The sequence below is a fragment of the Pseudomonas sp. BSw22131 genome, assembly GCF_026810445.1.
Lineage (GTDB): Bacteria > Pseudomonadota > Gammaproteobacteria > Pseudomonadales > Pseudomonadaceae > Aquipseudomonas > Aquipseudomonas huanghezhanensis.
The window spans coordinates 3,215,043-3,270,107 of the sequence record NZ_CP113949.1 but is presented as its reverse complement, the minus strand read 5'-3'; the positions used below and the strand labels follow the sequence as shown (position 1 = coordinate 3,270,107).

At 57.7% G+C, this 55,065-nt stretch carries 56 protein-coding genes, 2 tRNA genes and 2 pseudogenes (2 of these 60 running past the window's edge); 19 read left to right on the top strand and 41 right to left on the bottom strand.

Annotated features, from left to right (window positions below; genetic code table 11):
- A protein-coding gene (locus OYW20_RS14585; protein WP_268796676.1) for a M4 family metallopeptidase crosses the window boundary here: on the bottom strand, nt 1-391 show its 5' end (the start). The gene continues 677 nt to the left of window position 1, outside the view; only the first 391 of its 1,068 coding nucleotides appear in the window; its start codon is at nt 389-391; the stop codon falls past the left edge of the window.
- 115 nt (nt 392-506) lie between these two features.
- Here OYW20_RS14585 and OYW20_RS14580 point away from each other — a divergent pair, with 115 nt between their 5' ends.
- Complete coding sequence (locus OYW20_RS14580) at nt 507-860, top strand: SPOR domain-containing protein (RefSeq protein WP_408005409.1); 354 nt, start codon at nt 507-509, stop codon at nt 858-860.
- 111 nt (nt 861-971) lie between these two features.
- Nucleotides 972-1,460, top strand: coding sequence for a hypothetical protein (locus OYW20_RS14575; protein ID WP_268796675.1), 489 nt, complete (start codon nt 972-974; stop codon nt 1,458-1,460).
- Between the two features lie 130 nt (nt 1,461-1,590).
- Here OYW20_RS14575 and OYW20_RS14570 read toward each other — a convergent pair whose 3' ends face one another.
- On the bottom strand, nt 1,591-1,908 hold the full coding sequence (locus tag OYW20_RS14570) for a DUF883 family protein (protein WP_268796674.1): 318 nt from the start codon (nt 1,906-1,908) through the stop codon (nt 1,591-1,593).
- 203 nt (nt 1,909-2,111) lie between these two features.
- Here OYW20_RS14570 and OYW20_RS14565 point away from each other — a divergent pair, with 203 nt between their 5' ends.
- Nucleotides 2,112-2,366 (top strand): hypothetical protein, encoded by a 255-nt coding sequence (locus OYW20_RS14565; protein ID WP_268796673.1) that lies wholly within the window; start codon nt 2,112-2,114, stop codon nt 2,364-2,366.
- An 89-nt stretch (nt 2,367-2,455) separates the two neighbouring features.
- Here OYW20_RS14565 and OYW20_RS14560 read toward each other — a convergent pair whose 3' ends face one another.
- From OYW20_RS14560 to OYW20_RS14550, 3 genes and pseudogenes are all read right to left on the bottom strand, one after another.
- Nucleotides 2,456-2,935, bottom strand: a complete 480-nt coding sequence (locus tag OYW20_RS14560) for an LEA type 2 family protein (protein WP_268796672.1) — start codon at nt 2,933-2,935, stop codon at nt 2,456-2,458.
- Between the two features lie 89 nt (nt 2,936-3,024).
- A pseudogene (locus tag OYW20_RS14555) lies at nt 3,025-3,710 on the bottom strand (MBL fold metallo-hydrolase).
- Nucleotides 3,696-4,759: pseudogene (locus tag OYW20_RS14550) on the bottom strand (purine-cytosine permease family protein); the annotation flags it as partial. The pseudogenes OYW20_RS14550 and OYW20_RS14555, both read right to left, overlap by 15 nt.
- Before the next feature lie 419 nt (nt 4,760-5,178).
- On the opposite strand from OYW20_RS14550, the gene OYW20_RS14545 reads away from it, so the two are divergent.
- The gene (locus tag OYW20_RS14545) at nt 5,179-5,472 is read left to right on the top strand and encodes an ArsR/SmtB family transcription factor (protein WP_268796671.1); all 294 of its coding nucleotides are present in this window, start codon (nt 5,179-5,181) and stop codon (nt 5,470-5,472) included.
- A gap of 146 nt (nt 5,473-5,618) precedes the next feature.
- On the opposite strand, the gene OYW20_RS14540 is transcribed toward OYW20_RS14545, so the two are convergent.
- Nucleotides 5,619-6,077, bottom strand: a complete 459-nt coding sequence (locus OYW20_RS14540; protein WP_268796670.1) for a DUF2214 family protein — start codon at nt 6,075-6,077, stop codon at nt 5,619-5,621.
- A 392-nt stretch (nt 6,078-6,469) separates the two neighbouring features.
- Nucleotides 6,470-7,576 carry a GNAT family N-acetyltransferase/peptidase C39 family protein gene (locus tag OYW20_RS14535; RefSeq protein ID WP_268796669.1) on the bottom strand — a complete coding sequence of 369 codons (1,107 nt, stop codon included), beginning with the start codon at nt 7,574-7,576 and terminating at the stop codon, nt 6,470-6,472.
- Between the two features lie 92 nt (nt 7,577-7,668).
- Here OYW20_RS14535 and OYW20_RS14530 point away from each other — a divergent pair, with 92 nt between their 5' ends.
- Complete coding sequence (locus OYW20_RS14530; protein ID WP_268796668.1) at nt 7,669-9,267, top strand: RimK family protein; 1,599 nt, start codon at nt 7,669-7,671, stop codon at nt 9,265-9,267.
- 4 nt (nt 9,268-9,271) lie between these two features.
- Nucleotides 9,272-10,204, top strand: a complete 933-nt coding sequence (locus OYW20_RS14525) for a magnesium transporter CorA family protein (RefSeq protein ID WP_268796667.1) — start codon at nt 9,272-9,274, stop codon at nt 10,202-10,204.
- Nucleotides 10,205-10,340: 136 nt separating this feature from the next.
- Here OYW20_RS14525 and pbpG read toward each other — a convergent pair whose 3' ends face one another.
- On the bottom strand, nt 10,341-11,276 hold the full coding sequence (gene pbpG, locus OYW20_RS14520) for a D-alanyl-D-alanine endopeptidase (protein WP_408005408.1): 936 nt from the start codon (nt 11,274-11,276) through the stop codon (nt 10,341-10,343).
- Nucleotides 11,277-11,562: 286 nt separating this feature from the next.
- Between pbpG and OYW20_RS14515 the strand changes: the two genes are divergently transcribed.
- Entirely contained in the window at nt 11,563-12,123 is a 561-nt protein-coding gene (locus tag OYW20_RS14515) for a hypothetical protein (RefSeq protein WP_268796665.1), read from the top strand.
- A gap of 115 nt (nt 12,124-12,238) precedes the next feature.
- On the opposite strand, the gene OYW20_RS14510 is transcribed toward OYW20_RS14515, so the two are convergent.
- The 3 genes from OYW20_RS14510 to OYW20_RS14500 form a co-directional block, all read right to left on the bottom strand.
- The gene (locus tag OYW20_RS14510; protein WP_268796664.1) at nt 12,239-12,421 is read right to left on the bottom strand and encodes a hypothetical protein; all 183 of its coding nucleotides are present in this window, start codon (nt 12,419-12,421) and stop codon (nt 12,239-12,241) included.
- A 133-nt stretch (nt 12,422-12,554) separates the two neighbouring features.
- Nucleotides 12,555-12,749, bottom strand: coding sequence for a hypothetical protein (locus OYW20_RS14505; RefSeq protein ID WP_268796663.1), 195 nt, complete (start codon nt 12,747-12,749; stop codon nt 12,555-12,557).
- 120 nt (nt 12,750-12,869) lie between these two features.
- Nucleotides 12,870-13,232: a hypothetical protein gene (locus OYW20_RS14500; RefSeq protein ID WP_268796662.1), complete on the bottom strand. Its 363-nt coding sequence runs from the start codon at nt 13,230-13,232 to the stop codon at nt 12,870-12,872.
- A gap of 227 nt (nt 13,233-13,459) precedes the next feature.
- Here OYW20_RS14500 and OYW20_RS14495 point away from each other — a divergent pair, with 227 nt between their 5' ends.
- Nucleotides 13,460-14,272 carry a shikimate 5-dehydrogenase gene (locus OYW20_RS14495; protein WP_268796661.1) on the top strand — a complete coding sequence of 271 codons (813 nt, stop codon included), beginning with the start codon at nt 13,460-13,462 and terminating at the stop codon, nt 14,270-14,272.
- Nucleotides 14,273-14,302: 30 nt separating this feature from the next.
- Here OYW20_RS14495 and OYW20_RS14490 read toward each other — a convergent pair whose 3' ends face one another.
- Nucleotides 14,303-14,971 (bottom strand): YceH family protein, encoded by a 669-nt coding sequence (locus tag OYW20_RS14490; protein WP_268796660.1) that lies wholly within the window; start codon nt 14,969-14,971, stop codon nt 14,303-14,305.
- A gap of 138 nt (nt 14,972-15,109) precedes the next feature.
- Here OYW20_RS14490 and OYW20_RS14485 point away from each other — a divergent pair, with 138 nt between their 5' ends.
- The gene (locus OYW20_RS14485; RefSeq protein ID WP_268796659.1) at nt 15,110-15,619 is read left to right on the top strand and encodes a DUF1993 domain-containing protein; all 510 of its coding nucleotides are present in this window, start codon (nt 15,110-15,112) and stop codon (nt 15,617-15,619) included.
- 48 nt (nt 15,620-15,667) lie between these two features.
- Here OYW20_RS14485 and nhaR read toward each other — a convergent pair whose 3' ends face one another.
- Nucleotides 15,668-16,564, bottom strand: coding sequence for a transcriptional activator NhaR (gene nhaR / locus OYW20_RS14480; RefSeq protein ID WP_268796658.1), 897 nt, complete (start codon nt 16,562-16,564; stop codon nt 15,668-15,670).
- 131 nt (nt 16,565-16,695) lie between these two features.
- On the opposite strand from nhaR, the gene OYW20_RS14475 reads away from it, so the two are divergent.
- The 3 genes from OYW20_RS14475 (at nt 16,696) to OYW20_RS14465 (ending at nt 18,938) form a co-directional block, all read left to right on the top strand.
- Nucleotides 16,696-16,944 carry a hypothetical protein gene (locus OYW20_RS14475; protein ID WP_268796657.1) on the top strand — a complete coding sequence of 83 codons (249 nt, stop codon included), beginning with the start codon at nt 16,696-16,698 and terminating at the stop codon, nt 16,942-16,944.
- A gap of 33 nt (nt 16,945-16,977) precedes the next feature.
- On the top strand, nt 16,978-17,742 hold the full coding sequence (locus OYW20_RS14470) for a TerC family protein (protein ID WP_268796656.1): 765 nt from the start codon (nt 16,978-16,980) through the stop codon (nt 17,740-17,742).
- Between the two features lie 566 nt (nt 17,743-18,308).
- Nucleotides 18,309-18,938 carry a peptidase C39 family protein gene (locus OYW20_RS14465; RefSeq protein ID WP_268801140.1) on the top strand — a complete coding sequence of 210 codons (630 nt, stop codon included), beginning with the start codon at nt 18,309-18,311 and terminating at the stop codon, nt 18,936-18,938.
- A 70-nt stretch (nt 18,939-19,008) separates the two neighbouring features.
- Here OYW20_RS14465 and OYW20_RS14460 read toward each other — a convergent pair whose 3' ends face one another.
- Nucleotides 19,009-20,292 carry an NAD(P)/FAD-dependent oxidoreductase gene (locus OYW20_RS14460; protein WP_268796655.1) on the bottom strand — a complete coding sequence of 428 codons (1,284 nt, stop codon included), beginning with the start codon at nt 20,290-20,292 and terminating at the stop codon, nt 19,009-19,011.
- 195 nt (nt 20,293-20,487) lie between these two features.
- On the opposite strand from OYW20_RS14460, the gene OYW20_RS14455 reads away from it, so the two are divergent.
- Nucleotides 20,488-20,564, top strand: a tRNA-Val gene (locus tag OYW20_RS14455).
- A 146-nt stretch (nt 20,565-20,710) separates the two neighbouring features.
- Here the strand turns inward: OYW20_RS14455 and OYW20_RS14450 are convergent.
- Nucleotides 20,711-21,049, bottom strand: a complete 339-nt coding sequence (locus tag OYW20_RS14450; RefSeq protein WP_268796654.1) for a hypothetical protein — start codon at nt 21,047-21,049, stop codon at nt 20,711-20,713.
- 247 nt (nt 21,050-21,296) lie between these two features.
- On the opposite strand from OYW20_RS14450, the gene OYW20_RS14445 reads away from it, so the two are divergent.
- Nucleotides 21,297-21,373: transfer RNA gene (locus tag OYW20_RS14445), tRNA-Val, on the top strand.
- A gap of 199 nt (nt 21,374-21,572) precedes the next feature.
- On the opposite strand, the gene OYW20_RS14440 is transcribed toward OYW20_RS14445, so the two are convergent.
- A complete protein-coding gene (locus OYW20_RS14440; protein ID WP_268796653.1) occupies nt 21,573-21,800 on the bottom strand; it encodes a hypothetical protein in 228 nt (75 codons plus the stop codon).
- A gap of 216 nt (nt 21,801-22,016) precedes the next feature.
- On the opposite strand from OYW20_RS14440, the gene OYW20_RS14435 reads away from it, so the two are divergent.
- Together OYW20_RS14435 and OYW20_RS14430 are read left to right on the top strand one after the other, a co-directional pair.
- Nucleotides 22,017-22,565 (top strand): DUF4174 domain-containing protein, encoded by a 549-nt coding sequence (locus OYW20_RS14435; RefSeq protein ID WP_268796652.1) that lies wholly within the window; start codon nt 22,017-22,019, stop codon nt 22,563-22,565.
- Between the two features lie 93 nt (nt 22,566-22,658).
- On the top strand, nt 22,659-23,003 hold the full coding sequence (locus OYW20_RS14430) for a 2-oxoacid ferredoxin oxidoreductase (protein WP_268796651.1): 345 nt from the start codon (nt 22,659-22,661) through the stop codon (nt 23,001-23,003).
- Nucleotides 23,004-23,067: 64 nt separating this feature from the next.
- Here OYW20_RS14430 and OYW20_RS14425 read toward each other — a convergent pair whose 3' ends face one another.
- The 5 genes from OYW20_RS14425 to OYW20_RS14405 form a co-directional block, all read right to left on the bottom strand.
- Nucleotides 23,068-23,697 carry a hypothetical protein gene (locus tag OYW20_RS14425; RefSeq protein WP_268796650.1) on the bottom strand — a complete coding sequence of 210 codons (630 nt, stop codon included), beginning with the start codon at nt 23,695-23,697 and terminating at the stop codon, nt 23,068-23,070.
- Nucleotides 23,698-24,329: 632 nt separating this feature from the next.
- Entirely contained in the window at nt 24,330-26,561 is a 2,232-nt protein-coding gene (locus tag OYW20_RS14420) for a xanthine dehydrogenase family protein molybdopterin-binding subunit (RefSeq protein WP_268796649.1), read from the bottom strand.
- Nucleotides 26,562-26,575: 14 nt separating this feature from the next.
- Nucleotides 26,576-27,559, bottom strand: a complete 984-nt coding sequence (locus OYW20_RS14415; RefSeq protein ID WP_268796648.1) for an FAD binding domain-containing protein — start codon at nt 27,557-27,559, stop codon at nt 26,576-26,578.
- Nucleotides 27,559-28,242, bottom strand: coding sequence for a (2Fe-2S)-binding protein (locus tag OYW20_RS14410; protein ID WP_268796647.1), 684 nt, complete (start codon nt 28,240-28,242; stop codon nt 27,559-27,561). The genes OYW20_RS14415 and OYW20_RS14410 overlap by 1 nt, the downstream gene beginning before the upstream one ends.
- 375 nt (nt 28,243-28,617) lie before the next feature.
- Nucleotides 28,618-29,688: an NAD(P)-dependent alcohol dehydrogenase gene (locus OYW20_RS14405; RefSeq protein WP_268796646.1), complete on the bottom strand. Its 1,071-nt coding sequence runs from the start codon at nt 29,686-29,688 to the stop codon at nt 28,618-28,620.
- 370 nt (nt 29,689-30,058) lie between these two features.
- Between OYW20_RS14405 and OYW20_RS14400 the strand changes: the two genes are divergently transcribed.
- Nucleotides 30,059-32,947: a sensor domain-containing phosphodiesterase gene (locus OYW20_RS14400; protein ID WP_268796645.1), complete on the top strand. Its 2,889-nt coding sequence runs from the start codon at nt 30,059-30,061 to the stop codon at nt 32,945-32,947.
- A 523-nt stretch (nt 32,948-33,470) separates the two neighbouring features.
- On the opposite strand, the gene OYW20_RS14395 is transcribed toward OYW20_RS14400, so the two are convergent.
- A complete protein-coding gene (locus OYW20_RS14395) occupies nt 33,471-33,755 on the bottom strand; it encodes a DUF3253 domain-containing protein (protein ID WP_268796644.1) in 285 nt (94 codons plus the stop codon).
- Between the two features lie 222 nt (nt 33,756-33,977).
- Between OYW20_RS14395 and OYW20_RS14390 the strand changes: the two genes are divergently transcribed.
- Nucleotides 33,978-34,586 (top strand): hypothetical protein, encoded by a 609-nt coding sequence (locus tag OYW20_RS14390; RefSeq protein WP_268796643.1) that lies wholly within the window; start codon nt 33,978-33,980, stop codon nt 34,584-34,586.
- Between the two features lie 70 nt (nt 34,587-34,656).
- Here OYW20_RS14390 and OYW20_RS14385 read toward each other — a convergent pair whose 3' ends face one another.
- From OYW20_RS14385 to OYW20_RS14350, 8 genes are all read right to left on the bottom strand, one after another.
- The gene (locus OYW20_RS14385) at nt 34,657-35,595 is read right to left on the bottom strand and encodes a carbohydrate kinase family protein (protein WP_268796642.1); all 939 of its coding nucleotides are present in this window, start codon (nt 35,593-35,595) and stop codon (nt 34,657-34,659) included.
- 32 nt (nt 35,596-35,627) lie between these two features.
- Nucleotides 35,628-37,109, bottom strand: coding sequence for a xylulokinase (gene xylB / locus OYW20_RS14380; RefSeq protein WP_268796641.1), 1,482 nt, complete (start codon nt 37,107-37,109; stop codon nt 35,628-35,630).
- 7 nt (nt 37,110-37,116) lie between these two features.
- Complete coding sequence (locus OYW20_RS14375; RefSeq protein WP_268796640.1) at nt 37,117-38,634, bottom strand: mannitol dehydrogenase family protein; 1,518 nt, start codon at nt 38,632-38,634, stop codon at nt 37,117-37,119.
- Nucleotides 38,635-38,682: 48 nt separating this feature from the next.
- Nucleotides 38,683-39,786 carry an ABC transporter ATP-binding protein gene (locus OYW20_RS14370; protein WP_268796639.1) on the bottom strand — a complete coding sequence of 368 codons (1,104 nt, stop codon included), beginning with the start codon at nt 39,784-39,786 and terminating at the stop codon, nt 38,683-38,685.
- Nucleotides 39,787-39,940: 154 nt separating this feature from the next.
- Entirely contained in the window at nt 39,941-40,774 is an 834-nt protein-coding gene (locus OYW20_RS14365; RefSeq protein WP_268796638.1) for a carbohydrate ABC transporter permease, read from the bottom strand.
- Between the two features lie 10 nt (nt 40,775-40,784).
- Entirely contained in the window at nt 40,785-41,717 is a 933-nt protein-coding gene (locus OYW20_RS14360; RefSeq protein ID WP_268796637.1) for a carbohydrate ABC transporter permease, read from the bottom strand.
- An 88-nt stretch (nt 41,718-41,805) separates the two neighbouring features.
- A complete protein-coding gene (locus OYW20_RS14355) occupies nt 41,806-43,119 on the bottom strand; it encodes an ABC transporter substrate-binding protein (protein WP_268796636.1) in 1,314 nt (437 codons plus the stop codon).
- Between the two features lie 245 nt (nt 43,120-43,364).
- Nucleotides 43,365-44,270 (bottom strand): AraC family transcriptional regulator, encoded by a 906-nt coding sequence (locus OYW20_RS14350; RefSeq protein WP_268796635.1) that lies wholly within the window; start codon nt 44,268-44,270, stop codon nt 43,365-43,367.
- Between the two features lie 132 nt (nt 44,271-44,402).
- Between OYW20_RS14350 and cobF the strand changes: the two genes are divergently transcribed.
- Entirely contained in the window at nt 44,403-45,164 is a 762-nt protein-coding gene (gene cobF / locus OYW20_RS14345) for a precorrin-6A synthase (deacetylating) (RefSeq protein WP_268796634.1), read from the top strand.
- Nucleotides 45,165-45,286: 122 nt separating this feature from the next.
- Here the strand turns inward: cobF and OYW20_RS14340 are convergent, their stop codons facing one another.
- The 11 genes from OYW20_RS14340 to OYW20_RS14295 form a co-directional block, all read right to left on the bottom strand.
- Nucleotides 45,287-46,597, bottom strand: coding sequence for a glycosyltransferase (locus OYW20_RS14340; protein WP_268796633.1), 1,311 nt, complete (start codon nt 46,595-46,597; stop codon nt 45,287-45,289).
- The gene (locus tag OYW20_RS14335; protein WP_268796632.1) at nt 46,587-46,949 is read right to left on the bottom strand and encodes a response regulator; all 363 of its coding nucleotides are present in this window, start codon (nt 46,947-46,949) and stop codon (nt 46,587-46,589) included. The genes OYW20_RS14340 and OYW20_RS14335 overlap by 11 nt, the downstream gene beginning before the upstream one ends.
- A gap of 465 nt (nt 46,950-47,414) precedes the next feature.
- On the bottom strand, nt 47,415-48,362 hold the full coding sequence (locus OYW20_RS14330; RefSeq protein ID WP_268796631.1) for an STM4504/CBY_0614 family protein: 948 nt from the start codon (nt 48,360-48,362) through the stop codon (nt 47,415-47,417).
- 118 nt (nt 48,363-48,480) lie between these two features.
- A complete protein-coding gene (locus OYW20_RS26300) occupies nt 48,481-48,654 on the bottom strand; it encodes a gp19.5 family protein (protein ID WP_408005407.1) in 174 nt (57 codons plus the stop codon).
- A 279-nt stretch (nt 48,655-48,933) separates the two neighbouring features.
- On the bottom strand, nt 48,934-49,530 hold the full coding sequence (locus OYW20_RS14325; RefSeq protein ID WP_268796630.1) for a virion core protein, T7 gp14 family: 597 nt from the start codon (nt 49,528-49,530) through the stop codon (nt 48,934-48,936).
- A gap of 10 nt (nt 49,531-49,540) precedes the next feature.
- Complete coding sequence (locus OYW20_RS14320) at nt 49,541-49,984, bottom strand: phage protein Gp13 family protein (RefSeq protein ID WP_268796629.1); 444 nt, start codon at nt 49,982-49,984, stop codon at nt 49,541-49,543.
- A 75-nt stretch (nt 49,985-50,059) separates the two neighbouring features.
- A complete protein-coding gene (locus OYW20_RS14315) occupies nt 50,060-50,476 on the bottom strand; it encodes a hypothetical protein (RefSeq protein WP_268796628.1) in 417 nt (138 codons plus the stop codon).
- A 62-nt stretch (nt 50,477-50,538) separates the two neighbouring features.
- Nucleotides 50,539-52,734 carry a hypothetical protein gene (locus OYW20_RS14310; protein WP_268796627.1) on the bottom strand — a complete coding sequence of 732 codons (2,196 nt, stop codon included), beginning with the start codon at nt 52,732-52,734 and terminating at the stop codon, nt 50,539-50,541.
- A 294-nt stretch (nt 52,735-53,028) separates the two neighbouring features.
- The gene (locus OYW20_RS14305) at nt 53,029-53,541 is read right to left on the bottom strand and encodes an HNH endonuclease (RefSeq protein WP_268796626.1); all 513 of its coding nucleotides are present in this window, start codon (nt 53,539-53,541) and stop codon (nt 53,029-53,031) included.
- Nucleotides 53,542-53,761: 220 nt separating this feature from the next.
- On the bottom strand, nt 53,762-54,250 hold the full coding sequence (locus OYW20_RS14300; RefSeq protein ID WP_268796625.1) for a BRO-N domain-containing protein: 489 nt from the start codon (nt 54,248-54,250) through the stop codon (nt 53,762-53,764).
- 221 nt (nt 54,251-54,471) lie between these two features.
- Nucleotides 54,472-55,065 carry the 3' end of a DNA-directed RNA polymerase gene (locus tag OYW20_RS14295; RefSeq protein WP_268796624.1) on the bottom strand. Its footprint extends 2,085 nt past the window's final position, so 594 of the gene's 2,679 nt are visible here — the last part of the coding sequence; its start codon lies off the right edge, out of view — the gene reads right to left on this strand; the stop codon is at nt 54,472-54,474.

Sequence of the window (55,065 nt, the reverse complement as noted above, 5' to 3'; positions counted from 1 at the left end):
CATGCACCGTTGAAATCAGGCTCATGCCTTTGTTGTCCAGCGAGTTGCGCTGAAATAATTGCTCATAGAAATCATAGACGTCGCCGGCGCCGTCGAAGGCCTCGCCAACGGCTGAATCGCCTCGGCTTTTGCCGTCTTCTGCGCGCGACAATGTACCCGGCAGGCTGTTGGTGCCTTTGGCGTCGTAGACCAATCTGTGCTTTTTGCCGTCGGGAGATTTGTTGGCCATCAACCCTGGCATCGCCTGCGCAGAAGCACGCAGGGCGCGGAATGTAGAGCCGGTGGACAGGTTGGCAATAGCCAGCGCCCGGACCTGCTGATGCGGCGACTGGGCCAGGTGTTCCATGATGTAGGGCGGGATAAAACACTGCAGTGGATGACGAGTGCACATGGAGATTCTCCCTGAATGACGTCGAGTGAGGGTCAACACTAGCTTGGGCACCACGAGGGGCGCTGATGTTCCTCGCGGTGGTAGACTCCGCGCACTTCAGACGAGGAGCTTATACGTGCGCAAGATGGTCATGATGGTCGCGGTAATGATGCTGGCAGGCTGCGACGGCGGTAAGCCGTCCGAGCCTTCAAAAGTCTCGAACCAGCCGCCCGCTGCACAGGCAGCACCCAGCACAACCCCGCAATGGACCCTTCAGGTCGATTTGAAAGAAGCGCTGAGCGATATGGCGTACTGGCTGGTCGAGCACCACTATCCTTCCTACGTGGTAAAAATCGACGGCAAGGAAACCATCATGATCGGCCCCTTTGCCAGTCAGGCTGCGGCTGAGAAGGCTAAGACGGAAATCGAGGCGGCCATGGCGAAAGGTCATCGATTGTCGCAACTGGAAATCATCCCGCCCAAGCCGTAACGTCTGGCTGAGTCGCCATTCAGGCGATGGTGCGCGACACCCGGTCGTGGTTGTGCCACCCTCGATTCATGTGCACGAATCATCGCGCACGTGAATGAGGGAATCGCCGTTATGGACGAGATTCAACGCCTGGGCGAATTGTTGATCGCCAATCAACGCCACGAAGAACAGAAGCATGAGCGATTTCACACAGACATCGCGCGCTGGGGAGCCAGCATTCTGGCGTTGTACGGGCAAATAGAGCAGTGGCTGAAGCCGCTGGTCGAGGCAGGTCACATCACGCTGGAGTTCGAACCGCACCTTGCGCAAAGCAAGGGTTATCCAGATGAGCACTCACCGTTCCACACCCAACGCTTGACGCTGACAATGATCAGCCGACAGGTCGTGTTCGTGCCGGAAGCGATGGGTAATCGGGGTGTGGTATCGGTCGACGTGAGCGGGCTTAGCCTGCACGGTCAAGAACAGTTCACCTTGAGCCAAGCGCTGGATGCCAACGACTGGATGCTCAAGAAAAGGACCGGAGTGAAGGAGTCCGAGCCGCAGGTGTTGACGGCGGATTATCTGGCGCGGCAGTTACAGAGCCTGGTGCCACAGGTGTAACGCAACCCGCCAACTCGGTTCTGTAGGAGCCAACTTGTTGGCGAAGCGGCGTCAGGAGTTGAACATATCCCGACGCCTCCCGAACGAATTCACTCCCGCAGAGCTTGCACTTCAAACAGTGCAGGGTGCCTTACTTGCGACCCAGCAGTAGCCCTACAACCAGGCCAAAACCTGCGGAGATCGCAACGGTCTGCCACGGGTGGCCGCCGATGTAGTTTTCGGTCGCTTCTACCGCAGGCTTGGTTTTCTCGCGCACGTTACCCAGCGAATCCACGGCTTGCTTGAGCTTCAGGCTCAGTTGAGCGCGAACGGTTTCAGCCTCTTCGCCGACCAGCGCGGCGCTGTCCTTGAGCAGCTTGTCGGACTCTTCGATGAGGGCCGCCAATTCGCTGAAAGCCTGATCCTTGATCTGTTCGGCAGCAGTTTGAGCAGCAGTTTTACGGGCCATGATTATTTCCTTTCTATTGATTACGGCTGTGAGCTATGGAGTCGCAGCATGTCGGAAAAGTTGCAGCAGGTGGCAGGACATATCGCAAAAAGAACGACGAATGCCGAGGGAAGGCGCTACTTGCGGGTGTAAGATGCGGACGTTTTTCAGCCGTGCGCGGCTGTGTGTTTCAGCGTTGTGTTTTGCGATAAGAGGTAAACGTCATGAGCTTCAACCTGGCCAACAAGCCCCTTCAAGAGCGTGCCGCACTTGAAGATGAAAAATCACGATTGTTCGATTTGTGGCAAAGCAACCTCGGCAAAGCCAAGGGCGACGCCGCCCGGTTGATGGGCGAACGGTCCAAGCGCAAAGGCAAATGGTCGGAATGGGTAAGGTCCGAGCTGGACGCCATGTCGCCGCCGGAATACGCCAACATGGTGCGCAGCGAAGTGAATCGCCTGATGGCGGCTGCCCGCTGAGTCTCTGCCTTCAGCTTCGCCTGGCCTGCCGACCGGTAGGGGCCTCAGGTCGGCATTTTTTATCAACAGGCTCGTCGCCAACGCCTTGATTACCAGCCCCCGCCGGCGCCGTTCGGCAGGGTGAGTGTGCCGCTGTCGCTGAAGCGCATAGTGCCGAACAACCCGCCTGCCAGCTTTCCGTTCAGCACGTAAGGCAGGTTGTCCAGGCGCTGGGTCTCGCTCAGGCCCACCGCCTGACGCAGCGCGGCGAAGGCAGACACGGTGACAGGTACGGTAATGATTCCTTCCGAGAAACGCCCGATAGTGCCGCTTTGGTCGCTGACACCCGAGGCCAGAAGCTTGCCGTTGACGTCCAGATTGAGGGCGACGCCGTTGTACTGAATGTCGTTTTCATTAGGGTTTTGCAGACGAAGTTTCACTGCGAAGCGAATCTCAAGCCCCTGGCCCTGCAACGGCTCGATACCTACCACGTTGATATTCAACGGGTCGCGGTTGGGGAACAGCGCGCAGGCGCTCAGCACGACGATGAGCAGGCTGGCGAGCAGGGTGCGAATCAAGCGTAGCGGCATCAGTAAAGCTCCGTTTACCCGGGACCTGACAGCACGCATAGGCGCGCGTCGAGGCAATCCCTCGGTTCAACTGTGCGACCGCAGCCCTGTCAGGAGGTTCGATGCCTGCCGCTTGCCTCATGCCCCCACAGCCATTGGTCGATCATCGCGTTGAGCGTTTCCCCGGGAAAACTGGCGCAATGCCCGCCATGCACAGTTTTCACCGGCAACGTGCGCAAGCGCTCAAGGCTGGCAGCATAGTCGTCGAGGTCGCTGTGGTAGGCGTCTTCGATAAGTGGGCCATCGTAGATGATGTCGCCACTGAACAGCTGTGGGTGCTGGCCTCCCACAGGCTGATGCCACCGGGTGAATGGCCCGGCGTGTGAAGCACTTGCAGCACGCGGTTGCCCAGGTCCAGCACATCACCTTCGTCAATGAGCCGGGTGGCCGGTGCCGCCTTGGGCGTAGCACAGCGGGCATTCCGGGTGCGCCTCGAACATTTCGTCGCCCACGTAGGCGTCTGCTAGTGTGGCCACACGGGTGGGGTTGGCCAGGATGTCGGCTTCAGCCGGGTGCACCAGTCGTTCGGGGAATTCATGATGCCCGGCGATGTGATCGAAATGGGTGTGGCTGGTCACTGCCAGTAATGGCCGGTCGGTCAGGGCAGTTGCTCGCGCAGGCTGACCACGGCTGAGCCGGTGTCCACCAGCACGTCGCGGTCACGGCCCTGGATGCGCCAGAGGTTGCAGCGGCAATACGGACGCACCCAGGGTTCGTGGATCAGGCTCTGCACCAGATTGAAGGTGAAACGACCAACGAAAATGAATGCGATGGATAGCACGCCGATCAGCACCTTCGCTTGCGTTCGGCTGAGCAGACGTGGCGCAAGGCTCGACATATCGAGGCCGGTGCCATACAGCGACGTCCCGCCCGTGGAGAGCCCGCCAATGATTGCGATCAGGCACACCGGCAGGAAAAACCACCCCGGCGAAATAGCCAGGAGACCCCCCACGTAGTTGTTCTGTGCGATGTAGTCCGGCGCTTGCACGGCGACGATGGTGGCGGTTGCCAGACCGAAGAAGAACGGGATAAAGGTCGCAACCTGGGCCATGACCACCGCCGCCATGATGCGTATTTTCGGAGTCTCGCGTGGGATATAGCGCGCCCAGTCGCCGAGGAACGCGCCAAATGATACGGGGTTGCTCATGGCTACCAGCGCCGCGCCAATAAACGCTGCCCAGAAACCGGGCTGGCCCTGGCTAACGCCGCCAGCGTAATGAATATCGAATGGCCCGCTAAAAGCGACGATTCCCAGCAGAAACAGAAGGCTGGAGGCCGTCACTGCCACTTTGTTGACCGCCAGCAACTGGCGTATGCCGTAGATGCAGACGATCAGCACCAATAGGGCGAACAGGCCGTAGGCGATGCCGAGGCTGAGGTTGTTTTCAGGCAGATCGAACAGCCGCTAGGCACCGCCAATCAACGCGTCGCCGGAGCTCCACACCGACAGCGAGAAGAAGGCAATGGCGGTCAGCCGGGACAGGAACGAGCCGATGATCCGTCCATGTACGCCAAAGTGCGCCCCGGACGACACCGCATTGTTGGTGCCGTTGAGCGGACCGAACAGGCCATGGACGCCAGAATCAATGCCCCGACCAGCACGCCCAGAACAATGGCGCTCGCGCCTGCCTGGAAAGAAAGGCCGAACAGCACCGGGAAGCTGCCCAGCACCGCTGTGGAGAGTGTGTTGCTACCGCCAAAGATCATCCGAGACAGATCGAACGGCGATGCGCTGCGCTCGCTGTCAGGAATCTGCTCGACGCAAAAGGCCTCGATCCGGTTGATGCGATTCGCTCATGATTGCCGCCCCTTAAGGCTGTCACTGTTTTTTGTAGGAGCAGCCGGGTAGGGCGCGTCCGATTATTTCCTGCTGAAGCGCAGGTGTGTGGGCAGTTGCTGACGCTGTTGCTGGCCTCACCCCTCTGATGGGAACCGGGGGTTTGAGGCGTTGCGCCCAGTGCTCAGGGCGTGACGCGTGGAGAGTGTTTCAAGGCTCGGCAAGGTTAAATACTGATGCGCAAATACTTACCTCAGAATTTGCTGAAGTTATATTTTGAGGCCCACACGCTGAACGTCACGCCTGACTGTTGCTCTACATCGTTAAGTTGCAGGCAATGGCTGCGATGGGGCTGGCTCATGTGGCTCGCCAGTTTCGACGCATTCTTTTCACGACAGGGAGGTTGCATGGGAGCGAATAGATCTTCATGACGACTGCACATCACTCTCCGTTGACCGATGCGCACATGGTGCTCATCTCCCGCGCATTGGGAGATCCGAGGCGATACCAGATCTTCGTGCAGATCGCTTCGTCCACTGGCGCGGTCCCCTGCGCCGAGCTGCTCAAAGCTCACCCGGTCCGCGCGGCGACGGTGTCACACCACACCAAAGAGCTTGAACGCGCAGGGCTTGTTTCGACGCTGCGAGAAGGGAAATACGTGAGCTACCTTGTACAGCGCGAAACGCTGAACGCTTATGCGCGGCAGTTGATGAAGCTCTGACAGCGCAGGATATTTACGAGCCATGGGCAGGCTTCCAAAAGCTTGAACCCGCATTGACGCCTCGCGAATAAATTGGCGCCTGCAGCGTGCGGGGGACGCCGATCCATCGCCTGGTGGCACTGTTTTCCCGGCGTGCCGCCAGCGGCTCAACTCAACAGATTGCCGCGTGCCATGCCGGTTGCGGCAATCACGATGATCACCATCAAGGCCGCTTCCATGTGGCTGATACGCGCAAAGCGCCGGGCACGGGAAGTGTCGATGGGCTGTTGGCGCTTGAACGCAATGCGCCATTTGATCAGCGCAATCATGGGGATCACCTCCAGCGCCAGAATGGCCACGAAGGCAGTGATTTTCAGGTGGAACAATGGTTGGTGCAGGTAGTAGAACGAACCTTTCTCCAGGCCGCCGAAGGCGCGGTACACACCAGTAATCAACAGAGTCGCAGCGGAAATCCCCCAGATGTTGTCCACCACGAAGACGTCGCGAAAAGATCGCGGGTCATCCGTGTGTAGCCTTCTCAATGCCCGTCCACGCGCCAGCACCGCTGCCAACGCAAAACCAAAAGCCAACAAATGCAACGCAGCCAGCACCCATTTGAAAAGCATGGTCCATACCCCCAGGCAATCGATAAGCAAGCATCCACTCACCAAGCTTAGCGGGTCGTTGGCAATGCGCCGGGCGCGCTGAGGCTGGCGCCTGAAAATAAGTTTGCAGCTGCTACGCAGGGCAGCGCTGCAACTAGCGTCTGGATTTGTCGCGTTGCTGGCGGTCGTACAGGAACTCAAAACAAAACGAAACGATGCCAAACAGCGCAATCGCGCAAATAACAATAAGACCGATGACTGAATTGTCCACTGAGTTATCCATGATTAAGGCGAGCGGTGGGCTCGCAGCCAGAAGTTGTATTCATCCATCCGACGAGTACTTGATGCAATCAACATGACGCACTCTTTACGCCCATCGGCTACCCACTTGTACTGTTTATACGCGGGGTCTATCAAGTGCTCTCCCTCAGCCGATAAACAATCACTGCGGCCCTGAGTCTGTCGGCGCCAAAACAACTCATTCCGGCGAACTCACGATGGCTCACCGGCATGTATTGGCAATCAAGGGGCTGACGCTGCTGGCCATGGTCAACGTCCGGATCGTGCAAGTAAACGAAGTCCTCATCAGCATCGGTCACCAGCACCCAATGTGGCGCTTTGGAGCGGGTGAGGCGGTAGCTGCTGATGAGCACCAGGGCTAGCGCCTGGTTCCGCTTCAGGGACTTAAGGTCCAGTGCGCCGTTTCCGAGCATCTCGACAGTGCTGGCCGCAAGTTCCCGGCTGAAGCTTTCATGCACCAGGCGCATGACCTGTTTTTTTTCCTCGCTGCGCACCCCGGCCAGAAACAGCGGCCCTTTTACGGACACCTGCAAGCCCGCGTCGAAGCCCCGTCGCCAGGCGGCCAGCGCCAGACCTTGCGGGCTGCAACCGCCATGGCCCGAGGTCATGAACACGGTGGTCGCTTCGCGCCAGATCTGCAGCTCTTCGTCGCGGGCCATGGCCCGCGAGGGCTGCAGGGCTTTCATCGCCATGAGGAGGCACGCCGGACCACAGGTGAAGTCCATGGTCTGTCGGTAATAGGGAATGCGTCGGGCGCTGCGTTCGGCATGCTCGCGAATGAGCTTTTCGTACCGCAGCGCCGGCGCGTGATCTTCGTAATAGTCGTCCACGCGCTCAAACAGGCGATAACCCTGACGTTCATAAAGTGCAATAGCGGGCGCATTGTCCGGGCGCACCTCAAGGCGCAGGTAGGCGCAATCACGTTCTACGGCCTGCTGCTCGGCGCGCGCCAGCAACTGGGTGCCAAGGCCACGACCACGTGCTGCATCAGCAATTGCCAGCGAGTAAAGACGACCCAGTGAAGTGCCGCGATGAAACAGCACCAGTGCGTAACCCACCAGATGATCCCCGGCTTCTGCCACGATCAGGCTGGCGTTCGCACGGCTGACCATCCACTGGAAGTTGCGCGTATTCAGGCGGTCGGTTTCAAAACATTGATTCTCCAGTCTCAGCAGTTCATCAACATCGGCGAGTTGCGCGGGGCGATATATAAAGTTCATGTCGGCGACCGTAAAGAGTGAATAACGAAACGGGACATTTCTACAAAGCCATGGTTTATAGAAAGGACTTGTTTCCCGAAGGATCACGACTCATGAATGCGGTGCCGGTGAAGACGGATGAAGTATCAGCACAACCAGGACGTTCGGCAAATTTAAATATTGAATCGCTGCGGCCATTGTCCGCTCAAAGAGTATGCGCTCAAAGTCAGTTGGTCATTGTGGTCGAACGCCTGGAAGACTGGGCTTCTTACCTCCCCAGCGAGGATTTGATCACTGCTCAGGATTACCTGGAGAAGCCGCTGGAGGGCTCAGCCGGCAAGCGCGTTCAAGTCATCAACCTGTGCCGCAGTTATCGTTACCTCGGGCATGGCTATTACTGCTCGTTACTGGCGGAGGCGCGGGGCCACCACGTCATTCCTTCGGTCAAAACCATTAGCGAACTGTCTCGAAAATCATTGTACGGCCTGGCGCTGGATGACCTGGACAAGCGCCTTGAGCATGCCTTGCGCGATCATCCCTACGATGAAACCGAAGGTTTTACCTTGACGCTGTACTTCGGTCAGACCGAGTTGCAACCGTTGCAGGACCTTGCCCGGCAGTTGTTTGAAGCGTTTCCGGCACCGATTCTGCTGGTTGAGTTTCGCAAGCGCGAGACCTGGCGCATCGAAGGGGTCAAGACCGGCTCGCTAACGCGCCTGCGGGACCGTCAGCAGGATCAGTTCGCCGAATCTCTGGACCGTTTCAGCCGCAAGATCTGGCGCCAGCCGCGCTCACGCCGGACCTTTCGCTACGACATGGCGATCCTGCACGACCCGCAGGAAGCACTGCCGCCGTCCAACGCCAAGGCGCTGGAGAACTTCATTCGCGTCGGCCGGCGCATGGGCGTGGATGTCGAGCTGATCGAGAAAAAGGATTACTCGCGCCTGGCCGAGTACGACGCGCTGCTGATTCGTGAAACCACCAGCGTCGACAATCACACCTACCGCTTCGCAAAAAAGGCCGAGAGCGAGGGGCTGGTGGTGATGGACGACCCTGCGTCGATTCTGCGATGTACCAACAAGGTTTACCTCACCGATTTGCTCAAAAGCCACGACCTGGGCATGCCGGCTACCGAGATTTTGTACAAGGACCGGCCTGATGAGCTTGAGCAGGTGGCGGCGCGGCTGGGCTTTCCGCTGGTGTTGAAAATCCCTGACGGCTGTTTTTCCAAAGGCGTGATCAAGGTTCACAACGCAAGGGATTTGCAGACAGCGGCCAGTGAGTTGTTCGAGCACTCGGTGTTGCTGCTGGCACAGGAGTTTCTGTACACCGAATACGACTGGCGCATTGGCGTGCTGAACCGCAAACCGGTATTTGCGTGTCAGTACTTCATGTCCAAGGGCCACTGGCAGATCTACAACCACAAGGCGCAGGGCGCGGCTATCAATGGCGAATGCCGGACACTTGCGGTCCACGATGCGCCGCGCGCCGTGGTGGACCTGGCCGTGAAAACCGCCAATCTGATCGGCGACGGGCTGTACGGCGTGGACCTCAAGCAGTCAGGTGACCGCGTGGTGGTGATTGAGGTCAACGACAACCCCAACCTCGATGCCGGGATCGAGGATGCCTGGTTGCAGGACGACTTGTACGCGCTGGTGCTGGAGGAGTTCATCCGACGCCTGGAAATCAAACGTCGCGGTCAGGCATGGTGAAGCGTTGATAAAAGGACATCGATTGCAGGCGGGCAGGCTGCTGGAGTGCCCGGAGCCAGAGGCCAGTGTGTTGTGGTTCAGTAATCCCGACGCTGCTGAGCGAATGGTGTTGCTGGAGCGCTTTAACCTGGACGATCACGCGCTCGAGTCGGCGCTGGACCCAGACGAGGTGTCGCGCATCGAGTTTCACCCCAATGCGCTGTTTCTGATCTGGAAGCGCCCGGAAAACTACTCGGGGCAGGACAGCTTTTCGTTCGATGTGTCGTCGTTCGGGCTGCTGCTGACTTCGGAGCACATGGTCCTGCTGTGCCCCGACGACACGCAACTGGCGGGCCTGGGCTCTCACCGGCCGATGGCGCATCCGCTGGATGTGCTGTTGGAGTTGCTGTTCAACAATATTCACCATTATCTGGGGCACCTGAAGGTGATCAAAATGATCGCCCGCGAGTTGCAACAGCAGTTCAACGCCTCGATGGACAGTCGGCATCTGGTCCAGATGTTCAACCTCAGCGAAAGCCTGGTGTATTACATCAACGCCATCGACAGCAATGGCTCGGTGCTGACCCGGTTGCGCAACCACGCCCTCAAGCATCAGTACGCAACGGACACTCTGGCGGTGATCGAGGACATGATCATCGAGAACGATCAGTGCCACAAACAGGCACAGATCTACTCAACGGTGTTCGCCAGCCTGATGGATGCGCGGGGAAATCTGGTGAACAACAACACCAACAACCTGTTGCGCAAACTGACGTTGATCAACGTGGTGTTTCTGCCGCTGAACCTGTTGGCGGGGATTGGCGGGATGTCCGAGTTCAGCATGATGACCACGCCGATCCCCTGGTGGATCAGCTACCCGACGCTGCTGGTCGGGATGGCCGGTCTCGGTGTCGCGATGGTGCTGGGGCTCAAACGCATGGCGCGCTCATACCATTAAGGCTGAGTTTGGATACCGGAATGCATTCGCGAGCGGGCGGGATTGATTCCCCCATTACGCGTGTCCTGTAGGCGCGAATTCATTCGCGTGGCGCCGCCTCGCCAACAAGTTAGCGCCTACAGGGGAGTGCGTGACTTCAGTCTGACGCTTGCAGGCCTTTCTGTTTCATCACCAGGTTCTTGTCTTTTTTGTACTGCAGGGCAACTTCCGGGGCCGGGCCGCTCTTGCCGGTTTCCATCCACAAACGCATGCGGCTGGCGTCGGCGAAATGGGTGAACTTGCCAAAGGCGTCCAGAATAACTACCGACACCTGCCGGTTAGCCATGCTTGTCAACAACACCAGGCAATGCCCCGCCTGATTGGTGAAACCGGTTTTGGTCAGCTTGATATCCCAGTTGGACTTGCGCACCAGATGGTCGGTGTTACTGAAGCCCAATACATACGTCGGTTTGCGAAAAGTCACGGTTTTTTCAGGTGTGGTGCTCAGCTCACTCAGCATCGGATAGTTGCGCGCGGCCAACGCGAGCTTGGTCAGATCACGTGCTGTGGAGACGTTGAACACGGACAGTCCGGTCGGCTCCATGTAGACGGTGTGTGCCATGCCCAGCGACTTGGCTTTGGCGTTCATGGCCCTGATAAACGCCGGATAACCGCCCGGATAACTGTGTGCGAGGCTGGCGGCCGCGCGGTTTTCCGAAGACATCAGCGTGATTAGCAGCATGTCGTGGCGATTTAGTTCGCTGCCCAGTTTTACCCGAGAAAATACACCTTTCATTTCTGCGGTCTGGGAGATGTCGACTTTGACCATCTCATTCATCGGCAACTTCGCGTCCAGTGTGACCATCGCGGTCATCAACTTGGTCACCGACGCAATCGGCACAATGACGTCAGGGTTACTGGAGTACAGCACTTGCCCGGTGCGCAAGTCGGTGATCATGGCGCTGCCGGAGGCCAGATGAAGTTGCGATGGGTCACGATTAAAGGCAGCGGGTTCGCTAGCAAGGGCACTGGTGGAAAGTGCGGCGCCTGTAAATGCAAATAATAGGCTTATTAGTGATACGCGAATTTTCAAGAGCAAAGCTCACTTATAGTTGGAATACGCCGCAGGGCGTGGGTTGTTCAGGGTATTCAGGAATGGCGCATTTTAGGAGCATGCTTCAGCCAATGTCGATGGGGTGTGTAGGAGGTTTCGTCAATAAAAGTAAGATGAATCCAAACGTAGGCTGAACGGAAATGCATCGAATCCAAAAAGCGTTGATTGGCTGCGCATTGTCGATATTCATGGAAGTCCTGGCGGACAGCTATTAGCATTCCACGACATCGAATGCTTAATGCCAACCAGACCTAGGAGTCGTGCAATGCCCAAGGGTTTTATCAGCAAGGATTACGCCGCTCTGGTGTTTGTCGCGGCAGTTGTTGCGGTGCTCTTGTTTGCTGCCGGTTTTCTGGTGCGGCCCACTGACTGGGCTGGCTGGATTCAGGCCATTGGCCTGGTTGTCGGTCTGATGATGGCGGTTTCAGTGCCGGCTATCCAGAACGGGCAAAACCTGGCGGCGCAACAGAAAGTGCTGCGCGATCGGGAAACCGGCTACGCGCGCCGTATCCAATACCTGTGCGGTGAGCTGAACGAGATTCTGGCCAAGGTCATGGTCAATCTGCAGCACCTGCGGGCTACTGACCGTCATCGGGTGCAACGCACGCTGGATGACTACCTGCATCGCCTGTTCGAGTCACACAAACTGGATCAGAACGACGACCGCGTGGTGATTGCCCACGAACTGCGCCTGGTCGCCTACGATCTTGCCGACGAAATAGAGAGCGGCCGATCCGACCGCGTGGTGCTGATGGCACTGGAGAAACGCCTGCAGAAGCTCGCTCACCGCTGTCAGGTCAACGCCACGATGGCAGAGCGCGTCTGAACGGCCCCCGCTACCCAATCATTGATCGGCAGTCAACAAAAAGCCCGCGTCAGGGGAGGCGGGCTTGAAGGAAGTTTGGGGCGATGTCAGGTGTCGTGCAAGTGCTCCGTCGCAGTCAGCTGTTCAAGCGGGGTATTTCAAGCTTTAAAGAAAGGGCCTGCGCGTCGGGCAGCGACTGCAGGGGGCCACTGACAGGCTCACCGTTTTGAACCAGATACCAGCAGGCCAGCAAACCGCGCGCTCTGAGCTGAGCCGGGACTGCGCTGCCGATGACTGACATGATTTGAACGTTCGTCATAAATGCTTCCCCTCTGTCTTGGGGGCTACCTTACGGGGCAAGCGTCACTGGCAGAAATCATCATTCTCGATAGTCGTCATTAATAATCTGAGCACCCGCGTCAATGGCACGGGCTGCAAGGGGCAGGGGTCGTTCAGTCAACCACCTGATCGAGCATTGCGATCACTTCGTGCTCAGAAATCATTCCTTTGTCGACGAGGTTTTTGGCCATTAATGCGACGAGCTTGGCGGCGCGGTGGCCTTCCAGGCTTTTGAGTTCTGTCAGCACGCTATAAACCTTCCTCGAAATACACAGCCCAGCGGCGCGATGCGGATTTTGTGTTGGCATGGCGGGCGTTCCCGTTCTTATTAATGATCGTTGAGTGTCCAGGCAGCGAGCATTGCGCGCTTATAGCCCTTAAACGACAACCCCGCCTGACAGGCGGGGCTGGTAGAGCAGCAACAATTTTTACCAGCGGCCTGGGCCGCCTTCACGGTAGTAGCCCGGTGGTGGGCCGTAGTAGCCACGTGGCGGTCCATAGTGACGCGGCGGGCCATAATAGACCGGCTGTTGAACCACGTACGCCGGCTGGTAGTAAACCGGTGGCGGTGGCGGCGCATAGTAGACCGGTGCGGGCGCGTAAACCGGCTCCTGCTGCACGTACACGGTCCTTGGACCTGAGTTGACGACGGCTGCGCCCACGACGCCACCGACCACTGCACCTATCACCGCCGCTCCACCCCAACCTGGCCCGCCGCCATGGGCTTGAGCTTGGCCTGCAAGGGCTAGGGCACCTAACAACAAGGCAACCTTGGGAATGTGACGAATCATGACTGTTCCTCGGTGTTCAGTCCCGTTGTCGCGAGCCTGCGATACGCTCAGGCACTGCCACGGGATAACTGATCAGACAGCGACTTTTTGTAAATCTGCCAAGCCGCTGCGTAAATTTTGTGTAAGGTATTCGGCGCTTATTAATGACAATTGATCCGCTGTTCGAGCGGATAGCTGATCTTACGCCTTTATCAGTGTGCTTTTCTAATACCGTTCAGGAGATTTCAATGCCCGTCACGGCAAGCAAAGAGACGCTGTTGTGCATGTCCCTCGCCGGACGCCCCGGTAACTTTGGTGTGCGCTTTCATAATCATCTTTATGAGCAGATGGGTCTGAACTTCTATTACAAAACCTTCTCGCCGAGTGACCTGCCTGCCGCCATCGCCGGCATGCGCTCGCTTGGCATTCGTGGCTGCGGCGTGTCGATGCCGTTCAAGGAAGCGTGCATTGCGCTTATCGATGAGATGGACCCCTCGGCTGCCGCTATCCAGTCCATCAATACCATCGTCAATACCGACGGCCATTTGAGGGCTTACAACACCGATTACATCGCCATCGCGCAGTTGGTCGAAACCCACGCCGTGCCGCGCACCCGGTTTGCCCTGCGTGGAAGTGGCGGCATGGCCAAAGCCGTGGCTTTCGCGCTGCGCGATGCAGGGTTCACTGACGGCTTGATTGTGGCCCGCAATGAAGCGGCTGGACGTGCTCTGGCCTCGTCCACAGAGTTTGAGTGGCAGGCGGAGCTGGGTGCTGAACGTCCTCCCTTGCTGGTCAACGTCACGCCTCTGGGAATGATCGGCGCGCAGTCTGAGGAGCTTGCGTTCGACAAAGTGGCGATTGAGGCCGCCGAAACTGCGTTCGATGTCGTTGCCACGCCTGCACGCACGCCCTTCATCAACCACGCCGACGCCTGTGGCAAGCGTGTGATCACGGGCGATGAGGTCGCAGCCATCCAGGCCCTTGAGCAGTTCATTTTGTACACCGGCGTAACGCCAACGGATGCGCAGTATCAGGCGGCGGCAGCGTTTGCTCGCAGTTGAGCCTCGGTGGCACACGCTACTGCCATTGACTCAAGCCTCAAGCTTGGTCAGTCGCTCCTCGAGCGCCGCGATCCGCGCTTCCAGTTCGTCGATCCGCTCTGAGGCCGCCGAACTGCTCGCTGCCCGCTCAGAAGACGTGCCATGCCGCGCGGCGACGATGGCCTCCATGTCAGCCGGGTCGCCCAGTGCATGCATGTAGCGGTCTTCGCGCTGGCCAGCCTGCTTGGGAATCAGCACGGCTAGCCCTCGGCCAATCAGCCTCTCCAACTGATGGATCACTTGCTCGGTGTCTTCAAAATCATGCATGCGGTTGCTGCGGGTCAGCAGCTCGTTGACGGTTTGTGGACCGCGCAGGCAAAGCAGTCCGGTGAGAATGACTTGGGCGGGCACCAGTTCCAGCGTCTTGTCGATGCGGTGCTCCCAGCGGTCGGCGCGGCTGCCCATCACCAGGCGCGTCAATTGAATTCCCTCAAGCGCGCGCAGGCCCTGGCCGACCTGACCTTGGGTCAGGTTCATCACCGGTTCGCGGCTGGTCTTCTGGTTGCACGCGAGCACGAGCGCGTTCAGGGTCAGGGGATAGGTTTCGGGGTGAGTGGCCTGCTTCTCGACCAGGCAGCCCAGAATCCGGACCTCGGTGCTGCTCAGTTGCAGCTTGGCGTGTTCTTGTGCAGCGTTCACTGGATCCAGCTCGGTGGACATGGCGCGTTCCCTGGGCGGTGAAAAGGCTATGAGGGTAGGGGCTCGATGAGGTAAAAGACAAGCCGCGTTCGCATGTTCACCGTGCTAATTCTTGCGACTCATACCATCAGGAACCATCAGGAACCATCAGGAACCATCATGACCCTCTCCCTGTACGCTGCCTCCGTGCCTGTTTTCAAACAAATGCTGACCGCTCTGGGCGACGTCCTCGCCAAAGCTGAAGCCCACGCCACCGACAAAAACATCCAGCCAGACGCCCTATTGCAGGCGCGCCTGTATCCGGACATGTTCCAACTGGTTCGTCAGGTGCAGATCGCTGTCGATTTCGCCAAAGGTGCATCGGCGCGTCTTGCGCAGGTAGATGCACCAAAATACGAAGACTCGGAAACCACCTTCGCCGACCTGCAAGCATTGCTGACCAAAGCACTGGCTTTTATTGAGTCCATAAAGCCCGAGCAAGTGGACGGCAATGAAGAGCTGGAAATCGTACTGCGCCCCGGTACCCCGAAAGAGAAGCGCCTCAACGCGCAGTCGTACCTGCTCAATTACGCGCTGCCGCAGTTCTTCTTCCATGTCACGACCACCTACGCCCTGTTGCGTCACAACGGTGTGGAAGTCGGCAAGCGCGATTACATGGGCGCCTACTAAGCGTCGCAGCTGATTTGCGCCAAACCTGGCAGTTGCGCGTAACGCGCGTCAGTCGGTAAACAGCTCGCGTCGGGCACCTTCGGTAATCGCCACGATGCCAGGGTGCTTGACCTTGCGCTCCACCGAGATGGCATAAAACGACTCGGTCACGGCGTCGGTCTGGCCAATCATCACCACGTCGTACTGTGCAATTACCTCGTCGGCGATCACGCTGGGCGCCATGAAAATCCCGCTGCCCGACTTGCCAAAGGCCTTCATCAAGGCGCTGTCGTCGAACTCTCCGACGATCTTCGGCTGGATTTTCTGCTCGGCAAACCAGCGCATCAGGCGGCTGCGGACCACCGTCAACTGGCCAGGTATCAGCAGGGGTGCGCCTTGCATGCCGTGGGGGAAATCGTTGCCGTACTGTTCGGCAAGCGCACGTGTGGCGAAAAAGCTCACGCCGCATTCACCGAGTTTCTGGCTGTAGCCTTTGATGTCCAGGTGCGACGGCATCGGGCTGTCCGAAATAACCAAGTCCAGACGCTGGATCGCCAGGTCTGCCAGCAGTCGCTCCAGTTGGTCCTCCCGGCAGCTGATACGCATCGGCTCGCTGAGCTCCATCGTCGGCGAGATCAGGCGATAGACGATGGATTTAGGCACTACGTCGGCGACCCCCACGCGAAACAGAATCTGTTGTTCGTCTGGCTGGGTCCGCAACAGGGCTTCAAGCTCGTCGCCCAGCTGAAACATTTGCTCGGCGTAGGGCAGGGCGAGGCGGCCTGCTTCGGTCAGTTCCAATTGCCGACCCACCCGCTTGAACAGGTCCACGCCGAACGTCTGTTCCAGCAGGCTGATTTGGCCGCTGATGGTTTGCGGCGTCAGGTTCAATTGCTCACAGGCCCGCACAATGCTGCCGGTTTTGGCTACAACCCAGAAGTAATGCAGTTGTCGGTAATTGAGCATGGCGGTCATCACTTCGTAAAAACCGAAGTATATACCTTGAAAATACGAATTTTCCTGAACTGTTTGCGTCCCTAGAATGCGTGCCATCGCCGGGCCATCTACTGCGCTCGACACTGAACAATGAGGACGTCATGAAAACATCCATCTGCGCATCGCTGCTGGCGCTTTCGCTACTCGGTCTGGCGGGGTGCGACCAGATTGAAAACTCGACCAAACAGGTAGTGGGCGCCGCCGCCAACTCAGCCAGGCAGGTCATCGACGACACGCACAAAGCCGCTACCGAGGCATTGGACGATGCAAAAAATCAGTTGTCTACACTAGAGCCTGAACAAAAAGATAAGCAAGAAGACAAGGCCGGCAAATCCGGCCAGGAAATCTAACCCCCTCGTCATCATTGAAGCAGAGACATCGTAATGGAATATCTTCTGGAATTGGCTGTAAGTCCCGCAGCCTGGGTTGCTTTGGCGACACTGATGGTAATGGAAATCGTGCTGGGCATCGATAACCTGATCTTTATCTCGATCCTCACCAACAAATTGCCGGTGCACCAGCGCACCAAAGCGCGGCGTCTGGGTATCAGCATGGCGTTGATCATGCGTCTGGGCTTGCTCAGTACCGTGGCCTGGATCGTTCAGTTGACCGAGCCAGTGATCGACATTCTGGGCCAGGTGTTCTCCTGGAAAGACATGATCCTGATCGCCGGTGGTCTGTTCCTGCTCTGGAAAGCCACGACCGAGATCCATCACAGCGTCGACATCAAGACTGAAGAAGAGAAGACCCTGTCTTCGACTGTCACCTTGGGCATGGCCGCTGCGATTGGTCAGATCCTTATGCTCGACCTTGTGTTCTCGATTGACAGTATCGTGACCGCCGTTGGCATGACCGAGCACTTGCCGATCATGATCATCGCTGTTGTCGCGGCTGTGGTTGTGATGTTGGTAGCCGCCGAGCCTCTCGCGAAGTTCATCAACGATAACCCGACCGTGGTCATGCTGGCGCTGGGCTTCCTGATCATGATCGGTATGACGCTGATTGCCGAAGGCTTCGGGGCGCATGTGCCCAAAGGCTACGTCTACGCTGCTATGGCGTTCTCGACGCTGATTGAAGTGCTGAACATGTTGTCCCGCCGTGCCAAGCGCAAGAGTATGGCCGAAGAGGCCGCAACGCATAAGGCGTAAACCAGTTGGCCTAAATGGGCTGCACTGAACAAAAACGGTCGGGATGGGCATCCATCACCGACCGTTTTCATGTACGCCTGTTATTGAAGCAAAGCCTTTTGTTGAAGCATTTCAGTGCGAAGCAGCGGGCCTGCTCTTTATGTGAGCCATTGGTACGCGTGGTTCCAGTTCGGTTTGTGGATGAGGGTGGTGACGGCGAGAGATCCTCAGTACACCCCAGAGCATGGCCAGCGCCACGGCCATCCATCCAGCGATCAACATCACGATTGTCATTCCGAGGCCCATAGGTCCCTCCGGCTTATATGCCTTTTCTTCGTCTCAGTAATCGACAGTCTAGTACGGGCTATGTTGCCGGAATTTGACCAGTGGCTGTATGGCATGACTGTTTTGTTCTATCTACCGTCGTTCACTGAGGATTGGCGCTATACCCGACCCCTCGGCCGCTCTATGATCGGCCTCCAGATCAGGTCGCGGTTGCTCGACCTGCCTAGAAGTGAGAGAACGACGTGTCGGTAATATCTCGATTTCACGCCGCTGGCCGCCAGCGCACGTGGTGGACGCTGGCCATGGTGCTGGCGCTGAGCGGTTGTGCGGGCAGTGTGGAGCCTGAATACAAGCGGCTGCCTGACCGGGTAGAACTCAACTCGGTGCCGTTCTTTCGGGGTGATGACTATCAAAGCGCGCCTGGCGCGCTGGCCGGCATGTTGTCGGCGCACAATGTGCAAATTACGCCTGGGCTGGTCGAGAAGCCCCTGAAGTTGCCGGGAGGGGAAGCGGCCCTTCAGCAAAGCATGCCCCATCTTGCGCGCCAGTACGGCTTCGTCGTGTACCCGCTGGATAACGCGCTGCAAGCACTCCTGGCCCAGGTCTCTGCCGGCTATCCGGTGATGGTGCGTGTTTCCCATGGCTCGGTTTGGTGGAAGGAGCCGCGTTACGGCGTGCTGATCGGGTTCAACCAACGCAAGCGAACCGTGGTGCTGCACGTGGGCCAAAACCGGCGGATGTTGATGAGCTTCGACAGTTTTACCTCGGCCTGGCAGGAGGCCGGGAGCTGGGCCATTCTGATTCAGGGCCCGCGTCAGTTACCCGCTCAAGTGGACCGCGAGCGCTGGCTCAAAGCGGCTAATGAACTGGCGCAGGCGGGGCAGGAACAGGCCGCAGGCGAGGCGGTCAAGGCCGTCAACAGCACGCAGTAAGGATAAGGCTAAATGAAAACGGCGCCTGTTTGGGCGCCGTTTTTGTGTGTGCGTTCGCGCAATGCCAGTCCTAGAAACCCAGCTTGTCACGCAGGCTGTAATACCAGGCGCCCAACGCAGTGAGCGGCGTACGCAGCAAGTTCCCGCCCGGGAAAGGGTAGTGGGGCAGCCCGGCGAAGGCGTCGAAGCGCTCGGCCTGACCGCGCAATGCCTCAGCAAGCACTTTGCCTGCCAGATGCGTGTAGGTCACGCCGTGGCCACTGCAGCCCTGGGAGTAATAGATGTTGTCGCCCAGACGCCCCACCTGTGGCAAGCGCGACAGGGTCAGCAGAAAATTACCGGTCCAGGCGTAATCGATTTTTACATCCTTGAGCTGCGGGAACGCTTTGAGCATGTTGGGCCTGATGATGGCCTCAATGTTGGCCGGGTCGCGAGCGCCATACACCACGCCGCCGCCGAAAATCAGGCGCTTGTCTGCGGTCAGGCGGTAGTAGTCGAGCAGGTAATTGCAGTCTTCGACGCAGTAGTCCTGAGGCAACAGTGTTTTGGCCAGCGCATCACTCAGTGGCTCGGTGGCGATCACCTGCGTCCCGCACGGCATCGATTTGGCGGCCAGTTCAGGCACGAGATTGCCCAGATAGGCATTTCCGGCGACGATCACGAAGCGCGCCCGAACCTGCCCCTGCGCCGTGTGGACAACGGGGCTGGCGCCTCGCTCTATGCGGATGGCCGCCGACTGCTCATAGATCATGCCGCCCAGCGACTCGACTGCAGCGGCCTCACCCAGCGCCAGATTGAGCGGATGAATATGGCCGCCGCTCATGTCGAGCATGCCGCCGATGTACTGATCGCACGCCACGACTTCGCGAATACGGCGCTCGTCCAGCAGCTCAAGCTGAGTGTGGCCGTAGCGTTCCCAGAGTTTCTTCTGGGCCTGCAGATGGTCCATCTGCTTGGGTGTCAGGGCTGCGAACACGCCACCGTCTTTCAAGTCGCATTGAATCTGGTACTTCGCCACTCGCTCCCGGATGATCCTGGCGCCTTCGAATGCCATTTCACCCAGCAATTGCGCCTGTTGAGGGCCCACGCTGCGCTCGATGACGTCAATGTCGCGGCTGTAGCTGTTGACGATCTGTCCGCCGTTGCGGCCCGATGCGCCGAAGCCGACTTTCGCCGCTTCCAGAACGGTAACGCTGAAGCCGGCTTCCAGAAGAAACAGCGCGCTCGACAGGCCGGTGTAGCCGGCGCCAATGATGCAGACGTCGGTGTGTACCTCACCCGCGAGCGCAGGGCGGTCCGGCGCCGCATTCGCTGAAGCAGCGTAGTAAGACGCCGGATATGCAGTGTTCGCCATCCTGTAACCCCGTTTTATATTTTTTACGAATGGGGCGATCCTACCTGAGATGAAATGCTCTCACCAGCTGCGACAAGGGTCTGGAGCGTGGAGGTAAGGGCCTGTTAAAACATCAAAAAGAGTTTAGATTCAGCAGGTTAGGCTTACAAAGCGTTTGACAAAAAAACTCGTCCCGGTAGGATTCGAACCCACAGCAGGCGCGTAGCTCAGTTGGTTAGAGCACCACCTTGACATGGTGGGGGTCGCTGGTTCGAGTCCAGTCGCGCCTACCAAACAAAATCCGCTCTGCTGGCGGTACATAAAAGCGATCCGAAAGGATCGCTTTTTTTATGCTTTGAATTCTCTAACGTTGATTTGCGATAAGCGTTCACAAAAAAGCCCGGCGCAAGGCCAGGCTTTCGTGAGCTACGACGCGCTATCAACCGCCTGCGCCACCAGGACCTTTACCGTCGGTGGAACCACCAGGACCGCTGCCAATCGGTTTTTTATCTTCCGATTTGCTTTTCCCGTCGTAGGAATTGCCGTCGTTGGAGTTATCGCTCATCGACCCTTTTTTAACGCCAGCCTTGTCAGCATCGTCGCTGGACTGGACGCCCTGTCTGGAGGCGTCGTTGCCTTGTGTGCGCGGGTCAGCCCCGGTTTGCGAAGGCGTGGCGCCCATGCCAGGCGTAGCCGGTGAGGTCGCACCCGCCAGCGCTGTGGCAGAAGCTGCACACAGAAGGCCGGTCAGGGTGCAGGCGGTCAATAGTTTAATCATTGGGGCACTCTCCATTGTTATGAGTACTTGCCTGATGTTGGGCTAGCGGCTGCGCAAAGGGTGCCACTGCGGCGACGAGCGGTCATTTCGAGGAGGTGCCGAATGTAGGGCAGGGAGGATCGGGCGTCTTCGCACACTGATTTATTGCGTAGATCAGCACTGGAAAAAAATTTGCGTATTCATAGGCTTAGTGTGCAAAAAAGACGTTGACACCCTTTTTAATATCCGTAGAATGCCGACCCACAGCAGGCGCGTAGCTCAGTTGGTTAGAGCACCACCTTGACATGGTGGGGGTCGCTGGTTCGAGTCCAGTCGCGCCTACCAAACAAAATCCGGTCCTGCTGCCGGTCTAGAAAGGCCCACCGAAAGGTGGGCCTTTTTTGTGCGCGTGTGTTTTTGTCATGCTTCTGAATGGCCGGCGCCACCAGGGCGAGAGGATCGCTGACGCGGGCGATCCTCAGTCGTTACTTCCGGATTTCTGGCGAAGGGTTGCGATAAACACGCTATCGACCCTGCGGGCCGTTTACTCCGCCTTGCCCCGCGTAATGCGTCCGGCTTTGACTTCGTCAGCGTAGGCCTTGAGCTTGTCGGCGTCTTTATACAGCTGGTTCATCAGATGCAGCACCGCGACCACATCCACGTCTTTTACGCGCTCGGCAAGGCGGCTGATCTCGGCAGCGGTGCGCTCCAGATCGGCGGCGACGCCATTGAGGTCGCGCTTCAATTCAATCGATGACTTCTTCAGCCCCACTTCATTCTCCTGAAAACCTGACGGTTGGCCTCACAGCTGCGCGCAACAGCGCACCTGCATGAACGCCGCGCATCATAGCGCACGCGGCCTGCGTTCGGGTTTCGATTGGATCACGGGGTGTCCACAGCTGTTTAAAACAGGATTATTTGAAATCCACACTGGACCTTTCGCCACGATGCGCGATCATCAGTGCACGGAAATCGAAAGGAGGTGTGTATGTTTATTCGGTCACTGACCCTTGCCATCCTGTTTGCCGTCAGCGCTCCGCTGCTGGCCGCTGACGGTGATACCCCACTGGCCCAGGAACGTGGCAAGTCCCGTCCGCTGATCATCATCGCTTCCAGTACGGTGGACCCGACGCTGGTGAGCCTGAAAAAGAACCTCGAAGAACCCGCCAACCGTGAAGCCTTCGTCAAGCGTGACATGGTGCTTTACACCATCGTCAACACCATTGGTCAACGCAACGGTAAAGACCTCGACGCCCAGAGCACCATGGCCTTGATCCGTGAGCTCAAGCTCGGCGTCAAGCCGCAAACCCAGGCGCAGGTGATTCTGGTCGGCAAAGACGGCGAAAAGAAAATCGACCACGTCGGCCCGATTGATCCGAAGGAAATCTTCGGCACCATCGATCAAATGCCGATGGCCGAGAAAGAAGCCGCTGCCGCTGTACCGGTGCCAGCCGCAGCTGAACCCAAGGCCGCACCTGCAGGCAAGCCTGGTAAGGGCGCGAAAGCAGTAGCGCCGGCACCCGCACTGGACGATTGAGTCCGCGTAGCTCAAAGGCGACAGGGTCAGGCGGGCATGTGCGCGCCTTGACCATGCTGCTAATATCGCTCCCTTTTTACGGCAAGGAATGACATGAAACAGTGGGCGGGAGTAGCGGCATTGATGCTGTTGACGGGCTGCATGAGCTTGAACCAAACCAGATCAGCAGGACCTGTCCAGGTGTATTCCAGCCAGAAACCTGCGGCGGCCGTGGCCGAATGCGTGAAGGTGACCTGGGCCGACGTGCAGATGTTCGGCGACGTCGCCGACGTGTTCATGAAGACCAACGCGCCAGGCGATTTCACCGTTTACACCACTGAGGCCCAATACTTTGCCGATGTGGTCGGCAAGGGCGGCACAACCCGCATCAGTTTTTACGCGAAACCAAATGCGCCCGTGAAAGACCAGCGCGGGGCGGTGGTAGCGACCTGCTTGTAGTCGTCCGACACGTGCATAAAAACCGGCGAATTCGCCGGTTTTTTTTCGCACTATCGAGCGGATGTTACATCGGCGGGGTCACGCCGTTTTCGCCTGCGGAAATGGACAGGGCACTCAACGCGCCGTCGGCATTTTTCCGGGCCTGCATCACAATCTTCACGCCCGGCTTGAGCAGGCTACGGTCGCCCGGCACCAGATTGACGACGGGTACATCATCCGGGACGACGATGGTTTTCTGGCCACCCTTGTAGTTGACGGTCATGGTTCGGCCGTTGCTGGTGACCAGATCGCCCACCGAACCGTTGGTCATGGTGCTGTCCTTGCCCAGATCGAACGCCCGATGGCCATCGCCAGTTCCGGCCAGTTCAGGGGGAAATACATGGATTTCCAGTGCTTTGAGCGTGCCATCCGGCAACGGCACGGCGGCTGAACCGATGTAGCTTCCGGGTTTGATTCCGGACACGTCACCCAGTGTGACGCCACGCACGAGTGTGTCTTTATCGAGGCTGACCTGCAGGTCTTCACCGGCCTTTGTATGCACCCTCATCAGGTCGCCTTCAATGGCGGTGATCGCGCCTCGCACACGCACCGGCGCCGTGTCTTGTGCCTGCGAAGGGCTGGCCAGCAACAAAGCACCGCTAAACAGGCCGGAGATCAACAGGGTGTTTCGCACTCGCGTGCGTAGGGTAGTCATGATGGGTTTCCTTCGGCAGAAGTCTGTGCAGGAGCTTACACCGCTGTCTCGTGAATGAGTGGTACCAAAACGCAAAGCCCCGCCAAGGCTCGTCAGCTCCTGCATAAAGGGCGTCGTTCCTGCCTGTCGGACACCAATCTGTAGGCGCGAATTCATTCGCGTGGGCGAAGGATTTACAGGCTATTGCAAATAACTTCTGTAGGAGATTCCCCGTCGTCCAGACGCCGCGCTTTCGCGCAGCAAACATTGGCAGTACGCGCTTCTTTTTTTGATTCTGTCCGAAGGGCGTGGGAGCTGGCCGGGCGGCGTTCCGTTTGCCTGCGATTTGCCGCGAAGCGGCAACAAATCCTGACAACTCGGCGTGTCAGGAACGACTAGGGCATCTGATTTCAGGACTGCTGCGCAGTCCATCGCTGGCAAGCCGAGCTCCCACGCCTGCGGCAGAAGCGAAATATTGGGGCCTTTTAAATCAATGACATATCTGATGTTTGATGAGAGTTGACGAGCCAGCGCGAGGCCGCGATTGCGGTGTATCAGACATATTGCATCGCGGCCTCGCCAGGGCTTGTCAGCTCACAAGCAATATCGTTTCTGCCGGTTGGGCACCGATCTGCAGGCGCGAGCGTGCAGGGTTACGCACTCATCGTAGGCGGCAGGTCCATCAGTTTGTCGAGGGTGATCGGCAAATCCCGGACTCGTTTGCCAGTAGCGTGAGCCACCGCGTTGGCGACCGCTGCGGCCAGGCCGGTGATGCCGATCTCGCCGATGCCGCGTGCCCCGAACTCATTGAGTTCCAGGTCCGGATAATCCAGCAGGATCACATCGATTTCCGGCTGATCGGCGTGCACAGGCACCACGTATTCGGCGTAGTTGTCGTTGACCGGCATGCCGTTGCGTTCGTCGTAGTCGGTGGCTTCGAACAGCGCCATGCCAACGCCCATGACGATCGCGCCCTCGACCTGATTGCGTGACGTCTTGTCGTTGATGATCTTGCCGACGTCGATCGCGCTGACCACCCGCGACACGCGCAACCGCGAAATGCCCGGGTCCCATCGCACCTCGACAAAATGCACGCCGAACGAGCGGAACGAAAACTTGCTGGTGTCATTCATGCCGGTTTTGGCTTCGCCGAAGGCGCTCGATTGCTTCTGAGCCTTAAGCACGTCAACGATGGCGAACGACTTGCCGCCGCTCTTGAGCTGACCCTCCTCGAAGGTAATCTCCTCAGGTTTGGTGCCCACCAGCACGCCTTTGGGGCCGGTGGAATACGCTTTCAACTGCTCGATCGCCTGACGTGTGGCTTCGGCAATCGCGGGCAATACACTGGCGGTGGCCCAAGAGCCGCCCGAAACCGGCGCGGGCGGGAAGGACGAATTCCCCAGCTCGACCTCGATCTTGTCCAGCGCGATGCCGGTCAGGCTGCTGACGACCTGAGCGATGATCGTGTAAGTGCCTGTACCAATGTCTTGCGCGCCGCAAATGGCATAGGCCGTGCCGTCTGCGCGCAACGACACCTGGGCCTCGGCCGGCGTGCGATACGCGTCCCAGTTACAGGCGGCCATGCCGTAACCGATGATCTCGGTGCCGTCCTTCATCGAACCGGGTTTGGGGTCGCGTTTGCTCCAGCCAAAACGCTCTGCCGCCCTGTCGATGCACTCCTGCAAATGGTTGCTCGACCACGGCAGGTTCTGGCTCTCGTCGCGGTCGGCGACGTTGAGCTTGCGAAACGCCAGCGGGTCCATGCCGATCTTGTCCGCCATTTCATCCATTGCCGACTCAAGCGCGAACAGACCGGGCGCGGCACCAGGGGCGCGCATCGACGTCGGCGTGCCCCGATTGACCTCGATCAGCTTATGGCTAACCAGCACGTTCGGGCAGCTGTAAAGGCTCTTGGTCGACGTCCCGCAATTTTCCTTGAAGGGGTCGGTGAACGAAGTGGTGTTGATCGACTCGTGGCTCACGGAAACCAGTTTGCCCTGATCATCCGTGGCCAGCCGCAGGTGCTGACGGGTTTCAGGGCGATGGCCAGTGGTGGAAAACATCTGTTGCCGGGGCACGACCAGTTGCACCGGTCTGCCCAGCACCTTGGCTGCGCCGCATGCGGCCACCGAATGCGGCCAGATCCACAACTTGCTGCCAAAGCCCGAACCAATGAACGGCGCGCGCACTTCCACCTTTTCAGGAATCAGGCCGAATATCTTCGCCAGCGAATTACGGTGAGCGACCACGCCTTGCGTCGCTTCGTACACGATCAGACGACCGTCTTCCCAACTGGCGACGGTGGCGTGCATTTCCATCGGGTTATGGGTTTCCACCGGCGTGGTGTAGGTCGCGTCAATGCTGTGTGCGGCGCTTGTGAACGCACCGCCCGCGTCCCCGCGTTGGTGGCCGGGGCTGCCGTTTTGCAATTGCCCTGTCTTCATGCCTTGCTCAAGATTCGCCACTGCTTCACGTTTGCTGTAACTGACGTCGATCTTGTAAGCGGCGGCGCGGGCATGCTCGAACGTGTCCGCGACCACCAAGGCCACAAACTGTCCGGCGTAATAAACTGTTTCGTCCTCGAAGGGCAGGCGGCTTTCGTCGGATTTCGCTGCGGTGAGGATTTTGGCGAACGACATCGGTAACGCCGAGTTGTGGTACAGCTGCGGAAAGTTGCCGTGATGGAAAATGTCCAGCACGCCGGGGGATTTACGCGCCGCGTCCAGATTAAGACCCGTGATTTTGCCACTGGCGATGGTGCTGAACACGCCATAGGCGTAGGCCATGTTTTTCAGGTGATGGTCGGACGCGTACATCGCTTCGCCGGACACCTTGCGGCGACCGTCGATGCGGCGAGGCCCTGAGCCAATCATTGCTTCAGTCATAAGGGTTGCTCCTCTCAGGCAGTCAACGTGGTGAGATTGCGCACGATTGCCTGTTGCGCTAGCGGAATCTTGTAGCCGTTGTGGCTGTAAGGCCTGGCGCCCTGCAACGCAAGTGCTGCGGCGTTCTCCATGTTCTGCGCAGTCAGCCGCGTGCCTTTGAGGGCGCGTTCGGCCTCCAGTGCGCGCCACGGTTTGGTGCCTACGCCACCCAGTGCGATGCGGGCATCTCGTACTTTGTCGCCGTCCATCACCAGAATCACCGCGCTGGACGCGAGGGCGAACTGATAAGACGCCCGGTCGCGCAACTTCAGATAGCCCGAAGTGTTATTGGCCAGCGGCGCATTGAGCACCACGTGGGTGATCAACTCATCTTCTTGCAGGGCGTGTTCTTTCCACGGCGTTGAGCCTGGCAGCAGATGAAAGTCCAGGAAATCGATGCTGCGCTTGCCTTTAGGCCCTTGCACTTCAACGCTGGCGCCGATAGCCGCCATCGCCACGCACATGTCCGACGGGTGCGCCGCGATGCATTGCTCGCTGGTGCCCAGCACGGCATGCACGCTGCGGTTGTGCCCGTCGATGGCGGCGCAGCCCGAGCCCGGCTGGCGTTTGTTGCACGCTGAAATGCCGTCCCGGAAATAGTTGCAACGCACGCGCTGCATCATATTGCCTGCGGTGGTCGCCTTGTTGCGCAACTGCGTGGTGGCGCCCGACAGCAAGGCTTGGGACAAGACCTGATAGTGAGTGCTGATGTGCTCGTGGTTGGCCAGCGCGGTGTTGGTCACCAGTGCACCGATCCGCATGCTGCCGTCTTTCTGCACTTCGATCTGATTGAGGGACAGGTGGTTGACGTCGATGACCTGGTCAGCCGGCATTACATTGAGTTTGACCAGGTCGAGGAGGGTGGTGCCGCCCGCCAGAAAATACGCCGAATCGCTTTTTGAGTGCGTGGTGACAGCCTGTTCGACACTGCCTGCGCGCACATAATCAAAGGCTCTCATCAGGTCACCTCCTGTAGCTTGATCCGCGCAGACTGGATGGCCGACAGAATGTTTTTGTAGGCGCCGCAGCGGCATATGTTGCCACTCATGGCTTCGCGCACGCTGTGGTCGTCTTTACCAATGGTTTTGTCTTGCAGCACCGCGACCGCGCTCATGATCTGCCCCGACGTGCAATAACCGCACTGGTAGGCATCGTGTTCCCAGAACGCTTCCTGAACCGGGTGCAGTTTGCCGTTGTTGGCCAGGCCTTCGATGGTCGTGATGTCGTCGCCTTCGTGCATGGCTGCCAGCGACAGGCACGAGTTGATCGCCACGCCGTTGACATGAATTGTGCAGGCGCCGCACTGGCCGTTGTCGCAGCCCTTTTTGGTGCCGGTGAGTTGCAGGCGGTCGCGCAACACATCCAGCAAGGCGGCGTTGGCTGGCAGGTTCAAGGTGTGGGTCTGGCCATTGACCTTGAGCGTCATGCGGCGCTCGTCTTTGGCGGGCGGGTCGATGTCGTCGGCGACGGCGGCCTGAGCTTCGACGGCTTGCATCCAGACGGGTGCAGTTGCGGCAGCAAGGCTCGATACGCCAATGGATTTCAGAAAGTTACGGCGCGAAGGGACTGTGAAACGGGTCAGGCCGCAGGGTTCGCTTTCTGTCTTCTTATCAGATGTTTTCTTGTCAGGCTGGTCGGTCATTGACAGGGTTCTCGTCAGCGTTGAATCGACGCCCCGGCGTCCGACGGTGGGCGGGCGCAGGGGAGCACGGCAGCGTGATGCGCTTGGCAAGCGTCAAGCCAGAGACATTAGCCAATTGGACGTCCGCGCATTCATGTAAAAAGTGAATGGACTGTGTAGTTATTCTCATGAGTCCGGTGCGCCACGGCGCGAGGTTAATGCCGGGCTGTGGCAGCGGTGATTTTGATCGAGCGTTGACGGGGCCCTAAGCGGCTTTACCGATCAAATTTAATGACCCATGGGCGGGGCAGTTGGTTGCGGATATTTTGCGGGGGATTCACAGTTTGTTACCAAAGACCGGGCCGGTCTGTTGCAGAACCGGCCCGGATACTTCGATCAGGCGGCTGACACTTCTTGCTTGAGCGTGGCCATATCAATCACGAAGCGATACTTCACGTCGCCTTTGAGCATGCGCTCGTAGGCGCCGTTGATCTCGCTCATGGCGATCATCTCGATGTCCGAAACGATGCCGTGTTCGGCGCAGAAATCCAGCATTTCCTGGGTTTCCTCAATGCCGCCAATCAACGAGCCAGCGAGGCTGCGCCGTTTGAAGATCAGGTTGAAGACGTTAGGAGACGGGTGCGGATGGTCCGGTGCGCCGACCAGCGTCATGGTGCCGTCACGCTTGAGCAGGTTGAGGAACGCGTCGAGGTCGTGAGGCGCGGCCACGGTGTTCAGAATGAAATCGAGACTGTTGGCCTGAGTGGCCATCTCGTCAGCGTTTTTCGAAACGATGACTTCATCAGCGCCCAGACGCAGGCCGTCTTCGCGCTTGTTGGGGGAGGTGGTGAACAACACCACATGCGCGCCCATGGCGTGGGCAATTTTCACGCCCATGTGGCCCAGACCGCCGAGGCCGACGATCCCGACTTTCGTGCCCGGGCCAACTTGCCAGTGGTGCAGCGGCGAGTAAGTGGTGATGCCGGCACACAGCAGCGGCGCAACGGCAGCGAGGTTGGCGTTTTCGCCGTGGGTGATGCGCAACACGAACTTTTCTTTGACGACTATGCTGTCGGAATAGCCGCCGAAGGTGTTTTCGCCGCCGAATACCGGTCCGTTGTACGTGCCGGTAAACCCGTGTTCGCAGTATTGCTCTTCACCTTCAGCGCATGAGGCGCAGTGCTGGCAGCTGTCCACCATGCAGCCGACACCGGCCAGGTCGCCCACTTTGAAGTGCTTGACGTCAGCGCCCACCGCGGTCACTCGACCGACGATTTCATGACCTGGCACCGACGGGTAGAGCGTGTTTTTCCATTCGTTGCGCGCGGTGTGCAAATCCGAGTGACAAACGCCGCAGTACAGAATGTCGATCTGCACGTCGTCGGGGCCGGGCGCGCGGCGCTCGATCTGAAATGGCTTGAGGCTGTCCTTGGGATTTTGCGCTGCATAACTGTAAGTCTTGCTCATTTGCGATCATCTCCAGAGAGGCACGAAAAAAATACATCAGCTTACAAAGACACGCTCAGGCGGCGAAAGGTCAGTGGTTCATCACGCTACTTCGACATGACGCTGCAATGAGAGTGGTAAAAAATGTCACGCATGAGCAATCGGATCAGCCATCGCCGGGGTTAGAAGCGTTTATTTCCGGGTGTTTAAGCCCATAGCTAAACGACGCTAAGCCCAGCCGCAGTCGATTAGTGGTTCAAAACCGACGCCTTTGTCGTTTCCAGGTAGCAACAGGCAGTAAATATAGGCAGCAAATGGCACTATGCCGCTTGCAACAATCCGTCACACCCTTTTGAAGATAGCCCTGTCGCACGTTGGCAATGGAGCGCGCATGAATTCCCGTGTCTTGAACCCCGAGCTACGACCATTGAACATCAGCGAAGGCGCGTCGGATGCGGTCGTTATCGAGACCGTTTCCCGGATGTTGCCAAGTGTTCACGTAGAGACCCTTGAAGATGTGCTGCGTGTGACTCAACACGCTGCACCGCCCTTGAACTGGGCCGCGTATCGCGCAGGCGAGCAGATGCATTTGCTGGGGCAGGGTGACGCCACAATGTCCTGGCCGAGTCAGATTCAGCGCAACGCATTCGATGAGTTTTGCCAAGGGCTGGGTTTGCACCGTTGGGCGACCGGGCGTGGCGAGGGCGCACTGGGTTGGCTGATTGCGCCCGCCCGGTACGCCCATGACCCGCAACTGGCCGATCTGGCCTCCAGCATGGGTTTGCACCTGCAGACCGATGCGCTGGCACGGGCCCAGGCAACGCAGCGCGTGCTGTATCAAATCACCTACCTGGCCAGCTCAACGCGGGATCGCTCGGAATTTCTTCACGGCGTTCATCAGCAGCTGTCGACAATGATCGACGCGGAAAACCTGTATCTGGCCCTGTACGAAAGTCACAGCGGAAAAATCACGTATCCCTATTACATCGACATCACCGACGCCGAGGCGCTGGAGGCCGAGACCCACGAGTTTCTCGACCGCAAGCGCATGTCCATGACCGGGTATGTACTGACGTCCGGGCAGCCGTTGTTCGTCGACGCCGCCGGCATTGAATTGGCCCAGGCCCACGAGCGCTTTTATTGCGTCGGCCACCGTCCGGAGTTCTGGATGGGCGCACCGCTGAAGAACGCCTCGGACGAGGTGTTCGGCATGTTGGCGATGCAGGTCTACGACGTGTCGCGCGTGTACAGCGTTGAAGACCGCGAACTGTTTCTGGTGGTTGCGCGACACGTTGCGATGGCTCTGGACCGGATTCTTGCGCGCGCGCATCTGGAAGAAACGGTCGTGCGACGCACCCTTGAGCTGTCTCGACTCAATGACGCGCTGCGCAGCGAAGTGGCTGACCGCGAGCGAGCCGAGCATCTGCAAAACGCGTTGTTCCAGATTGCTGAGCTGTCCAGCCAGCCAGGAGACATGGCCGAGTTGTTTCGCAGCCTGCATGGCATCGTCGGCGACCTGTTGTTTGCGCTTAACTTTTATATCGCGTTGTTTGATGACACGACGGGGGAGGTGACGTTCCCGTACTACGTCGATGAACGTCTGGTCGAGCCGCCGAACCCCCGGCGTGGCGAGCGCGGGTTGACCGAGTACGTGATTCGTCAGCGCAGGCCCTGTCTGATCGACGTTGATGAAGCCCGGCGCCTTGAAAGGATTGGCGAAATCACCCCGCAAAATGATATCAACCGTTCCAGTTCGTGGCTGGGTATTCCGCTGTTCGAAGGCGAAACGGTGCGTGGCGTGCTGGCCGTGCAGAGCTACTCCACGCGGGTCAGCTACTCGTTGCGCGATCAGGACCTGCTGACGTTCGTGTCGCGGCATATCGACACCGCGCTGTCACGACGCACCGCCGCCGAAGCGATTCATACCGCCAATCTCAGGCTTGAGGCCCGAGTGCAGGACCGCACCCGTGAGCTGGATTACGCCAACGCCAAACTCCAGCACGAGAACTCGCATGATTCGCTGACCGCGCTTCCCAACCGCAGCCATCTGCAGCAACGACTGCGCACCGCGTGGGAGTCGTTCTGTATTGACGGTCGCGAGCTGGTGGTGATGTTCATCGATCTGGACCGGTTCAAGATGGTTAACGACAGTCTTGGGCATCATTTCGGCGATCAGTTGCTGGTTCAGGCCGCCGATCGCTTGCGCAGTTGCATGCGCGACAACGACTTGCTGGCGCGTCTGGGCGGTGACGAGTTTGCAGTGCTCGCGTTCGGCGCCCTGCCAGAGGTGACCGTGTCCATTGCCGAGCGGATTCTCGAAGTGTTCGACTTGCCGTTCTACATCGACGGGCATGCAGTATTTTCGTCTTGCAGCATCGGCGTAGTGGGTGCAGATCGACAGTTTCATCAAGAGCCGGCCGACCTGTTGCGCGATGCGGACACTGCCATGTACCGGGTCAAAAACGCTGGCCGCGACAGTTACGCCGTGTTCAACCAGGAAGTGCGGCGCGAGGTCTCCGATCAGATGGAGCAGGAAAGCGCGCTGCGCAACGCGCTCAAGCGCACCGATGAGTTGCTGCCGTATTTCCAGCCGATCATTGATGTCGAGAGCGGCAGGATTCTTGCGCTGGAAGCATTGATTCGCTGGCGGCAACCGGACGGTCGAGTGATCGCACCGGGGCAATTTCTGCCCGCGCTGGAAGGCCTGCGGCTGATTGGTCGGCTGGATTTCTACATGTTGCAAAGCGTGGTGGCGATTCTGGCGCAGGCTGATCATGCGCATTGGCCGACGGTGCACGTTAACTGTTCGAGCTACAGCATCACCCGGCCTGAGTTTTCCAGTGAGGTGCTTGGCCTGCTCCAATCGCACGGGGTCGAGCCTTCGCGCATCTGCCTGGAACTGACCGAGGGTGCGTTGGTGGCCGAACCGGAGCTGGCGCGCCAAGCCATGAAGCATCTGGCGGACAATGGTGTGTCGGTGGTACTGGATGATTTCGGCGCAGGTTTCTCGTCGCTCAGTTATGTTCACCAGTACCACTTCAGCGGGTTGAAAATCGACAAATCCTTCACCCTGGAATTGACCACCAGCCCGCGCAGCCGGGCGATTGTGCGTGCCATCGTGCGCATGGCCGAATCGCTGGACCTGAGCGTTGTTGCCGAAGGCGTTGAAGACGCTGCCACCCTTGAGTTGCTTCGGGAAATGGGCGCGGGGCAGGCGCAGGGTTACTACTTCTCGGTGCCGTTGCCGCAGGAAAAACTGGATCTGAGCTCGCTGATTTGACCGGATGGGGTATTTCAGGCACATCGAGGCTGTCTGGTTTCAGGGCTGCTGCGGTCGGACGCGACCCCGGACCCATCGTCTGCAAGCCAACTCCCGCGCCCTGTGGGCTGAAGCTTGCCAGGCCCTTGCGTTATCGCGCCACCTCTGCCGAAGGGGTGAGATTGCGCGTATTACGTTGGCGGCTGCCACTCTCCCGTTATGACGCTGGTTTCTGCCGAAGGCCTAGGAGCGAGGCTTGTTTGGATTTGATTCTGCCCGGAGGGCGTAGGAGTCCAGCTTGCAGACGATCTGGCGCGCAGCGGCAGTGAAACCTGCGTATGCGATGTGTCAGGTACGGCGAGGGTGTCTGGCTTAAGGGCTGCTGCGCAACCCATCGCGGCCTCGCGTTGCTCGTGCGCTCCTACAGGGTTTTGGGGTGGTCTGGCATGGTGCTTCTGCCGAAGGTGTAGGCGCGAGGCTTGTCTCTGGGCCGCATTCGGACGATCTGCCGGGTACCGGCAGCAAGATCAGCGTATGCGGTGTGTCAGGTACGGCGAGGGTGTCTGGCTTCAGTCCCGCGCCGAAGCCGAATTGGCCCGCGCAGTTGTTCGTTGATGGTCACTTCGTGCTCCCCCTGCGTCACGCGGATGACGCCGCGTGACGCCATCTGTCTGGCTACTTCTCGGACGCGGGGCATCAGTCCTCGCCAGGTTTCTTCATCGCCGCTCAGGGCACGGGCTGGGTCTGACGGGCAAATGGATGACGCCGCGTCGCGCGTGCCCAGCAAGGTTGTGATGCAGTGCTCAATGTCTGTATCGCTGATCGACATGGTTATCCTCGTCCGGAGTAAATCCGCTATGGACGGCAAGCACGCGTGCTTGCAGCGGCCATCTACTGCCGTCGTCGGCAACGCCAGGCCGCATCCTCGCTCTCGTCATGCCCATCCGCATGCTGCAAACCCGCCAGCCAGGGCGTCTGGCGGATTCAGACGGTTCTGGCATCCGTTTTGCTGTATACGCTGTGGCATCTCCAACCCGAAGGAGGGGAAAAGATGATTATCAGCAACAGCGCCATTCAGCACATCGTCTCAAAGGCTGTGGCGCATACCAATCTGGACACCAGCGACAAGGATGCGTTTGCCAATGCGGCAATGACCACCGCTCCGGTTGCGCCGGTTTCGACCAGCACGGATACGTCGGCACAAAGCGGCACCCAAGGCCAGCAAACGTACGATGAAGCGTTCGCCAAGATGATGATCAATCTCAAGGCAGCGATGGCCGGTTCTACCGAGGATGCCATCAACCCACAAACGGCGGCGTCGATGGTGGCAGGTGCTGATAAGCAGCTGGCCACAACCGACAGCGTGGCGACGGGCACCTCATCCAGCATGGATGCGCTGGCGGCCAGCGCGAATCAGGACAGCGCGTCGCAAGGCGTCGGCTCCGCCAAGGATGATCTCCTTGATTACATGAGCCAGACCGCCGCAGAAAAAGCTCGCCAGTTACTGACCGGCGTCAGCAAGGATCAATACCAAGCCATGACGCCCGAAGAACAAGCCTCTGTGGACAAGAAGGTCGTTGAAGTGACCCAGCAAAAGGCTGAAACCGCCCAACAGGAAATTGCGGCGAAAATCGCCATGGTCAAGGCTGAAATGGTCTGACGGTCTAAAGCAGAATTGCTGGATTGGGTCGGGTTACGAGCTTCGCAGTCTGAAGCTCGCAACCACAAACTCACACCACCTGATCGCGATACGGCAGGTCCGGCCCGACGCGGGTGCAGGTGACGGCAGCGGCCGCGACGGCGAAGTTGAGCATTTCGGTCAGGATGTCGCGGTCCAGCGTTGGCAGGCTTGCCGGGGTGTCCAGTTGGCGCTCGGTGAGGAAGGTGATCAACGCTGCCTGAAAGGTGTCGCCGGCGCCGACGGTGTCTGCCGTGACAACTTCACGGGCGGGCACCGACCAAGTGCCTTTGTCACGAGTGAAGATGCTCGCGCCTTGACGGCCGCGGGTCATGATCACGATCTGACAGTTGTCCTTGAGCCAGCCTTTGGCGACGGATTCGGCATCGTGGTCCGGGTATAACAGACTCAAGTCCTCATCACTTACTTTGATGATGTGCGCGTGCGCGGCGAACTTGCTGACCTGGCTGCGCCACAAATCGATGCTGGGCGCCGGATTGAGTCGCACGTTGGGGTCGAAAGTGATCAGGCGCTTGCCGCTTTCGCGCTGCACCAGCGTCAGCAGCGCATCGGCCACCGGTTGCACCACCAGTGAAAACGAGCCCACATGCAGACCGCGTACGCTGTCGTCCAGCGTCGGCAGATGCTCAAGGGTCAACAGCCGGTCCGCGCAGCCTTCGCCCCGGAAGCTGTAATGCGGAGAGCCGTCTTTGCCCACCGCAACCATGGCCAGCGTGGTCGGCGCGTCGATATGCACGAGGAAATCGTCGCGCACGCCTTCTTCCTCAAGCACGGTGACCAGGCGGCGACCGAGGTAGTCGGTCGAGATGCCGGCGAAAAACCCGGCCTCTACCCCAAGCCGCCGCAAGCCCACGGCCACGTTGAAGGGCGAGCCGCCGGCTATCGCCTGAAAGCCCAGTTTGTTGCTTTGACCGCTGCTGTCCGGCTGGCTGAAAAAATCGAACAGTGCTTCGCCACAGACGAGATACATAGGTGCTCCATTATGGCCGACGAGGTGGGTCGTCAGAGGCCCTGCAATTGTTGGCGGTAGTGCTGATAAACGCTGTGATAGGCCGCGACGTTTTCGGCGATGGGTCGGGTTTCGCTGCTCGGCTCAAGGCTGACGCAGCGCTCGCACAATGCCTGCAATGACTGGCCTTCGCCAGCGGTCTGCGACTGACACCACGCCGCCTGAATCGCTGCGCCTAACGCGGCAGCTTCGCTGCCGGTGGTGCAGATCACCGGGGTGTCCATGATGTCCGCGACGATCTGGCGCCACACGGCGCTTTTCGCACCGCCGCCAATCAGGCGAATGTTTGCGCTTTTGATGCCGCTGTCGCGCAGCAGGTCCAGGCCGTAACGCAGGCCGAAGGTCGTGCCTTCAACCACGGCGCGGCACAGGTTGGCCTGGCTCAGGTTGGTGCTGTCCAGCCCATGAATACTGCCAGTGGCGTGGGGCAGGGTGGGCACGCGTTCGCCGTTCAGGAATGGCAGCATCAGCACGCCTTGCGCGCCAATCGGCGCAGCCGACACAGCCTCGTTGAACGCAGCGATGTCCAGCGCGAACAGCTCTCGAATGGCGCCCGTGGCGTTGGTCAGGTTCATGGTGCAGATCAGCGGCAGCCAGCCCCCGGACGACGAACAGAAGGTGGCCACTGAAGGCTGGTCGCTGACGCTTGCCTGGTCGGCGTACGCGTACACCGTTCCTGACGAGCCAAGGCTCATGGTGATCAGCCCCGGGGCGATGTTGCCGGTCCCGATGGCGCCCATCATGTTGTCGCCGCCGCCGCTTGAAACGATGGCATCGGGATTGAGGCCGAGGCGCTCGGCAATCGCTGGCAGGATCGTCCCGACCGACTGATCGGCCTCCAGCAACGTTGGCAACGCCCTGACCAGACGTCCGCTCGAGTCGATGTGATTGAGGATGTCCACGTCCCATTCACGGGTGCGCACATTGAAGTAGCCAGTACCCGACGAGTCGCCGTAATCACTGCAGCAGCGCCCGGTCAGCCAGTAATTCAGGAAGTCGTGGGGCAGCAGGATCTTGTCGATCCGGGCGAACAGCTCGGGGAAATGCTCTTGGGTCCACAGCAGCTTCGAGACGGTGTAACCCGGCGCGATGACGATGCCCAGACGCTCCAGCGAGCCTGCCTCGCCGCCCAGATAGTCAAGCAGTCGATCGTTTTGCGGGGCGGATTCAGTGTCGCACCACAGTTTTGCGGGGCGCAGCACGTGACCCAGTTCATCGATCATCACCAAACCGTGTTGCTGGCCTGAAACGCCAATGCCAAGGATCTGCGAACCGGACACGCCGGCCTGCTTCAAAGCCTCGGCGGTCGCCCGCTCGAACGCGTCCAGCCACTGCTGGACATCTTGTTCGCGACGCCCGTTGGCGCCGCTGATCATGTTGTGTGCGCCTGATCCTTCGCCGAGCACCTTGCCATTGACGGCATCGAGGACGATGGCTTTTGTGCCTTGTGTACCGCAATCGATTCCGAGAAACATGCTCACCTCAGGCGTTTTTGCCTAACAGTTTTTCCAGGGTTTTGCTGACGCCCAGCTGCTTCAGGCTGTTCAGGTTTTTTTCGAACGATGCCACGAACGCCGGTGATTTCGGAATCGCCGCGCCAAATATCTCTTCCACTTCCAGCAGGCGTTGAGTGACCAGCACGTCGTCTGTCACCAGCGCTTTGCAGAAGTCCGCGCGCGGATCGACGATCTTGTACTCGACGCCGTTTTCGCCCTTGAAATCCCCCGTGCGGTTACCCTGCAAATACAGCGCCCAGGCAGCGACCACCAGCGAGGCGCGATCCAGATTGCCGTCGTCGAGAATCAGCCGGTTGATCGTCGGCACGGTGAATTTCGGGAATTTCGACGACCCATCCGAACACACGCGTTCCAGTTGGTCAGCAATGGCCTGATTGGAAAAGCGCTCGATCAGCGTGTCCTTGTAGCTCTCAAGATCAATGCCCGGCACAGAAGGCAGTTGCTGGGTGACGTCGCGGTCCATGTACGTGCGGATGTACTCCACGAACAAAGGGTCGTTCATGGTTTCGTGAACAAAGCGATAACCCTTCAGCGCACCCAGATACGTCAGCGCCAGATGGCTGCCGTTGAGCAATTTGATCTTCATTTCTTCATAGGGCGTGACGTCGTCGGTGAATTGCACGCCGACCTTTTCCCAGGCGGGGCGGCCATTGACGAACTTGTCCTCCAGTACCCATTGCACGAACGGTTCGCAAACCACCGGCCAGGCATCGTCGATGCCTTTCTGATCGTGCAGTTGCAGGCGGTGCGCGGTGCTCGTCATCGGCGTGATGCGGTCAACCATGGCGTTGGGAAAGCTGACCTGTTCGGCGATCCAGTCGTGCAATTGCGGATCACGCAGTTTGGCGAAAGCCAGCAACGCTTTGCGTGTCACGCCGCCGTTGTGCGGCAGGTTATCGCACGACATCAGCGTGAACGCAGGCGTGCCTTCGGCGCGGCGTTTGCTGAGGGCTGCGCACAAGTAACCGAACACGGTTTTTGGTGTAGCCGGGTGCGCCAGGTCGTACTGGATCTGCGGCAGATGGCTCATGAACTCGCCGGTGCTGTCGTCGATGCAATAACCGCCCTCGGTGATGGTCAGCGAGACGATGCGGATGTCCGGGCTGGCCAGTTTGTCGATCAGCGCCAGGTCGTTGTCGGTGGACATCAGCATCTGGTCCATCGACCCGATGATGCGGGTTTCGGTGTCCGGCGTGTCGCCCAGTTCGAACAGCGTGAAGAGAAAGTCCTGGCTTTGCAGCGCGTCGAAATTGGCACGGTCTTCTTCACGCAGGCTGACCCCGCAAATCGCCCAGTCCAGGCCTTCGCCGGTGCCTTCTGTAGCACCGAGGTTCATCAGGGCGTCGGTATAGAACGCCTGATGCGCGCGATGAAATCCACCGACGCCGATGTGTGCGATTCCTTGGCGGCGCTGATCCAGTGTGTAAGAGGGCAGGACAACGCTTTTGTCCAGCTGCGACAGGTTTTGCTTATTCAGTTTCATGACTTGGATCTCGAAATATTGGGCGCGATGACCGAGGGCCGTCGTGACTCAGGCGACCGCTTGCAGGGCTTTGCCGATGACCTGGCCCTGTGCGTCGAACAGGTGGCAGTGAGCGCTGTCCAGGTGCAGGTTCAGGGTTTCGCCGTACTGGCTGGCGAGGTCGCCACGAATACGCATGGTCAGCATCTCGCCAGCCTGGGTGCGGACATGGCAGTAGGTGTCGCTGCCCAGGCGCTCGCTGACGTCGGCGATGACGCTCAACTGGGTGTCGCCGTCCTTTGCCAGCTCAAGGTGCTCAGGGCGGATGCCCAGCGTCACCGGGTCACCGACGCTTTGCCGCGCATTGCTCAAGGGCAGGCTGATGGTGGTGCCGGCGTCCAGCGTGACTTCGCAACCAGTTGAATGCACCGCGCTGACGTTGCCCTTCAGGAAGCCCATTTTCGGTGTGCCGAGGAAGCCTGCGACAAACAGGTTGGCCGGGTGGTGATACAGCTCCAGCGGCGAGCCGACCTGCTCCACTTTGCCGCCATTGAGCACCACCACTTTGTCGGCCAGGGTCATGGCTTCGACCTGATCGTGAGTCACGTAAATCATCGTCGCCTGCAGCTCTTTGTGCAGGCGTGACAGCTCAAGGCGGGTCTGCACGCGCAGTGCCGCGTCGAGGTTGGACAGCGGTTCGTCGAACAGGAAAATTTTCGGATTACGCACGATGGCTCGACCAATCGCCACGCGTTGACGCTGCCCGCCCGACAACTGCTTGGGCTTGCGCTCCAGCAGTGGGCCCAGCTCAAGAATGCGTGCGGCCTCATCGACCTTGCGCTTGATTTCAGCTTTGTCGCCGCCTGCCAGGTCCAGTGCGAACGACAGGTTTTTGCCCACCGTCATGTGCGGGTAGAGGGCATAGGTCTGAAACACCATCGCCAGGTCGCGTTTGGCCGGGGTGACCTGGGTGATGTCACGGCCATCGAGTTCTATGGTGCCGGAGGTCACGTCTTCAAGGCCTGCGATCAACCGCAACAGCGTGGATTTGCCACACCCCGACGGGCCGACGAAGACCACGAATTCACGGTCTTTGACGTCCAGATCGATGCCTTTGATGATCTGGTGGCCGTCGAAGCCTTTTTGCAGATTTCTGATTGTCAGGTTAGCCATGTGGGGCTCCAGTCTTATTCTTGAGAATGACGGTAAACGTTTTGTAGGAGCGCGCTTGCCCGCGATGGCGTTGGGTCAGCGACGATTTCATTACCTGAAAAATCGCGATCGCGGGCAAGCGCGCTCCTACAGGGTGGAAGTCCGTCTACACAACTTATTTCACCGCACCAAACGACAGGCCGCGTACCAGTTGTTTTTGGCTGATCCAGCCGAAAATCAGAATCGGCGCACATGCAAGGGTCGAGACGGCGGACAACTTGGCCCAGAACAGGCCTTCAGGGCTTGAGTAAGACGCGATCAGCGCGGTCAGTGGCGCAGCGTTAGACGAGGTCAGGTTCAGCGACCAGAACGCCTCGTTCCAGCACAGAATCAGCGACAGCAGCGCCGTCGACGCCAGGCCGCCTTTGCAGATCGGGATCAGCACCTTGAAGATCTCTTGCCGGGTGCTGGCGCCGTCCAGCCGTGAGGCTTCGAGAATTTCGCCAGGAATATCCTTGAAGTAGGTGTAAATCATCCAGACCACAATCGGCAGGTTGATCAGCGTGTAGATCACGATCAGCGCAATGCGTGAATCCAGCAGGCCAAAGGTCTTGGCCAGCAGATAGATCGGCATCAACACGCCCACCGGCGGCAGCATCTTGGTCGAGAGCATCCACAGCAGCGTGCTCTTGGTGCGTTTGGTTTCGAAGAAGGCCATCGAGTAGGCCGCCGGCACCGCGATCAACAGGGCCAGTGCCGTGGCGCTGAAGGAAATCAGGACCGAGTTCCAGGCGAAGTGGAAGTAATCACTGCGCTCCTGAATGTGCAGGTAGTTTTCCAGCGTTGGCGTGAAGAAGAACTGCGGCGGCGTGGCGAAGGCGTCGATCTCGGTCTTGAAACTGGTCAGGACCATCCAGAAAATCGGGAAGAAGATCAGCGCCGCGACCAGCCACGACAAGGTGCCGAGCATCACGCTTTGGAGGCGACGGGATTGTTTGAGCGTCATCATGATCGGGCCCTCAGGACTTGTCAGTGAGGTTTTTGCCGATCATCCGAATCAGGATGATGGCGGCAATGTTGGCGATGACCACGGCGATCAAACCGCCGGCGGACGCCATGCCCACGTCGAATTGCAGCAGCGCCTGGTTGTAGATCAGGTACGCCAGGTTGGTCGAAGCAAACCCCGGACCGCCGTTGGTGGTGGTGAAGATTTCAGCGAACACCGAGAGCAGGAAGATGGTTTCGATCATCACCACCACCGCAATTGGACGCGCCAGGTGTGGCAGCGTCAGGTGCCAGAAGATCGCAATCGGACCGGCACCGTCCAGGCGCGCGGCTTCCTTCTGTTCCTGGTCCAGAGACTGCATGGCCGTCATCAGGATCAGGATCGCGAACGGCAGCCACTGCCAAGACACAATAATGATGATCGACAGCAGCGGGTAATTGGCCAGCCAGTCGATGGGTTGGGCGCCGAACAGCTTCCACACCCAGGCGAGAATTCCGGAAACCGGGTGGAAAATCAGGTTTTTCCAGATCAACGCGCTGACCGTTGGCATGATGAAAAACGGCGAAATCAGCAGCACGCGCACAATGCCGCGTCCGAAAAACTCGCTGGCTTCCAGCAACGCAGAGATCAGCACGCCGAGGACTACGCTGATCAGCAGGACACTGCCCACCAGCAGCAAGGTGTTAGTGGCACCGGGAATGAACCCGCTGTCAGTGATGAAATAGTGGAAGTTCTCAAGGCCGACAAACTCTTCTTCGCCGGGGTTGAGAAGGTTGTAGCGAATCAGCGAGAAATAGATCGTCATGCCCAGCGGGACGATCATCCAGATCAGCAACAACAGCACCGACGGGCTGACCAGGAACCAGCCGGGTTTGGTCACGCTACCTTTGGCGTGACGCTTGTCGCTGGAAGTTTCCACGCGTGGGGGGAGGGTTGAGGTATTCATGATGACTCCGAACCTTGGCAGACGCTTGAGCGGTGTCGCCGGGGGCGATGTGCCCCCGGGCGACTGTGACCTGTGCTAACGACTGAGGTCAGCCCTTTTTCGGGTATCCCGCGCGCTTCATGTCGCGTTCGGTTGCGGTCTGCGCATTGCTAAGTGCTGCGTCCACGGTGCTGCTGCCGACCAGTGCCGCGGAGAACTGCTGACCGACCGAGGTGCCAATCGCCTGGAACTCAGGAATGGTCACCAACTGTATGCCCACGTACGGCACCGGCTTGAGGGTCGGCGACTTAGGCGTCACAGCCTTGAGCGATTCCAGGGTGATGTTGGCGAACGGCGCAGCTTTTTTGTACGCATCGGTGTAGGTCGATGCGCGGGTGCCAGGTGGAACGTTGGACACGCCGTCTTTCTCGGCGACCAGCGCTGCGTACTCTTTGGAGGTCGCCCACTGGGTGAACGCCTGGGCATCTTTCTGATTCTTCGCGCTGGTCGGGATCGCCAGAGCCCACGAATACAACCAGGCCGAGCCTTTGTCTGTGACTTCATGCGGGGCGTAGGTGAAGCCGACGTTGTCTGCGACCTTGCTTTGAGTCTTGTCGGTCACGAACGAGCCGGCGACGCTGGCATCGACCCAGATCGCGCACTTGCCACTGTTGAAAAGCGCCAGGTTTTCGTTGAAACCGTTGCTCGACGCGCCGGGAGGGCCGTCTTTTTTCATCACGTTGACGTAGAAATTAAGCGCGTTCTTCCATTCAGGCTGGTCGAACTGCGGCTTCCATTGTTCATCGAACCAGCGCGCACCGAACGAGTTGGCGACGGTGCTGATCAGCGCCATGTTCTCGCCCCAGCCCGCTTTGCCACGCAGGCAGATACCGTACTGCTCTTTGGATTTGTCGGTCAGCTTGTCAGCGAACTCGGCAATCTGCGTCCACGTTGGACGCTCCGGCATGGTCAGGCCAGCCGCTTTGAACAGGTCGGTGCGGTAATAGGTGATCGAGCTTTCGGCATAGAACGGCAGGGCAAACAATTTGCCATCGACGGAAAGACCGTCACGCACGGAGGGGAATACGTCGTCCAGCGCGTAGGACGCTGGCAAATCTTTCTGCTCTTGCAACCAGCCCTTGGCGCCCCAGAGTGACGCTTCGTACATGCCGATGGTCAGAACGTCGAACTGACCGCCGTTGGTGGCAATGTCGGTGGTCAGGCGTTGGCGCAGCACGTTCTCTTCCAGAACGACCCACTTGAGTTTGATGTCGGGGTGTTGAGCTTCGAAGGTCTTCGAGAGCTTCTGCATGCGAATCATGTCGCTGTTGTTGACGGTCGCGATAGTGACGTCGCCAGCGCAGGCGAGGGTGGAGAGAGTCAGACAGGTACCAGCCAGCAGCACTTTTGCAGAGGTCTTCATTTATCACTCCTCTTCTGCACTCGCAGAGCGACAGAAGGATAGGTTTATTGTTTTTGTGTTCTTCCAGGAGGCCCGAAAGAAGTTGGACTGATTACAACGGTCTGCACGGGCAATGACAAATCCTGCGAGACACTTGAACTGATACTTTTTTGCACTGAGAGTTCGTGCGTCCACGCCACAAGATTGCGCTCGGTCATGGCGTGGCGCCCTTGCAGCGTAGTCGAGGGTAGGAAAAGCGGGGCAGATCAGTACAGGTTTTGTTCGGTCAGACGCTGAACGGCGAGTCGGCGGTAGTGCGACGGCGTCATGCCCTTGAGCTTCTGAAAGCGTCGGTTGAAGTTGGAAATGTTGTTGAATCCGGACTCGAAACACACATCTGTCACTGGCTTGTCGCCATCGGCCAGAAGCTCGCAGGATTTACTGATGCGCAGCCGGTTCACGAACTCGACAAAGCAGCGCCCCGTGGCCTGTTTGAACACCCGGGAGAAATACGTCGGCTTCATGTGCAGGTACTCGGCCACTTCTTCGAGGGGCAGCTCGCGAGCGTAATGGGCGAAGATGTAATCCACCGCCTTGTTGGTGCGATCAATACTGTGCTCGTCGGCGGTTTGCGGCGCGGTGGTGCCGGATAGCAACTGATAGTCGTCGCTGGCGGCGAGCAACTCCAGCAGGATGAAAAAGTGACCCAGCCGGGTCATGCCACTGGATTCGGCAATTTTTTGCATCAGCCGCGTGGCCTGGCGAATCGTGCGTTTGCAGCGAAACTCGATGCCGTGCTGCGCGCGCTCCAGCAGCGGCGTCAGCGTGCGCAGCTCAGCGAATACCTGATTGCCGCTTTCGAGCAAATCGTCGGTGAAGTTCACCAGCATGTCGCGCTTGGGTACGACCTCGTTTTCTTCGATCTGGCTGATCCAGTTGTGCGGCAGGTTCGGCCCGGTGAGAAACAGTGTGTCGGGGTAAAAGTTACCGATGTAGTCCCCCACGAACACCTTGCCTGAGCTGGCGGTGATCAGGTGCAGCTCGTATTCCTTGTGGAAATGCCAGCGCACCAGCGGACACGGGAAGCCGTGTTCGCGGTAAATGATCGACAACCCGTTGTGGTCGTCCATCAGCTCGTAGGAAGGGTCGGTGACTCTTGTTGTTCTGGTCATGCGAGTGCCGGTCTGGAGAGGGTGGCGTTGGGAGGTAATGTGCACTATTTGAAGAATAGATACATCTGTATGGCAAAAGGTGTCCATTGTGTCGATGGACTGCGAATGGCGCGCCTCAGGCATGGTTGCTCAATGAAAAAGATCCACCTCATCGGTATTGGTGCGGGTAATCCCGACTACATCACGGTTCAGGCGATCAAGGCGCTGAACCGCACGCAGGTGTTTTTCATCCTCGATAAGGGCCTGACGAAGGACGCGTTGCTGGGCCTGCGAAAGGATATCTGCGAGCGCTACATCGAGGGTAATGATTACCGGCTGGTGCAGGTACAGGACCCACAGCGAGAGGCCGATCTTGCTTCTTATCAGGCGGGCATCGAGACCTGGCATGAGCAGCGGGCGGTGTTGTTTGAGCGGTTGATCTCGCAGGAGGTCGGGGAGGGTGAAACCGGAGCGTTTCTGGTGTGGGGCGACCCGTCGTTGTACGACAGCACGCTACGCATTCTGGACCGGGTGCTTCGGCGTGGGGCTGAAGTGTTCGATTACGAGGTCATCCCTGGCATCACCAGCGTTCAGGCTTTGGCGGCGCAACACCGTATCCCCCTCAATCGCATCGGCGAACCCATTCATATCACCACCGGCCGACAACTCGCCCAGTCGGATGGGGCTGACATCGACAATGTGGTGGTGATGCTGGATGCGCATTGCACGTTCGAACGCTTCGTCGATCAGGATTTGCACATTTACTGGGGCGCTTATCTCGGCACCTCGGACGAGATATTGATCAACGGCCCGTTGAGTGACGTCAGTGAGCAGATCGGGGCAATTCGTGCCGATGCGCGGGCGGCGAAGGGCTGGATTATGGATACGTATTTATTGCGTCGGAATCTGGATTGAGCCTTAGCGGGCAAGACTCGCTACAACAAGTGTCCATCGTGCGGCCTGGTGACTGCCAGCGCTCGCTCGCGATTAGGCCGGAGCTGATAGATGCCTCAGCCTCCGCTCACCGGCTGTCGCATTCACACCGTGCGATTCTTCGCCTCGATCCACTGCGCCATGTACTGCGTGCTCTTGTGCTGATGATGGCGAAGCATGGCGCCGGTGAAGTTGGCGATGCGATGCGCGGCGAGATCGTTGCGCACGGCCTCGATTCGGGCGATCAACGAAGCGCAGTGCTGTTCCTGACTAAAGCGTGCGTGCAGCAGGTCAAAGCCGGCTTGTTGAGCCTGCGCCCAGGCGATGGGATCTTTGTACAACCGTACTGCTTCAGCGGCCAGTGCCTCGGCGGTGTTGGCGACGGCACCGGCGAAGGGTAGATCGCCGTGCATAGCCTCAGCGCCGACCGGGGTTGTCACAGTTGGCGTGCCGCACATCATCGCGTCGACAACCTTGCCTTTTATCCCCGCCCCAAAACGCAACGGCGCCAGCGACACACGGGCATTGCTCATCACTTCCAGCGCGTCTTCAGCCCAGTTCATCACGTGAAATCCCTGCGAGGCATTGTGCAGTGCAGTGGCCTTGGGCGGCGTGTAGGCGCCGTAGATGTGCAATTGAGCCGAAGGCAGTTGCTGACGAATCAAAGGCCATATCGCATTTTTGAGCCACAACACCGCGTCCCAGTTGGGCGCGTGCCGAAAGTTACCGATGCTCAAAAAGTGTGCGCGATCTTCGAACGCTTTGGGCTGATGGACAGTGTCGCGCAGCATCAAAGGGCACCAGTGAAGCAGGCTCGGCGGCAGCTGAAACAGTCGACTCAGTAAAGCCATTTCAACGTCTGACACCACAAGGCTCAGGTCGCAGCGATAGAAAGCGGCAATTTCGCGCTGGGCGACGTCCGACTGCGCCATGTGCGAGAACAGCACCTCGTCCGGCACAGCGAAAATATCGAATGAGGGATCCGAGCCGTCGCACACACTGAGTTGCTGTTTGACCAGATGATGACGGCTGTGGCGCAGGCTCTGCAGATCGCAGGTTTCCAGCACCCGTATCGCTTGCGGGCAATGCTTCTCCACCCGCCAGCCAAACTGTTCTTCCATCAGGAACTGATCGAAAAGCACCACATCCGGCTGCAGTTCGCTGACGAACCTGTCGAAGCTGCTGTTATTGAGTTCGATGGCCACTTCGGTAATGCCCATCGCCACCAGGTCGGCGCGGTGTTCACCTTCGCTCGCTGCACTGGCGAAGGTGATGTCCCACCCATGCTCCAAAAAACAATCGATGACCTGCATCACATGGCCGCTGGCCGCCGAGGACCGCGGTTCCGGCCAAACGTAGCCAATGATCAGCACACGTGTGGCGGCGTCGCGGATGGAAAGGGTATCAGTGGCCAAGAATGCTTTTCACTTTGTCGCGCAGTTGATCGATGGAAAACGGTTTGCCGATCACGTGCATGTCGGCTGGGGCATCAATGTTTTCAGCGTAACCGCTGGCAAACAGGACGGGGAGCAAGGGGCGAAGTTCGCGTGCCTTTTGCGCCAGTTCGATACCATCCATGTCAGGCAGGCCTTTGTCGGTCATCAACAAGTCGATCACCGTGTTGCTGTTATCGAGATACGACAGTGCCTCGGCGCCGTCAGCGGCCTCAAGTACGGTGTATTCGAGCTCTTCAAGCACATCGACGATCAACATGCGCACGATGGCATCGTCTTCTACCACAAGGAGGGTGCTGGCTGGATGAGGCATTGTGTTTCCTTAAAATAGCAAGTTCAGGGCCGTCATGGCCGTGCCCGCTTGTACATAAATTGACTGTCGCAACAAAATCTTGGAACGCCTCAAGCCATCCAAGCGGTGGGTTTATCTATCCGTATGGGTTTTCTGTGTCGCTATTAAAAATCCATACGGATATAAATATCGCGTGCGTCCTACATTTTTTGTCTGAAAATTCCATTTTATATGTAGGAAGTCAGAGTTTTTTGATGAAGTTTACGGCAAACCACAAGATGTTTCCTCAGCCCAATGAATACAGGGCCTCTCAGGCACCTCAAAGGACCTTATTAGCCAAATCGTGACATGATCGTGACAGGCGTTGTGACAAATCGTGACACCAGAGTTCCACGCAGGCGCCATAAGGATCAGGCGAGGGCACCCACGGGGGAATTGCGTGAGCAGCACCATTGAGGTGGTCTCTCAGATTTTTCTCTCAGATTCTCAAAGGGCGCCACTTCGCTTCTCTTGCAGACCTCCAAGTAAAACAATGGCAGCAGCAGTGAGATGCAAACCGTAAGCGACCACTTCCGCAGAGACCTCAACGACTTCACCGCCATCACCGTGACCAGCGAGATTGTTTCGCAGCGTCGGGATGCCAGATGTCAGCACAGTCTGTATGCCTGACAGATGAGCTTGATGAAGTGCGGGAATGAAGCCGTTCTCAATGAGAATCTGAATGAGTTTGTTCGCCGTGTCCCTTGGGGTATAGGACCATTCATTGAGCGTGCATATGATTTTCATGGTGCTTTCTAAAGATTTGGCTGCATCCACAAGCGCCTCTTTATGCATCCCGTGGCGATAATGCTCGTAGGCTCCAAAAAACTCGTTTCTGGCCCCTTCAAATCCCTCAAAATTCATGAAGTGAATTGCGGGCCTGATCGCCTCAACGTGTAGAAACTCAGAATCGACTCTGAAGATCTCATCACTGACAAACTCGTAGCCATACCCCGCTTCCTTGAACCGGGCATTCAACTCCTCAATACATGCGTCTACTGATTCTGAAGCATCCTGCCGGTAGCCGTTGCTATACTGCTCTTTTCGCGCGAAGCGATTCCCCATTTTGTACGCTGTTTCAACTGCGTCCAAGCACCTTTCTACGTTTGGTTCGTATTGAAGAAACGAGTGAAATTCGGCGTGAGGGACGTCATGGCGCACCCTTTCAGAAAGAGAGGTAACGCCATACTCTTTCTTCAGAATACTGACCATGCCTGTGTAGACCTTGCTGGGTCCTGCCAAAACCCGCGCATCCTCCCTGCTACCTAAAAGCTCGTCAATCATCATTGAAAGCTGCACGCGGAACTGGGGGGAAAATTCGTCGTAGCTGTAAACGTCGCTGACTCCGTTGCGTGCCCGTTCCTGCCGCTTCGAATAAAGATCGAATATAGTCATTCCCCACCCCTCGTTGATGTATAAAACGAAGGATAGCGCTATCACATGACTGGGGTTGAATTATTCGTTCAGAGAATCGGCCACCTAACGCCTCGCCTCAATGACCATCCTGACCGCCTCACTCGACACAGCCACCAAGTAGAACACAGACGACATTCCCAAAGGCTTCGACCAAAGGACCACCTTGAGCAACTCCGAGAGTGACAAGGAGTAAACCAAGAAATCGATAGGCGACACGATGGGTAGCCAATGTGCGAAGTACAGCAACATATGTATTCCACCGTGCAGTCATCTCATAGCCCTCCTTATAGTTAAATTGTGATTGAGGTGGTGTGATTACACCTACCAAGCAGGGCACCCTTTAAGGTCCCTTTAAGAGCCAGAAAGAGGGTCTCTCTCTATATATACAAACAGGGGCCCTCCAGTAATAGTGAGTTCTTTTAAGAGGCCCGGACGGCGTGGCCTGTAGAGGTGGTCAATTCTGGTAAAACTGAAAAATAAGGGACCCGAAGGCCCCTTTAGGGTGTAGCAACAGTACGGCGCTAATTCATCATCGTGGTTCCCGCGAGTCCTAACGCGTTCCGCCGTTGTTAACACTTGCCCCGGTCCCACCAGCCGGTGTTGGTGACGAAGCTTTGCCGAACTTGCCGCCAGCCGCCATGTACCCCTGAGCGCCTGAAGAAACGATGTTCAAGGCGTTCGCGATGTTGTTCACCTTGTACTTATTACCACCCAGGCCCCGCACAGCAGCCTTAGCGTTCTCAGAGGAACCCACGCGATTCGCAAAGATGGCCTGATAGTCGCGGGTATAGTTGTCTGTGATGTTCATCTTTTCGGCGGACGTATCGTTGGCTACAGAGTTCTTGAGGCGGTCCATTGTGTTGCCTGAAAGTCCTGACTCCCCGATGGCCGTGTTAATGGTCCCTTGGTTCCGCATAGACTGAAGGTTTACCTCTGTGAGCTGTCGTCGCGCCTCGTCGTGCTTATCGACGCCCGCAAGCTTCTGGTCGTTGTCCGCAAAGTTGGCCTGCTTGACCACCTCGTTTTGCTGCTTACGTTCGTTGTCAGTTTGCTGTCCCTTGGCCTTGGCACCTTCGGATGCACTCGAAGCGGCCCCGGCGACACCCATAGTAACCATTGCAGCCGAAATCGTGATTGGATCACACATAGTTAATCTCCTACAGCCAGAATCGTTTAAAAGGAAAGCCAGCTGGGGACATTAGGATTTCTTCATTGAAGGAGGCGCCCAGTGTTTCCAAGAGCCTTATATGGGCGGCATTAGCGAGAGCGACTATATTAGTCAATGGGGTATCGCTTGATGGGTTCTTCTGGATGTTCGTGAGGTGAGTTTTAAGTATCCGATAGAACTTAAAGCGCTCGGCCTTGGCTAAAGTTGTTATCAATGTTGTTGTTACGAACCAGATGCCACCATTTGCGTGCCCTCCTACAGCTAAAACACACTTACCTACTTTGATGCAGTGAGTTGTTTCGTCAAGCGCGCGAGGAAAAACATCTAAGGGGTCTCGGTCTGATACCAATGCTTCAAAGTCCGAGCGATCACCTACGGAAAGGTTGTTAGCCGCAAAGGTCAAGTCGTAAATATTTGCTTTCGTGATATGCATAGTTATGTCTCCTAAATTTTGTAGACGAACGAATCCAGACCCATCGAGGCGCCTGTTATTAGCGAATGGTTACGTTTAACGAATCTCTACGCCCTGATCGAATCCCAAAGGTGCCGCTACGATGTTGAGCAGACCCAGCGGGGCGCCTATGTGAGAGCTTCGAGAGATTGCCGCATAGGCCAACATCTTGGGATCGAGGGCTTGCTGTAGGAACTTCTCTCGTTGGTCCTTGGGCATCCCTGAGGCTTGGCTGTACTTCATCGCGACGTAGCCAGCCGTTGCGAGGCCTGTCGAGATAACCAGCTCACGACCAAAAACCATCGAGTGCATATCATCAAGGTCCTTAGGTTTTATTGCAGAACCCCAACCTGTCATGTCCTTCAGGATGGGAACTCCCTTCAGAAGCATCCGTGTGTGCCCCTTGGTCACCATTGCGGCAACCTCGGTGATGGACTGCACACCCATGTAGGCGTTCTTCGCGAAGAAGCTCATATCCGAAAGGGCTCTTGCAGCGGTCGCAATCGTCCGGTTAATTAAGATTCTGCTGCGGCTGATTAAAAGTTCCCCAACTCACGCTGATCTTTTAGAACTTTGTCGAATTTTGCTTGGTTGACCCCAGAGCGGAATCCACCCTCTTTGACCTGTGCAGCTTGATCCCGTGCAAGGTTGCCTAAAGCCTCCTTGCTGATACGTAAGCGCCGCCCGGTGAGAGACTGGATAATGATGTTCCCTTGCGTAGAAGTGACCGTGAGACCACCAGCGCCCCAATCAGCATCCTTCTTGAGGCCTTGCAAGGCTTCATCAATGATCGCCTTCCCGGTCTCCCAGGACTTCACGTCATTCACATCGGTCATCAGGTCCCGCTTGCTGATCATCCCGTGGAAGCTTTCGCTGTTGTTTTGCCCGTTATCCTCAATGAAGGAAACAGCGGTCTTGGAGAGGTACTCAGAGACCGTTCTTGCTGCCTCGTTGGAGTCACCTGAACGAAGCGTTACAGCGTCGAAAACCTGACGGGCCTGGTCTTCAAATTGACCGGGGATGAATTTCAGTCGCTTGTACCTGGCGTCATTTTTGACCGATGACCATTGCTGATCCCGATACATGGATTCATCCCTACTGAGGTTCTTTTTGGATTTCTCAGCGTCGATAAGAATCTGAGGGTCGATGCCTGACTCAGCGGAATAACGCAGTTTCTCTAAGAGCCCTGCTTGTTCCGGGAAGAGTTGTGCGATGGTCGAGGGGTCTTGCTGGTAAGCCGCTTGAAGCTCTTTGAGGCGAGGCATATCAGCAGCAGGCTCAGGGTTGAGAAGGGCGCCTTGCCATTCCCGAGAAGCGTCCGTTAAGAGCGTCTTAAAGTTCTCCTGAAAGGGTCCTTTGTCGTAGTCAGCACGTAGGAGGGAAGCCTTCATTTCAGACTTTTGTGATTCCGGGAGAGACAGCGAGTTGATCTGATTGAGCTTGTTGGCTGCATACGTCGCCATGTCGCTTTCCTTGAATTCCCCTGTGTTCTCATTGACTGGCAGAAACTTCGGGGACACTGCGACGTTTTGCTGTGACATTCGGCGCGTGTAGGCATCGTCAATGACAGCCTGACGGTTATCTGCCTGTGCCGATTGTTGGAGCTTAATGAGACCTTGCTGGGAGTTTTGAGAGACCCGAGCGATGAGCTGAGCTTTGGCCTCAATGAGCTTCTGACGTTGTGGCGTCATCTGCTCTCCTGTCTGTAGCCAGTCGTTGCCCTGTTCGATCTTGTTGAGTTCCTGCCAGCCAGCGGCGGGGTCAGTCTGGTGAATAGCATTCGTAAGGCCCAGCTCAAAGGTCTCGTTACGCTTAGAGTTGCGGGTGTAAGTCGAGGTCGCGGCCTTCATCTTCAGGTTGTCCATCATCTCAGGACCCAGTAAGTCAGAGACCTTCCGAGGACCACCGTAGACGTTGATCGTCTTATCACCGATGTTGTCCAGCAAGGTCACACCACCGTCTTTCTCAACAGCCGCTGAGGCTACTCGTTGGAGCGCCTGGACGGCGTGAGCATCACTCGGGAAAATCCCGGTCTTGAGCCCATTGTTGAAGTAGTTGGAGAAGTGATCGGCACTGGCGGGATTGCTCAGAACCTTAGGGTCATCCAAGAGGGGCTGAAGGTCGGCCTGAGTCTCAAGAACTGCCTGAGTCTCAAGGTTCTTCGAGAGGTACTGTGAGTGCAGGTCATAGACAGCCGCATTGCGCCGAGAGATGTCCGCGTTAAAGCCTGTCTGATAGTCCTTGTCGTTTGCGTCAATGCCCGACATGTCAGCGTAGTTCTTTGACTTCTGCTCCATGCGAGTCTGACGCCACTCATCAAGCTCCTGACGGGATCGGAAAGACCCTTTCTGGATTTCTGACTGGACCTCATTGTCCACCTCATAGGCGGCATTACGGCCTGACTTGAGACGAAGTTGTTGCATGGCGTCAGGGTCATCCGCATACAGCAAAGTGCCCTCACCGATAGCCTGACGGCGTTGCTCAGGGGTCAACTTACGGATGATTTCATTAGAGCGGTCGTCAGCCGTTGACTGCCTGTTCTGCTCGTAGGTCGAAAAGGCATCACCACCAGCCTTAACAAAGTTTCGCATCGCATCGCCCAAGGCGTTATCAGCGACAGGCTTTGCAATACGAGCGGCCTGATAGCCTGTGCCCTGACCCACAGAGAAGCTCTTGCGACCTGATGTGGTCTGTGCAGATTGCCCAAGAGCCTTTTCAATTTCATTTGCCATTATTTAGACTCCTTTGTGTAATTAATATGTGCTTGAAAGCTTGACTGGTTAAAGATCGGCTTGGGTGTATAGCTACAAAGGGTCACCTTGGCCTTCACTGCTTGGTATTCGTCGGCGTTCATAAGTATGTGGTTTCCTTTTGGTTGAACTTCGTGGCCGACCTCCTAAAAGCCTCACAGCGTCCACACGGGCAGCTCTCAGGTTCCAAGAAGTTCAGCCAAAAGAAGCTTTGATAAATAAAGTTTTGATTGGGCGGTCGAGCCTATGGTCCTACTTACTATTAACCTTGAATGCTTAGGCTTCAGCCCTTGCGAACTCTCCATGACAGCGCGCGCGGGTGGACTTCAGCCAGTGCTGTGCCGCTTTGAAATTCGCCAGTTCAGCCTGTCTTAAAACGCCACCCGTTGTGAAGTATGCTCGGTACATCCCATTCGGCAGCTTTTCGATACCTTTCGGAAGCCCTGACCTTTTGGCCCTACCTTTTGCGTTCCACAGATTTTCTTGAGTGGTACAGGCGCGTAGGTTTTCTGGATGATTGTTCAGAATATTCCCATCAATGTGGTCGACGACTTTCTGTCCAGGGTCAATCCCGCTGTTCAGGAAATAGATAACTCTCTGTGTTCGGTAATGTTCGCCGTCGATCTTCACGCGGTAATAGCCATCAGTGCTTTTGCTCAGCACAGGTCCGATCTTCCCATTCTTTCCTCGGGCCGCTTGTGTCCGGGACAGACCTGAAGGGCTTGCTCGGTCTACGGCGTAACGCTGTCGTAATTCGGCGTAATTCGGCATCGGTTTGAAGTGCTGCATCGTTGCGGTTCTCCTTTGTTTTGCAGATGACAGGGTGTCTCCGCTATTAGTGAGGGGAACTGCGCATCTTCTGCGGTAAAGCGTTGCTTCCTCCATCAGGCCAGTGTGGGAGGGAAAGGCTCGTTTCCGGGGATCTTGCGGACGTATACAACTTTCTTGTAGGCCTCGAAGCGTTACTACAGGTCCGCACTTATTCGTCCTGCGAAACAGCGATACCGTATTAGCCGGGGACTTCAATCAGCGCAGTCAGCCGTTCAAACTTTGCATCCAGGCGCCCCTCGATAGCCTTCAGCTCATCCATAACGCTCAATGCAACAGGATCAGTGGACTGCTCAGCGTCGTACTTGCCTGTCTTACGGATGGTCGGTAGGACTTCCTCTGCGACCCACTTACGGAACGGCTCTGAGGCTGGAGCATGGCCGCGAAGGAGCATCTGATAGACCACGGATTCCGGGAACAGCCAGGCATCCGAGTAACGCTTGCCTAAAATCAGGTGCAATCCATAAGTACCGAAGTTAGGTACTTTTGGCTGTACCTCCCGTACTTGCAGGGTTCCCGCAGCAGACTTAAAGGCCTGAGTCAGATTCTTTGGGTTCTTCAAGCCAGCCGCACGAGCTACCTGAGTAGCTACAAACAGGAGGTCATGCTCAGGGTGGCCCACGAGTACATCCAGTTCGATGCCCATGAAGTTGCGCTTTTCGAATTGCATACGGGTTCTCTCTCTTTGAGTGGGTGTGGTTGCTGCTACTAAAGGAAGGGATTGCTGAGAGCTGCCTAACAGGGTCATGCCCATACAGGCTTCTTGAAGACCAACATCACGGCAGCGGCGAGCTTTGCGAACAGACCCCGTGAGGTCACTTCACGAGCATCTAAGATCACGTCCAGGGGATGCGCAGGCAGACGGTAGAGCGCTGCATGAAGCCCTGCGAATCATGCAAATGCGAATGCGCTTTCAAGAATTTCCTGAATACACAGTGTCCCCTTCATGGGCATGTCAGGCATCTTGTCCAATTGGCTTTCGTGGAGCTGCTCTAAGAACTGCTCACGGAAGTCTTCGAGGACATCGTTCTGTGTGTAGGTTTCCACCATAGTCTCGCGGACTGCCTTAAACATCTTTCCGGCTTTCGCTGGGATGGTCCCAAAGCTGTCATGGATCAATGCGAAGAACTCTACGCCGTAGCACTCAGACGCCTTAACGACAGTCTTGCGAAGGTGAGACCCATCCTGTGAGTGGACGAAGTTGGGGGAAATCCCGGACTCCTGTTTGGCCCCATCAATGGTGTCTGAGTCGCGGACGTTGATGGTTGCTTGCAGGCGCACAGTTCCCAGGAACATCAGGTCAATGCGACGTTGCACAGGCTTCATATACTCTTGCCATACAGGGAAGCCATCAGGCGTGACCCAATAGACAGGCATACAGGGCTTCAACACGGTCGGGTTTGGGTTCTTCTTGGTCTTCTTGGTCTCAAGGACCTCAGAGGCCAAAAGCTTCGCGGCCTTCTGTAGCCAGGTCATTGCCTCAAC

Excerpts from the sequence above, each read along its gene's own strand:
- OYW20_RS14575 (WP_268796675.1), top strand. The coding sequence starts at position 972 with ATGGACGAGATTCAACGCCTGGGCGAATTGTTGATCGCCAATCAACGC.
- OYW20_RS14570 (WP_268796674.1), bottom strand. The coding sequence starts at position 1,908 with ATGGCCCGTAAAACTGCTGCTCAAACTGCTGCCGAACAGATCAAGGAT.
- OYW20_RS14565 (WP_268796673.1), top strand. The coding sequence starts at position 2,112 with ATGAGCTTCAACCTGGCCAACAAGCCCCTTCAAGAGCGTGCCGCACTT.
- OYW20_RS14560 (WP_268796672.1), bottom strand. The coding sequence starts at position 2,935 with ATGCCGCTACGCTTGATTCGCACCCTGCTCGCCAGCCTGCTCATCGTC.
- OYW20_RS14545 (WP_268796671.1), top strand. The coding sequence starts at position 5,179 with ATGACGACTGCACATCACTCTCCGTTGACCGATGCGCACATGGTGCTC.
- OYW20_RS14540 (WP_268796670.1), bottom strand. The coding sequence starts at position 6,077 with ATGCTTTTCAAATGGGTGCTGGCTGCGTTGCATTTGTTGGCTTTTGGT.
- OYW20_RS14535 (WP_268796669.1), bottom strand. The coding sequence starts at position 7,576 with ATGAACTTTATATATCGCCCCGCGCAACTCGCCGATGTTGATGAACTG.
- OYW20_RS14530 (WP_268796668.1), top strand. The coding sequence starts at position 7,669 with ATGAATGCGGTGCCGGTGAAGACGGATGAAGTATCAGCACAACCAGGA.
- OYW20_RS14515 (WP_268796665.1), top strand. The coding sequence starts at position 11,563 with ATGCCCAAGGGTTTTATCAGCAAGGATTACGCCGCTCTGGTGTTTGTC.
- OYW20_RS14510 (WP_268796664.1), bottom strand. The coding sequence starts at position 12,421 with ATGACGAACGTTCAAATCATGTCAGTCATCGGCAGCGCAGTCCCGGCT.
- OYW20_RS14505 (WP_268796663.1), bottom strand. The coding sequence starts at position 12,749 with ATGCCAACACAAAATCCGCATCGCGCCGCTGGGCTGTGTATTTCGAGG.
- OYW20_RS14500 (WP_268796662.1), bottom strand. The coding sequence starts at position 13,232 with ATGATTCGTCACATTCCCAAGGTTGCCTTGTTGTTAGGTGCCCTAGCC.
- OYW20_RS14495 (WP_268796661.1), top strand. The coding sequence starts at position 13,460 with ATGCCCGTCACGGCAAGCAAAGAGACGCTGTTGTGCATGTCCCTCGCC.
- OYW20_RS14490 (WP_268796660.1), bottom strand. The coding sequence starts at position 14,971 with ATGTCCACCGAGCTGGATCCAGTGAACGCTGCACAAGAACACGCCAAG.
- OYW20_RS14485 (WP_268796659.1), top strand. The coding sequence starts at position 15,110 with ATGACCCTCTCCCTGTACGCTGCCTCCGTGCCTGTTTTCAAACAAATG.
- nhaR (WP_268796658.1), bottom strand. The coding sequence starts at position 16,564 with ATGCTCAATTACCGACAACTGCATTACTTCTGGGTTGTAGCCAAAACC.
- OYW20_RS14475 (WP_268796657.1), top strand. The coding sequence starts at position 16,696 with ATGAAAACATCCATCTGCGCATCGCTGCTGGCGCTTTCGCTACTCGGT.
- OYW20_RS14470 (WP_268796656.1), top strand. The coding sequence starts at position 16,978 with ATGGAATATCTTCTGGAATTGGCTGTAAGTCCCGCAGCCTGGGTTGCT.
- OYW20_RS14465 (WP_268801140.1), top strand. The coding sequence starts at position 18,309 with ATGGTGCTGGCGCTGAGCGGTTGTGCGGGCAGTGTGGAGCCTGAATAC.
- OYW20_RS14460 (WP_268796655.1), bottom strand. The coding sequence starts at position 20,292 with ATGGCGAACACTGCATATCCGGCGTCTTACTACGCTGCTTCAGCGAAT.
- OYW20_RS14450 (WP_268796654.1), bottom strand. The coding sequence starts at position 21,049 with ATGATTAAACTATTGACCGCCTGCACCCTGACCGGCCTTCTGTGTGCA.
- OYW20_RS14435 (WP_268796652.1), top strand. The coding sequence starts at position 22,017 with ATGTTTATTCGGTCACTGACCCTTGCCATCCTGTTTGCCGTCAGCGCT.
- OYW20_RS14430 (WP_268796651.1), top strand. The coding sequence starts at position 22,659 with ATGAAACAGTGGGCGGGAGTAGCGGCATTGATGCTGTTGACGGGCTGC.
- OYW20_RS14425 (WP_268796650.1), bottom strand. The coding sequence starts at position 23,697 with ATGACTACCCTACGCACGCGAGTGCGAAACACCCTGTTGATCTCCGGC.
- OYW20_RS14420 (WP_268796649.1), bottom strand. The coding sequence starts at position 26,561 with ATGACTGAAGCAATGATTGGCTCAGGGCCTCGCCGCATCGACGGTCGC.
- OYW20_RS14415 (WP_268796648.1), bottom strand. The coding sequence starts at position 27,559 with ATGAGAGCCTTTGATTATGTGCGCGCAGGCAGTGTCGAACAGGCTGTC.
- OYW20_RS14410 (WP_268796647.1), bottom strand. The coding sequence starts at position 28,242 with ATGACCGACCAGCCTGACAAGAAAACATCTGATAAGAAGACAGAAAGC.
- OYW20_RS14405 (WP_268796646.1), bottom strand. The coding sequence starts at position 29,688 with ATGAGCAAGACTTACAGTTATGCAGCGCAAAATCCCAAGGACAGCCTC.
- OYW20_RS14400 (WP_268796645.1), top strand. The coding sequence starts at position 30,059 with ATGAATTCCCGTGTCTTGAACCCCGAGCTACGACCATTGAACATCAGC.
- OYW20_RS14395 (WP_268796644.1), bottom strand. The coding sequence starts at position 33,755 with ATGTCGATCAGCGATACAGACATTGAGCACTGCATCACAACCTTGCTG.
- OYW20_RS14390 (WP_268796643.1), top strand. The coding sequence starts at position 33,978 with ATGATTATCAGCAACAGCGCCATTCAGCACATCGTCTCAAAGGCTGTG.
- OYW20_RS14385 (WP_268796642.1), bottom strand. The coding sequence starts at position 35,595 with ATGTATCTCGTCTGTGGCGAAGCACTGTTCGATTTTTTCAGCCAGCCG.
- xylB (WP_268796641.1), bottom strand. The coding sequence starts at position 37,109 with ATGTTTCTCGGAATCGATTGCGGTACACAAGGCACAAAAGCCATCGTC.
- OYW20_RS14375 (WP_268796640.1), bottom strand. The coding sequence starts at position 38,634 with ATGAAACTGAATAAGCAAAACCTGTCGCAGCTGGACAAAAGCGTTGTC.
- OYW20_RS14370 (WP_268796639.1), bottom strand. The coding sequence starts at position 39,786 with ATGGCTAACCTGACAATCAGAAATCTGCAAAAAGGCTTCGACGGCCAC.
- OYW20_RS14365 (WP_268796638.1), bottom strand. The coding sequence starts at position 40,774 with ATGATGACGCTCAAACAATCCCGTCGCCTCCAAAGCGTGATGCTCGGC.
- OYW20_RS14360 (WP_268796637.1), bottom strand. The coding sequence starts at position 41,717 with ATGAATACCTCAACCCTCCCCCCACGCGTGGAAACTTCCAGCGACAAG.
- OYW20_RS14355 (WP_268796636.1), bottom strand. The coding sequence starts at position 43,119 with ATGAAGACCTCTGCAAAAGTGCTGCTGGCTGGTACCTGTCTGACTCTC.
- OYW20_RS14350 (WP_268796635.1), bottom strand. The coding sequence starts at position 44,270 with ATGACCAGAACAACAAGAGTCACCGACCCTTCCTACGAGCTGATGGAC.
- cobF (WP_268796634.1), top strand. The coding sequence starts at position 44,403 with ATGAAAAAGATCCACCTCATCGGTATTGGTGCGGGTAATCCCGACTAC.
- OYW20_RS14335 (WP_268796632.1), bottom strand. The coding sequence starts at position 46,949 with ATGCCTCATCCAGCCAGCACCCTCCTTGTGGTAGAAGACGATGCCATC.
- OYW20_RS14330 (WP_268796631.1), bottom strand. The coding sequence starts at position 48,362 with ATGACTATATTCGATCTTTATTCGAAGCGGCAGGAACGGGCACGCAAC.
- OYW20_RS26300 (WP_408005407.1), bottom strand. The coding sequence starts at position 48,654 with ATGACTGCACGGTGGAATACATATGTTGCTGTACTTCGCACATTGGCT.
- OYW20_RS14325 (WP_268796630.1), bottom strand. The coding sequence starts at position 49,530 with ATGTGTGATCCAATCACGATTTCGGCTGCAATGGTTACTATGGGTGTC.
- OYW20_RS14320 (WP_268796629.1), bottom strand. The coding sequence starts at position 49,984 with ATGCATATCACGAAAGCAAATATTTACGACTTGACCTTTGCGGCTAAC.
- OYW20_RS14315 (WP_268796628.1), bottom strand. The coding sequence starts at position 50,476 with ATGAGCTTCTTCGCGAAGAACGCCTACATGGGTGTGCAGTCCATCACC.
- OYW20_RS14310 (WP_268796627.1), bottom strand. The coding sequence starts at position 52,734 with ATGGCAAATGAAATTGAAAAGGCTCTTGGGCAATCTGCACAGACCACA.
- OYW20_RS14305 (WP_268796626.1), bottom strand. The coding sequence starts at position 53,541 with ATGCAGCACTTCAAACCGATGCCGAATTACGCCGAATTACGACAGCGT.
- OYW20_RS14300 (WP_268796625.1), bottom strand. The coding sequence starts at position 54,250 with ATGCAATTCGAAAAGCGCAACTTCATGGGCATCGAACTGGATGTACTC.